At 55.6% G+C, this 57671-nt stretch carries 55 protein-coding genes and 7 tRNA genes (2 of these 62 cut by a window edge); 27 read left to right on the top strand and 35 right to left on the bottom strand.

The window, feature by feature from the left end:
* The 18 genes from cpoB to sdhC all read right to left on the bottom strand — a co-directional run.
* Positions 1-319 carry the 5' portion of a cell division protein CpoB gene (cpoB, locus tag DBY66_RS06015; protein WP_071668993.1) on the bottom strand. The gene continues 470 nt to the left of window position 1, outside the view, so 319 of the gene's 789 nt are visible here — the first part of the coding sequence; its start codon is at positions 317-319; the stop codon falls past the left edge of the window.
* 9 nt (positions 320-328) lie between these two features.
* Entirely contained in the window at positions 329-856 is a 528-nt protein-coding gene (pal, locus tag DBY66_RS06020; RefSeq protein ID WP_039383250.1) for a peptidoglycan-associated lipoprotein Pal, read from the bottom strand.
* Between the two features lie 67 nt (positions 857-923).
* Entirely contained in the window at positions 924-2219 is a 1296-nt protein-coding gene (gene tolB, locus DBY66_RS06025) for a Tol-Pal system beta propeller repeat protein TolB (protein WP_039383247.1), read from the bottom strand.
* Positions 2220-2336: 117 nt separating this feature from the next.
* Positions 2337-3692, bottom strand: a complete 1356-nt coding sequence (tolA, locus tag DBY66_RS06030; protein ID WP_065649836.1) for a cell envelope integrity protein TolA — start codon at positions 3690-3692, stop codon at positions 2337-2339.
* Between the two features lie 25 nt (positions 3693-3717).
* Complete coding sequence (gene tolR / locus DBY66_RS06035; RefSeq protein WP_039383244.1) at positions 3718-4146, bottom strand: colicin uptake protein TolR; 429 nt, start codon at positions 4144-4146, stop codon at positions 3718-3720.
* Between the two features lie 13 nt (positions 4147-4159).
* Positions 4160-4846 carry a Tol-Pal system protein TolQ gene (gene tolQ, locus DBY66_RS06040; protein WP_039383242.1) on the bottom strand — a complete coding sequence of 229 codons (687 nt, stop codon included), beginning with the start codon at positions 4844-4846 and terminating at the stop codon, positions 4160-4162.
* The gene (gene ybgC / locus DBY66_RS06045) at positions 4843-5247 is read right to left on the bottom strand and encodes a tol-pal system-associated acyl-CoA thioesterase (RefSeq protein ID WP_039383240.1); all 405 of its coding nucleotides are present in this window, start codon (positions 5245-5247) and stop codon (positions 4843-4845) included. Before ybgC ends, tolQ begins: the two co-directional genes overlap by 4 nt.
* A 251-nt stretch (positions 5248-5498) precedes the next feature.
* On the bottom strand, positions 5499-5612 hold the full coding sequence (gene cydX / locus DBY66_RS06050) for a cytochrome bd-I oxidase subunit CydX (protein WP_071668990.1): 114 nt from the start codon (positions 5610-5612) through the stop codon (positions 5499-5501).
* A 15-nt stretch (positions 5613-5627) separates the two neighbouring features.
* Entirely contained in the window at positions 5628-6767 is a 1140-nt protein-coding gene (gene cydB, locus DBY66_RS06055) for a cytochrome d ubiquinol oxidase subunit II (RefSeq protein WP_108569696.1), read from the bottom strand.
* A gap of 12 nt (positions 6768-6779) precedes the next feature.
* Positions 6780-8351, bottom strand: a complete 1572-nt coding sequence (gene cydA / locus DBY66_RS06060; protein WP_108569695.1) for a cytochrome ubiquinol oxidase subunit I — start codon at positions 8349-8351, stop codon at positions 6780-6782.
* A gap of 550 nt (positions 8352-8901) precedes the next feature.
* Positions 8902-9777 carry a succinate--CoA ligase subunit alpha gene (sucD, locus tag DBY66_RS06065; protein WP_039383236.1) on the bottom strand — a complete coding sequence of 292 codons (876 nt, stop codon included), beginning with the start codon at positions 9775-9777 and terminating at the stop codon, positions 8902-8904.
* Positions 9777-10943: an ADP-forming succinate--CoA ligase subunit beta gene (gene sucC / locus DBY66_RS06070; protein ID WP_039383235.1), complete on the bottom strand. Its 1167-nt coding sequence runs from the start codon at positions 10941-10943 to the stop codon at positions 9777-9779. The genes sucD and sucC overlap by 1 nt, the downstream gene beginning before the upstream one ends.
* Before the next feature lie 67 nt (positions 10944-11010).
* Complete coding sequence (odhB, locus tag DBY66_RS06075) at positions 11011-12225, bottom strand: 2-oxoglutarate dehydrogenase complex dihydrolipoyllysine-residue succinyltransferase (RefSeq protein ID WP_039383234.1); 1215 nt, start codon at positions 12223-12225, stop codon at positions 11011-11013.
* A 15-nt stretch (positions 12226-12240) separates the two neighbouring features.
* Positions 12241-15048 (bottom strand): 2-oxoglutarate dehydrogenase E1 component, encoded by a 2808-nt coding sequence (gene sucA / locus DBY66_RS06080; protein WP_108569694.1) that lies wholly within the window; start codon positions 15046-15048, stop codon positions 12241-12243.
* Between the two features lie 206 nt (positions 15049-15254).
* Positions 15255-15971, bottom strand: coding sequence for a succinate dehydrogenase iron-sulfur subunit (locus DBY66_RS06085; RefSeq protein ID WP_039383229.1), 717 nt, complete (start codon positions 15969-15971; stop codon positions 15255-15257).
* Positions 15972-15985: 14 nt separating this feature from the next.
* Positions 15986-17752 carry a succinate dehydrogenase flavoprotein subunit gene (sdhA, locus tag DBY66_RS06090; protein WP_039383226.1) on the bottom strand — a complete coding sequence of 589 codons (1767 nt, stop codon included), beginning with the start codon at positions 17750-17752 and terminating at the stop codon, positions 15986-15988.
* Positions 17753-18100 (bottom strand): succinate dehydrogenase membrane anchor subunit, encoded by a 348-nt coding sequence (gene sdhD / locus DBY66_RS06095; protein ID WP_108569693.1) that lies wholly within the window; start codon positions 18098-18100, stop codon positions 17753-17755.
* Positions 18094-18483 (bottom strand): succinate dehydrogenase cytochrome b556 subunit, encoded by a 390-nt coding sequence (sdhC, locus tag DBY66_RS06100; protein ID WP_039383221.1) that lies wholly within the window; start codon positions 18481-18483, stop codon positions 18094-18096. The genes sdhD and sdhC overlap by 7 nt, the downstream gene beginning before the upstream one ends.
* Positions 18484-19115: 632 nt before the next feature.
* On the opposite strand from sdhC, the gene DBY66_RS06105 reads away from it, so the two are divergent.
* The gene (locus DBY66_RS06105) at positions 19116-20399 is read left to right on the top strand and encodes a citrate synthase (protein ID WP_039383219.1); all 1284 of its coding nucleotides are present in this window, start codon (positions 19116-19118) and stop codon (positions 20397-20399) included.
* Positions 20400-20470: 71 nt separating this feature from the next.
* Here DBY66_RS06105 and nei read toward each other — a convergent pair whose 3' ends face one another.
* The 11 genes from nei to DBY66_RS06160 all read right to left on the bottom strand — a co-directional run bounded on the left by nei (position 20471) and on the right by DBY66_RS06160 (position 29705).
* A complete protein-coding gene (gene nei, locus DBY66_RS06110) occupies positions 20471-21259 on the bottom strand; it encodes an endonuclease VIII (RefSeq protein ID WP_094111658.1) in 789 nt (262 codons plus the stop codon).
* A 12-nt stretch (positions 21260-21271) separates the two neighbouring features.
* Positions 21272-21919 carry a pyroglutamyl-peptidase I gene (gene pcp, locus DBY66_RS06115; protein WP_039383214.1) on the bottom strand — a complete coding sequence of 216 codons (648 nt, stop codon included), beginning with the start codon at positions 21917-21919 and terminating at the stop codon, positions 21272-21274.
* A gap of 7 nt (positions 21920-21926) precedes the next feature.
* Complete coding sequence (locus DBY66_RS06120) at positions 21927-22943, bottom strand: DUF979 domain-containing protein (protein WP_108569692.1); 1017 nt, start codon at positions 22941-22943, stop codon at positions 21927-21929.
* Positions 22943-23671, bottom strand: coding sequence for a DUF969 domain-containing protein (locus tag DBY66_RS06125; RefSeq protein WP_039383210.1), 729 nt, complete (start codon positions 23669-23671; stop codon positions 22943-22945). The genes DBY66_RS06120 and DBY66_RS06125 overlap by 1 nt, the downstream gene beginning before the upstream one ends.
* 59 nt (positions 23672-23730) lie before the next feature.
* A complete protein-coding gene (gene pxpA, locus DBY66_RS06130; RefSeq protein ID WP_039383208.1) occupies positions 23731-24468 on the bottom strand; it encodes a 5-oxoprolinase subunit PxpA in 738 nt (245 codons plus the stop codon).
* On the bottom strand, positions 24458-25390 hold the full coding sequence (gene pxpC, locus DBY66_RS06135; protein WP_039383205.1) for a 5-oxoprolinase subunit PxpC: 933 nt from the start codon (positions 25388-25390) through the stop codon (positions 24458-24460). Before pxpC ends, pxpA begins: the two co-directional genes overlap by 11 nt.
* Entirely contained in the window at positions 25384-26043 is a 660-nt protein-coding gene (gene pxpB, locus DBY66_RS06140) for a 5-oxoprolinase subunit PxpB (RefSeq protein ID WP_039383204.1), read from the bottom strand. The genes pxpC and pxpB overlap by 7 nt, the downstream gene beginning before the upstream one ends.
* Before the next feature lie 154 nt (positions 26044-26197).
* Positions 26198-26941 carry a type 2 GTP cyclohydrolase I gene (locus tag DBY66_RS06145; protein WP_039383201.1) on the bottom strand — a complete coding sequence of 248 codons (744 nt, stop codon included), beginning with the start codon at positions 26939-26941 and terminating at the stop codon, positions 26198-26200.
* A gap of 18 nt (positions 26942-26959) precedes the next feature.
* Positions 26960-28387 carry a deoxyribodipyrimidine photo-lyase gene (gene phrB, locus DBY66_RS06150; protein WP_108569691.1) on the bottom strand — a complete coding sequence of 476 codons (1428 nt, stop codon included), beginning with the start codon at positions 28385-28387 and terminating at the stop codon, positions 26960-26962.
* A 12-nt stretch (positions 28388-28399) separates the two neighbouring features.
* Complete coding sequence (locus DBY66_RS06155) at positions 28400-29356, bottom strand: 2-thiouracil desulfurase family protein (protein WP_039383196.1); 957 nt, start codon at positions 29354-29356, stop codon at positions 28400-28402.
* 148 nt (positions 29357-29504) lie between these two features.
* Complete coding sequence (locus tag DBY66_RS06160) at positions 29505-29705, bottom strand: YbfA family protein (RefSeq protein WP_071668988.1); 201 nt, start codon at positions 29703-29705, stop codon at positions 29505-29507.
* Between the two features lie 236 nt (positions 29706-29941).
* On the opposite strand from DBY66_RS06160, the gene kdpE reads away from it, so the two are divergent.
* The gene (kdpE, locus tag DBY66_RS06165) at positions 29942-30616 is read left to right on the top strand and encodes a two-component system response regulator KdpE (protein ID WP_039383191.1); all 675 of its coding nucleotides are present in this window, start codon (positions 29942-29944) and stop codon (positions 30614-30616) included.
* Between the two features lie 39 nt (positions 30617-30655).
* Here kdpE and pgm read toward each other — a convergent pair whose 3' ends face one another.
* A complete protein-coding gene (gene pgm / locus DBY66_RS06170) occupies positions 30656-32296 on the bottom strand; it encodes a phosphoglucomutase (alpha-D-glucose-1,6-bisphosphate-dependent) (protein ID WP_039383189.1) in 1641 nt (546 codons plus the stop codon).
* 25 nt (positions 32297-32321) lie between these two features.
* Positions 32322-32864 carry a replication initiation negative regulator SeqA gene (gene seqA / locus DBY66_RS06175; RefSeq protein WP_039383187.1) on the bottom strand — a complete coding sequence of 181 codons (543 nt, stop codon included), beginning with the start codon at positions 32862-32864 and terminating at the stop codon, positions 32322-32324.
* A gap of 243 nt (positions 32865-33107) precedes the next feature.
* Here seqA and ybfF point away from each other — a divergent pair, with 243 nt between their 5' ends.
* The 4 genes from ybfF (at position 33108) to fur (ending at position 35777) form a co-directional block, all read left to right on the top strand.
* Entirely contained in the window at positions 33108-33872 is a 765-nt protein-coding gene (gene ybfF / locus DBY66_RS06180) for an esterase (RefSeq protein ID WP_039383185.1), read from the top strand.
* 158 nt (positions 33873-34030) lie between these two features.
* Positions 34031-34306, top strand: a complete 276-nt coding sequence (gene ybfE, locus DBY66_RS06185; protein WP_039383184.1) for a LexA regulated protein — start codon at positions 34031-34033, stop codon at positions 34304-34306.
* Between the two features lie 137 nt (positions 34307-34443).
* Positions 34444-34974 (top strand): flavodoxin FldA, encoded by a 531-nt coding sequence (gene fldA, locus DBY66_RS06190; RefSeq protein ID WP_039383182.1) that lies wholly within the window; start codon positions 34444-34446, stop codon positions 34972-34974.
* Between the two features lie 356 nt (positions 34975-35330).
* Positions 35331-35777 carry a ferric iron uptake transcriptional regulator gene (fur, locus tag DBY66_RS06195; RefSeq protein ID WP_039383181.1) on the top strand — a complete coding sequence of 149 codons (447 nt, stop codon included), beginning with the start codon at positions 35331-35333 and terminating at the stop codon, positions 35775-35777.
* A 61-nt stretch (positions 35778-35838) separates the two neighbouring features.
* Here fur and DBY66_RS06200 read toward each other — a convergent pair whose 3' ends face one another.
* The 3 genes from DBY66_RS06200 to nagE all read right to left on the bottom strand — a co-directional run bounded on the left by DBY66_RS06200 (position 35839) and on the right by nagE (position 40314).
* Positions 35839-36234 carry a hypothetical protein gene (locus DBY66_RS06200; RefSeq protein ID WP_039383180.1) on the bottom strand — a complete coding sequence of 132 codons (396 nt, stop codon included), beginning with the start codon at positions 36232-36234 and terminating at the stop codon, positions 35839-35841.
* A 235-nt stretch (positions 36235-36469) separates the two neighbouring features.
* Positions 36470-38140, bottom strand: coding sequence for a glutamine--tRNA ligase (gene glnS / locus DBY66_RS06205; protein WP_039383178.1), 1671 nt, complete (start codon positions 38138-38140; stop codon positions 36470-36472).
* Positions 38141-38289: 149 nt separating this feature from the next.
* The gene (nagE, locus tag DBY66_RS06210; RefSeq protein ID WP_039385758.1) at positions 38290-40314 is read right to left on the bottom strand and encodes an N-acetylglucosamine-specific PTS transporter subunit IIBC; all 2025 of its coding nucleotides are present in this window, start codon (positions 40312-40314) and stop codon (positions 38290-38292) included.
* Positions 40315-40654: 340 nt separating this feature from the next.
* Here nagE and nagB point away from each other — a divergent pair, with 340 nt between their 5' ends.
* The 12 genes from nagB (at position 40655) to DBY66_RS06270 (ending at position 47526) form a co-directional block, all read left to right on the top strand.
* Complete coding sequence (gene nagB, locus DBY66_RS06215) at positions 40655-41455, top strand: glucosamine-6-phosphate deaminase (RefSeq protein ID WP_071668986.1); 801 nt, start codon at positions 40655-40657, stop codon at positions 41453-41455.
* Positions 41456-41511: 56 nt separating this feature from the next.
* On the top strand, positions 41512-42660 hold the full coding sequence (gene nagA, locus DBY66_RS06220) for an N-acetylglucosamine-6-phosphate deacetylase (protein ID WP_039383172.1): 1149 nt from the start codon (positions 41512-41514) through the stop codon (positions 42658-42660).
* A gap of 7 nt (positions 42661-42667) precedes the next feature.
* Entirely contained in the window at positions 42668-43888 is a 1221-nt protein-coding gene (locus DBY66_RS06225) for an N-acetylglucosamine repressor (protein ID WP_039383170.1), read from the top strand.
* A gap of 36 nt (positions 43889-43924) precedes the next feature.
* The gene (locus DBY66_RS06230) at positions 43925-44677 is read left to right on the top strand and encodes an HAD-IIA family hydrolase (RefSeq protein WP_039383168.1); all 753 of its coding nucleotides are present in this window, start codon (positions 43925-43927) and stop codon (positions 44675-44677) included.
* Positions 44678-44975: 298 nt separating this feature from the next.
* A complete protein-coding gene (gene asnB, locus DBY66_RS06235; protein ID WP_108569690.1) occupies positions 44976-46643 on the top strand; it encodes an asparagine synthase B in 1668 nt (555 codons plus the stop codon).
* Positions 46644-46860: 217 nt separating this feature from the next.
* A tRNA-Met gene (locus DBY66_RS06240) sits at positions 46861-46937 on the top strand.
* 8 nt (positions 46938-46945) lie between these two features.
* Positions 46946-47030: transfer RNA gene (locus tag DBY66_RS06245), tRNA-Leu, on the top strand.
* Positions 47031-47051: 21 nt separating this feature from the next.
* Positions 47052-47126: transfer RNA gene (locus tag DBY66_RS06250), tRNA-Gln, on the top strand.
* Between the two features lie 34 nt (positions 47127-47160).
* Positions 47161-47235 (top strand) — tRNA-Gln (locus DBY66_RS06255).
* 30 nt (positions 47236-47265) lie between these two features.
* Positions 47266-47342, top strand: a tRNA-Met gene (locus DBY66_RS06260).
* Between the two features lie 6 nt (positions 47343-47348).
* A tRNA-Gln gene (locus DBY66_RS06265) sits at positions 47349-47423 on the top strand.
* A gap of 28 nt (positions 47424-47451) precedes the next feature.
* Positions 47452-47526: transfer RNA gene (locus DBY66_RS06270), tRNA-Gln, on the top strand.
* Between the two features lie 103 nt (positions 47527-47629).
* Here DBY66_RS06270 and ubiF read toward each other — a convergent pair.
* Positions 47630-48802: a 3-demethoxyubiquinol 3-hydroxylase gene (ubiF, locus tag DBY66_RS06275; RefSeq protein ID WP_039383164.1), complete on the bottom strand. Its 1173-nt coding sequence runs from the start codon at positions 48800-48802 to the stop codon at positions 47630-47632.
* A 238-nt stretch (positions 48803-49040) separates the two neighbouring features.
* Between ubiF and miaB the strand changes: the two genes are divergently transcribed.
* From miaB to DBY66_RS06320, 9 genes are all read left to right on the top strand, one after another.
* Complete coding sequence (miaB, locus tag DBY66_RS06280; RefSeq protein WP_071668984.1) at positions 49041-50465, top strand: tRNA (N6-isopentenyl adenosine(37)-C2)-methylthiotransferase MiaB; 1425 nt, start codon at positions 49041-49043, stop codon at positions 50463-50465.
* Positions 50466-50670: 205 nt separating this feature from the next.
* Positions 50671-51744 carry a PhoH family protein gene (locus DBY66_RS06285; protein ID WP_094111648.1) on the top strand — a complete coding sequence of 358 codons (1074 nt, stop codon included), beginning with the start codon at positions 50671-50673 and terminating at the stop codon, positions 51742-51744.
* A complete protein-coding gene (gene ybeY / locus DBY66_RS06290) occupies positions 51741-52214 on the top strand; it encodes an rRNA maturation RNase YbeY (RefSeq protein WP_071668982.1) in 474 nt (157 codons plus the stop codon). The genes DBY66_RS06285 and ybeY overlap by 4 nt, the downstream gene beginning before the upstream one ends.
* 81 nt (positions 52215-52295) lie before the next feature.
* Positions 52296-53177, top strand: coding sequence for a CNNM family magnesium/cobalt transport protein CorC (corC, locus tag DBY66_RS06295; protein ID WP_039383156.1), 882 nt, complete (start codon positions 52296-52298; stop codon positions 53175-53177).
* A 4-nt stretch (positions 53178-53181) separates the two neighbouring features.
* Positions 53182-54708, top strand: a complete 1527-nt coding sequence (lnt, locus tag DBY66_RS06300; protein ID WP_108569689.1) for an apolipoprotein N-acyltransferase — start codon at positions 53182-53184, stop codon at positions 54706-54708.
* A 403-nt stretch (positions 54709-55111) separates the two neighbouring features.
* The gene (locus tag DBY66_RS06305) at positions 55112-56005 is read left to right on the top strand and encodes a glutamate/aspartate ABC transporter substrate-binding protein (protein WP_104084662.1); all 894 of its coding nucleotides are present in this window, start codon (positions 55112-55114) and stop codon (positions 56003-56005) included.
* A 160-nt stretch (positions 56006-56165) separates the two neighbouring features.
* Positions 56166-56906 carry an amino acid ABC transporter permease gene (locus DBY66_RS06310; protein WP_039383152.1) on the top strand — a complete coding sequence of 247 codons (741 nt, stop codon included), beginning with the start codon at positions 56166-56168 and terminating at the stop codon, positions 56904-56906.
* The gene (gene gltK, locus DBY66_RS06315; RefSeq protein ID WP_039383151.1) at positions 56906-57583 is read left to right on the top strand and encodes a glutamate/aspartate ABC transporter permease GltK; all 678 of its coding nucleotides are present in this window, start codon (positions 56906-56908) and stop codon (positions 57581-57583) included. The genes DBY66_RS06310 and gltK overlap by 1 nt, the downstream gene beginning before the upstream one ends.
* A protein-coding gene (locus tag DBY66_RS06320) for an amino acid ABC transporter ATP-binding protein (protein WP_039383149.1) crosses the window boundary here: on the top strand, positions 57584-57671 show its 5' portion. 638 nt of this gene lie beyond the right edge of the window; 88 of the gene's 726 nt are visible here — the first part of the coding sequence; the start codon lies at positions 57584-57586; its stop codon lies off the right edge, out of view.

A 57671-nucleotide genomic window follows, 5' to 3' on the forward strand; every position in this document is an offset into this window, starting at 1 on the left:
CGGACTGGCTGCTGCTTAACGTGTCGAGCTGCTGGTAAAGCTGCTTCTGACGCTCAACCGCCTGGTTAAGCTGATAGCTGTTCTGCTGGATCTGCCCGCGCAGGGAATCGATGTCGCTCTGATTATCGCTCATCTGCTGCTGTAACTGCTGCAGCAGCTGCGCCTGAGCATTGGAGATACGTTCAAGAGTGGTGACACGGTCTTCGACCGAGCCTGAGCCAACGCTACTGATTGACGCCTGGGCATTAGCGGCCCAGGGGGCCGCTACGCCAACCAGTAACGACAGACCCGCAAGGGATAGTCTGAAGTTACTAATCATATGATTCTCTTAGTAAACCAGTACGGCACGACGGTTTTTAGCATACGCTGATTCGTCATGGCCCAGTACGGCTGGTTTCTCTTTACCGTAAGATACGATAGACATCTGATCGGCAGAGACGCCTTTGCCCTGCAGATACATTTTCACTGCGTTAGCACGACGCTCGCCCAGCGCGATGTTGTACTCTGGCGTGCCACGCTCATCCGCATGACCTTCGATAGTCACTTTGTAAGACGGGTTGCCGCGCAGGAAAGCTGCGTGCTGATCCAGCATCTGAGCATAGTCAGACTGCACGTCATACTTGTCCAGACCGAAGTAAACGATGTTGTTCTGCTGCAGCTGCTGCATCTGCAGACGCGCCTGCTCGTCAGAAGACATGTTGCCGCCGTTCATGCCAGCGCCAGAGCCCGCACCGTACGCACCATCAGCACCCATACCGGACTGATCGTTGTTGTTGTTTTTGTGTGAGCTACAAGCAGCGACTGCAATCACTGGCAGAGCCAGCATTAAACCCTTCAGCATTTTGTTCAGTTGCATTTCTTTATCCTATTATTTTGTTTGCCATACATTGACTCCCCCGCCGACGAGGCAAGGGAGCGATGCATCACAGATACGGCGACCAGGCAGGTGATTTTACCTGTCCATCAGTTGCCGGAAGACGCGCTTTGAAACGCCCGTCAGTTGAAACCAGCTGCAGCACGGATCCCATCCCCTGAGTAGAGCTGTAGATAACCATGGTGCCGTTTGGTGCCAGACTTGGCGTTTCATCCAGGAACGTGTCCGTTAACGTCTGAACGGCTCCCGTTTCCAGATCCTGTTTGGCGACGTGCTGCGCGCCACCGGCGCTGCTGATCATCACCATGGTTTTACCGTCGGTCGACACATCCGCATCCTGGTTCTGTTTGCCTTCCCAGGTAATACGCTGTGGCGCGCCGCCGTTAACACCGACTTTATAAATCTGCGGTGCACCCGCCTGATCCGAGGTATACGCCAGGGTCTGGCTATCCGGGAACCAGGTTGGCTCAGTGCTGTTATAGCGGCCGTCTGTTACCTGACGGATCTGACCTGAGCCCAGGTCCATTACATAGAGATTCAGGCTGCCCGTTTTAGAGAGGGCGAAAGCCAGCTTAGAACCATCCGGTGAGAACGATGGTGCACCGTTGTGACGCGGGAAGGAGGCAACCTGACGAATAGCGCCATTTGCCAGCGTCTGGATCACCAGCGCTGATTTGCCACTCTCAAACGTAACGTAGGCCAGTTTGCTGCCGTCAGGTGACCAGGCCGGTGACATCAGCGGCTGCGGTGAACGGTGTACCACAAACTGGTTGTAACCATCGTAGTCAGACACGCGCAGCTCATACGGGAACTGGCCGCCGTTGGTCTGCACAACATAAGCGATACGGGTGCGGAATGCGCCTTTAATGCCGGTCAGCTTCTCAAAGACTTCGTCACTGGCGGTATGCGCCGCATACCGCAGCCACTGTTTTGTTACTTTGAAGGAGTTTTGTGCCAGTACGCTGCCCGGTGCACCACCGGTGTCGACCAGCTGATAGGCGACCTGATAGCTGCCATCGGCGTTAGGTGAGACCTGACCGACCACCACGGCATCAATACCCAGCGCGCTCCATGCGGCAGGCTGAACTTCCTGCGCACTGCCGGGCTGCTGCGGCAGACGTGAGCGATCCAGCGGATTAAATTTACCACTGTTGCGCACGTCAGCTGCCACAATACCGCCGACATCTTCTGGCGCCGCGCCAGGTCCGGCCCATTTAAACGGTACTACACCAATCGGACGGGCAGTGTTAACGCCCTGCGTAATTTCAATGCGTACTTCTGCGTGCAGCACAGCGGCCCACAGCAGTACAAAAAAACCTAAGGTTACACGAAGTGCCTGCTTCATCTTATCTCCCTTACCTGAACCTGAGTTCACGATAATTCGCACAGTTCCTGAAAAAACACGAGTATTTTATAGAATACGGCAAGCTAACCTTAGTTCAACCTGCCGTACGTTACTGCATTATTGCGGCCTGAAACGCATTGGTGCGTTTTTAAACACTTCATACACCGCCTGCGAAGGTGGCTTAGGAATACGCGCCTGCTTCGCAGCGGCAATGGCAGCCTGGCAAAGTGCCGGATCGCCCCCTTCCGATTTCACATCAATCAGCAGCCCATCGGGTGCCAGCTTAATACGTAAATCGCAGCTCTTACCGCGATAGAGATCGGCATCATAGAAGCGGCTTTGAATGGCGCTGGTGATCTGGCCCAGATAGGCGTTGACCTCAGCACCCGATGCACCCGCTTTCTTCTGATTGCCCTGCCCTGCTGCACCACCGCCGCCGGCTGCAGCGCCACTCTTCGGCGCGTTTTTACCGGAGGAGAGGCCGCCCAGCAGATCGTCAACATCGCTTTCGCCCTGCGCGGCTTCAGCAGCCGCCTTTTTCTTCGCGTCCGCGGCTGCTTTGGCTTTCGCCGCTGCATCTGCTTTTGCTTTAGCGGCTGCATCCGCTTTCGCTTTGGCAGCGGCGTCTGCTTTCGCTTTCGCCTCAGCGGCCGCCTTCTCTTTAGCCGCTTCAGCTGCTTTCTCTTTAGCGGCTTCCGCAGCTTTTTCCTTCGCCGCCTCTGCTGCTTTCTCTTTGGCTTCCTGCGCAGCTTTGGCTTTCGCCTCTGCCGCTGCCTTAGCTTTGGCATCGGCTGCGGCCTGCGCTTTCGCTTCTGCCTGCGCTTTGGCTTTCGCTTCAGCTGCCGCTTTCGCCTGCTCGGCCGCTTTCTCTTTTGCAGCATCCGCTGCCGCTGCTTTCGCCTGCTCTTCCGCCTGTTTCTTCGCCTCGGCAGCAGCCTGCTTCGCTTCAGCCGCTGCGGTTGCTTTCGCTTCTGCTGCTGCTTTAGCGCGCGCGTCTGCTTCTGCTTTCGCATCCGCTTTCGCCTGTGCGGCAGCCGCTTCAGCCGCTTTTTGCTGCTCCTGAGCCTGCTTTGCAGCTGCTTCGGCCGCTTTCTGCTGCTCAGCCTGCTGTTTAGCCTGTTCTTTCGCTTCCTGCTGCGCCTGCAGCCGCTCTTTTTCCAGCGCTTTCAGACGCTGCTGCTCGGCGGCCTGTTTCTGCTGTAGCTCTTCCGCCTGCTGCTGCGCCTGCTTTTTCCGCTGCTGTTCCGCACGCTGGCTGTCGCTCTGCTGATTTTGCTGACGATTATATTGTTCAACCACAGCCCCGGGATCGACCATGACGGCATCAATATCGCTACCGCCGCCGCCGCCGCTCGCTTCAATATGTTCGTTGAACGAGCTCCAGATCAGCAGCGCAATCAGCACGATGTGCAGCGCCACCGAAACGATAATTGCGCGTTTCAACTTCTGGTTCTGTTCGGTTGCCTTCGACACTCTCGGTTCCCAAAAACAAGTCGCGTTAAATCGGCTGCGTCATCAGACCGACTGATTTGACGCCAGCCTGATGAAGCAGGTTCAGCGCTTTAATGATTTCGTCGTAAGGCACATCTTTGGCCCCGCCAATCAGAAACACGGTTTTAGGATTGGCCTCAATACGACGCTGCGCTTCACTCACAACCTGCTCAGGCGGCAGCTGGGTCATACGATCGTGATCCACCACCAGGCTGTATTGTCCTACACCGGCCACTTCAACAATTACCGGCGGATTATCATCGCTGGCAACCGTTTTAGAGTCAGTGGCGTCCGGCAGATCAACTTCCACGCTCTGCGTAATGATTGGCGCGGTTGCCATAAAGATCAGCAGCAGCACCAGCAGTACATCGAGCAGCGGAACAATGTTGATTTCCGACTTAAGATCGCGGCGTCCGCGACCACGGGTTCTGGCCATCGTAAACCTCGACTTACTTCGTATTGTCGCTAGAGAAAGCCTGACGATGCAGGATAGCCGTGAACTCTTCCATAAAATTATCGTAACCCTGCTCCAGCTTGTTGACGCGCTGGTTCAGACGGTTATAGGCCATGACCGCCGGGATCGCGGCAAACAGGCCGATTGCAGTGGCGATCAGCGCTTCTGCGATACCCGGTGCCACCATCTGCAGCGTGGCCTGCTTGACTGCGCCCAGCGCGATGAAAGCGTGCATGATCCCCCATACGGTACCAAACAGACCGATATAAGGGCTGATTGAACCCACGGTGCCGAGGAAAGGAATATGGGTCTCCAGCGCTTCCAGCTCGCGATTCATAGAGATACGCATGGCGCGGCTGGCGCCCTCTACCACCGCTTCCGGCGCATGGCTGTTTACGCGATGCAGGCGGGCAAACTCTTTAAAGCCAGCGTAGAAAATTTGTTCCGAACCGCCCAGCTCATCACGACGCCCCTGGCTCTCCTGATAGAGACGCGAGAGTTCGATACCGGACCAGAACTTATCTTCAAAGGCGTCCGCTTCGCGTCCTGCCGCATTCAGAATGCGCGTACGCTGGATGATGATTGCCCAGGAGGCAATAGAAAAGCCGATCAAAATCAACATGATAAGTTTGACCAGAAGGCTCGCCTTCAGGAACAAATCAAGAACATTCATGTCAGTCACTGCTTGAACTCCGCGACAATAGACTTGGGAAGCGCAATCGGCTTCATCAGGTGTGGGTTAATGCAGGCGATCAGGACATCCGCCTCGTTGAGCACCCTGCCTTCAGCATTGACGATACGCTGGGTGAAGGTCATGGTTGCGCGGGTCATTGAGGTCACTTCGGTCTGTATCTCCAGAAGGTCATCAAGGCGAGCCGCGGCAATGAACTCCACCGTCATGCGCCGTACCACAAATGCGACCTGCTCTTCTAACAGGACGTGTTGATTGAAATGGCGCTGACGCAGCATTTCGGTACGTGCTCGTTCATAAAAAGCAAGATAGCTGGCGTGGTAAACCACACCTCCGGCATCGGTATCTTCATAGTAGACCCGCACCGGCCAGCGAAACAGCGTTGTACTCACTCTACATCCCGGTCTCATTTTTAAACGTTGCTACTATACGCAAGAGCGATCCGCTTGGGAATGGTCCGCCAGAGCCAGAAGAAAATAATTATCTGACGGTAACAACCAGAAGGAATTACTCAACATTTCCTGACCTGATACTGACAAAAGTCCTGGTCTGCAGTCAGGCGAGTGTGCCGTTAACAGGCACAAAAAAAGGGCCCGTCCGGACCCCTTTATTACCCCATGCTACCGGCCAGCATGCTGACCGATCAGGCGTTGTCATCCTGTGCACGGTTTGCATCTCTCTGCTCCAGCGCCAGGGCGGTGATCACACCTAATGCGCAGGCCAGCAGCGTGCCGAGGATCCAGGCAAAATACCACATGCAAAAGCTCCTTAATCAGTAGAGAGAGTGCGTGTTGCGTTCAATATCATCCTGGGTAATGCGACCGAACATTTTGTAGTAGCACCAGCTGGTGTAGGCCAGAATGATCGGCACAAAGATGAGTGCGGCGATGGTCATAATCTTCAGCGTCAGCAGGCTGGAGGTGGCATCCCAGAGGGTCAGGCTGCTACCCGGCACGGTGCTGGAGGGCATGATAAACGGGAACAGCGCAATACCGGCGGTCATGATGACGCAGGCGAGCGTCAGGGAAGAGAAGATGAATGCCCAGGCGCCCCGCTCGCCGCGCGAGCAAAGTAGTGTAAGCAGCGGCAGAAGAGCGCCCAGCAGCGGAAACGCCCACAGCAGCGGCATCTGCTCAAAATTACGCAGCCAGGCACCCGCCTCGCGCACCACCTCTTTGCCCAGCGGATTAGAGGCTGCGTGGTGATCGATAACGCTTTTCACTACATAGCCGTCAAGGCCATATTTTACCCACAAGCCCGCCAGCACAAAGGCGAGGAGCATCACCAGCGCCCCCGCCTGCGCCGCGCTGCGCGCACGTAAATGCAGCTCACCGCAGGTGCGCATCTGCAGATAGGTGGCGCCCTGGGTCAGAATCATCGCCACGCTGATGACTCCCGCCAGCAGGCCAAATGGATTGAGCAGCTGGAAGAAATTGCCGGTATAGAACAGACGCAGATAGCTATCTGCATGAAACGGCACCCCCTGCAGCAGATTGCCAAAGGCGACGCCTATCACCAGCGGCGGGACAAAACTGCCGGCAAAGATGCCCCAGTCCCACACGGCACGCCAGCGCCTGTCTTCAATTTTGGATCGATAATCAAAACCCACCGGGCGAAAAAAGAGCGAGGCGAGCACCAGAATCATGGCGACATAGAAACCAGAGAAGGCGGCGGCATAGACCATGGGCCAGGCGGCAAACAGCGCACCGCCAGCTGTGATCAGCCAGACCTGATTGCCGTCCCAGTGCGGTGCAATCGTGTTGATCATAATACGACGCTCGGTGTCGCTGCGTCCGAGCACGGGCGTCAGCATACCGACCCCCATATCAAAGCCGTCCGCCACGGCAAAGCCGATCAGCAGTATGCCAATCAGCAGCCACCAGACAAAACGTAACACTTCGTAGTCAAACATGGTTGCTCTCCTTTAGCCGCGCTCTGGCTGCGTAGCGATCTGCACTGATTCATTGTGATAGCGGCCGGTTTTCAGGCTGCCCGGCCCCAGGCGGGCAAACCGGAACATCAGATACATCTCTGCCACCAGAAACAGCGTGTAGAGTCCGCAAATCAGCGTCATCGAAAACAGCACGTCTCCCACGGTCAGCGAAGAGTTCGCTACGGCGGTGGGTAACACTTCACCGATTGCCCACGGCTGACGCCCGTACTCCGCAACAAACCAGCCCGCCTCGATAGCGATCCACGGCAGCGGAATGCCATACAGTGCGGCTTTCAGCAGCCAGCGCTGCTGACCGATTCGGTCGCGGACTACGCTCCAGAATGAGAGGGCAATAATCGCCAGCAACAGCGCGCCGCACAGCACCATGATACGGAAGGCAAAATAGAGCGGCGCCACGCGCGGAATGGCGTCTTTCACCGCCTGTTGTATCTGCGCTTCGCTGGCATCGGTGACCGTCGGGGTGTAGCGCTTAAGCAGCAGGCCGTAGCCAAGATCCTGCTTGCTGGCTTCAAACGCGCGGCGGACTTCCGGGTCCTGACTGCCGCTGCGCAGCGCATTGAGCAGGCCATACGCTTTGATGCCGTTACGGATCCGCACCTCATGCTGCGCCTGCAGTTCTTTCAGGCCGGTAACGGGTTTATCCACTGAGCGCGTGGCGATAAGGCCAAGCAGATACGGAATCTGAATCGCATATTTGTTCTCCTGCGTCTCCTGATTCGGTATACCAAATAGCGTAAAGGCGGCGGGTGCCGGCTGGGTCTCCCACTCCGCCTCGATTGCAGCCAGTTTGGTTTTCTGGACATCCCCCATCTCGTAGCCCGACTCATCGCCGAGTACAATCACCGAGAGCACCGCCGCCATGCCAAAACTGGCCGCAATGGCAAAGGAGCGGCGGGCAAACGCCACATCACGCCCTTTAAGCAGATACCAGCCGCTGATCCCCAGAACAAACATGGCGCCAGCGGTATAGCCCGCCGCCACGGTATGCACAAATTTCACCTGTGCGACCGGGTTAAGCACCAGCTCTGAAAAGCTCAGCATTTCCATACGCATGGTTTCAGCGTTGAATGCTGCGGCAATGGGATTTTGCATCCAGCCATTGGCCACCAGGATCCAGAGCGCAGAGAGGTTGGATCCCAGCGCCACCAGCCAGGTGACCACCAGATGCTGAACTTTGCCCAGCCGGTCCCAGCCAAAGAAAAACAGGCCAACAAAGGTGGATTCAAGAAAGAACGCCATTAATCCTTCAATGGCCAGCGGCGCCCCGAAAATATCGCCGACGTAGTGGGAGTAATAGGACCAGTTAGTGCCGAACTGAAACTCCATGGTGAGTCCGGTGGCCACGCCCAGCGCAAAGTTGATGCCAAACAACTTGCCCCAGAATTTGGTCATATCTTTATAAATCTGTTTGCCCGACAGCACGTAGACGGTTTCCATGATCGCCAGCAGAAACGCCATACCCAGCGTTAATGGTACGAACAGAAAGTGGTACATCGCCGTCAGGGCAAACTGTAAGCGCGACAGCTCGACAATATCTAACATGAGAACTCCTTGCTCTTCGCATGCCGCTGTGTTGCCGGACGGTAAACGGCGCAACAGCGTGCAGGAACGGCTGATTATTAATTCCGGTTTTATTACCCGCAGATAGCGCAATCTGCGGCCCGAAATGAGCGAGTAATAGTGGTGATAATTCCCTGAAAATATCGCCTCACATTTCTGTCATGCAGGCGTCAGCGTCAGATGCCACAATATTGATCCGGGGGCATACGACTCAGACGGCTGTTATCCGTGGCAAAACTGTGATTTGATGCAGCGCAATTTATACCGGCCGGGTTGTTTTTAGCCAGCAGTAAAGTTTGCTATAACACGCTATTATTTGATCCGGATTAAGATATAAAGTTTACGAATATGTAGCCTGAAAGAGTTGTTAAAGCGATGTCAAAAGCTGCCGCGTTTAATTAAAATTACGATTACCTTTTCTGTGAGTTATTAACTTTAAAATCCGCCGCGCAGGATAATAAATAAAAACCGCTACGCTGCAGGCATAAAAAAAGCCACCCGCAGGTGGCTTATGCTTATTCAGTCAGCGCAATCAGTTAGCAGGCAGAACTGCTTTTACCGCATCACCGATATCGGCCAGGCTGCGGACAGTTTTCACACCTGCCGCTTCCAGCGCAGCAAACTTCTCGTCAGCCGTGCCTTTACCGCCGGCAATGATGGCGCCAGCATGGCCCATACGTTTGCCTTTCGGCGCCGTTACGCCTGCGATATAGCCGACAACCGGCTTGGTGACGTGCTCTTTGATAAAGGCTGCCGCTTCTTCTTCCGCGCTGCCGCCGATTTCACCGATCATCACAATCGCTTCGGTCTGCGGATCGTCCTGGAACATCTGCAGAATATCGATGAAGTTAGAGCCCGGGATCGGGTCGCCACCGATACCGACACAGGTAGACTGGCCATAGCCAATATCTGTGGTCTGCTTAACCGCTTCATAGGTCAGGGTGCCGGAACGTGACACGATGCCCACGCGGCCTGGCTGGTGAATGTGGCCTGGCATAATGCCGATTTTGCATTCGCCTGGGGTGATCACGCCAGGGCAGTTAGGGCCAATCATGCGCACGCCTGCTTCATCCAGCTTCATTTTCACAGTCAGCATATCCAGCGTCGGGATACCTTCAGTGATGGTGATGATCAGCTTGATGCCCGCGTCGATCGCTTCCAGGATACCGTCTTTGCAGAACGGAGCCGGAACGTAGATAACCGTGGCCGTTGCGCCGGTCGCTTCTACCGCTTCACGCACGGTATTGAACACCGGCAGGCCCAGATGGGTAGTGCCGCCTTTACCTGGCGTTACGCCGCCAACCAGCTGCGTGCCATAGGCCAGCGCCTGCTCAGAGTGAAAAGTCCCCTGGCCACCGGTGAAACCCTGGCAGATGACTTTGGTGTTCTTGTCGATCAGAATGGACATTATTTACCCTCCGCTGCAGCAACAACACGCTGTGCCGCGTCTGTCAGGCTGGTTGCTGCAATGATGTTCAGACCGCTGTCCGCCAGTTTCTTAGCGCCCAGCTCAGCGTTGTTACCTTCCAGACGTACCACTACCGGCACGTTGACACCCACTTCTGCCACTGCGCCGATGATGCCATCAGCGATCAGATCGCAACGGACAATACCGCCGAAGATGTTAACGAATACCGCTTTTACCGCGTCGTCAGAGAGGATGATTTTGAAGGCTTCGGTTACGCGCTCTTTAGTTGCGCCGCCGCCGACATCAAGGAAGTTTGCAGGCTGGCCACCGTGATGCTTCACGATATCCATTGTGCCCATCGCCAGACCCGCACCGTTGACCATACAGCCAATGTTGCCTTCCAGCGCGACATAGTTCAGCTCCCACTGCGTTGCGTGCGCTTCGCGTGGATCTTCCTGGCTTGGATCGCGCATTTCGCGCAGTTCAGGCTGGCGGAACAGCGCGTTGCCGTCTGCGCCCAGCTTGCCATCCAGGCAGATCAGGTCGCCCTGTTTGGTGATCACCAGCGGGTTGATCTCAACCATCGCCAGATCGCGCTCCAGGAACATGGTAGCCAGACCCATAAAGATTTTGGTGAACTGGCTGACCTGCTTACCGGTCAGACCCAGTTTGAACGCCAGTTCGCGGCCCTGGTATGGCTGCGGTCCCGCTAACGGGTCGAGCGCCATTTTGTGGATCAGGTGCGGAGTCTCTTCCGCCACCTTTTCAATTTCCACACCGCCTTCGGTTGATGCCATGAAGATCACGCGGCGCGTAGCGCGATCGACGACCGCACCCAGATAGAGTTCCTGATCGATATCGGTTGCCGCTTCAACCAGAATCTGGTTAACCGGCTGGCCCAGCGCATCTGTCTGATAGGTCACCAGACGTTTACCCAGCCAGTGCTCAGCAAATGCACGGATCTCTTCTTTACTTTTCACTACCTTCACGCCGCCCGCTTTACCACGGCCACCGGCATGAACCTGACATTTCACTACCCACGGGCCTGCGCCAATTTTTGAGGCGGCTTCTTCGGCTTCACGTGGCGTGGTGCAGGCATAACCAGTCGGTGCTGGCATACCATACCGTGCAAACAGCTGCTTCGCCTGGTATTCGTGTAAGTTCATGATGTTCTATCCATTCAGATCTGAAACATTTAAATGTGGGCACGCATCGCTGCGCGCCCGGCGAAAATCAGACATCCAGCAGCAGACGAGCCGGATCTTCCAGCATCTCTTTCACTGCGACCAGATAGCCTACCGATTCACGGCCATCGATCAGACGGTGATCGTAAGAGAGCGCCAGATACATCATCGGCAGGATCACCACCTGACCATTGACCGCCATTGGACGATCTTTAATGGCGTGCATGCCCAGAATGGCGCTCTGCGGCGGGTTAATGATTGGCGTTGACATCAGCGAACCAAACACGCCGCCGTTGGTGATGGTGAAGTTACCGCCGGTCAGCTCTTCAACTGTCAGCTTGCCATCACGGCCTTTCACCGCCAGCTCTTTAATTTTCTTCTCGATATCCGCCATGCTCAGCGCATCCACATCTTTCAGCACTGGCGTCACCAGACCGCGCGGCGTAGAAACGGCGATGCTGACATCGAAGTAGTTGTGGTACACCACATCTTCGCCATCGATAGAGGCGTTCACTTCCGGGAAGCGCTTCAGGGCTTCGACGACCGCTTTGATGTAGAAGGACATAAAGCCCAGGCGTACACCGTGACGTTTTTCAAACGCCTCACCATACTGCTTGCGCAGATCCATGATGGGCTTCATGTTGATTTCGTTGAACGTGGTCAGCATGGCGGTGCTGTTTTTCGCTTCCAGCAGACGCTCAGCCACGCGTTTGCGCAGGCGGGTCATCGGCACGCGCTTCTCGCTGCGGTTAGCAACCGGAGCCGGAGCCGCCGCTTCAGCAGCCGGAGCCGCTTTCGCTTCCGGCTTTTTCGCCAGGTGCTTTTCAATATCTTCGCGCGTCAGTCGGCCACCCACGCCGGTGCCTTTGATCTGGCTGGCGTCGAGATTGTTTTCCGCGATCAGACGGCGTACAGCAGGGCTCAGCGCGTCGCTGCTCTCTTCTTCCAGCGACGCGGACTGGCGCTGTGCCGGTGCAGATTCATTGCTCTCAACTTTCGCTGAGGTCTCTTTCCCGCCGCTGTTGCCCTCTTTCAGGCGACCAAGCAGCTGGCGCGAGGTGACGGTAGCACCCTCTTCTTCCAGCACGGCTTCCAGAATACCATCAGCAGCAGCAGGAACTTCCAGCACCACTTTATCGGTTTCAATTTCGACCAGCACTTCATCACGGCTGACTGCATCGCCAGGTTTTTTGTGCCAGGTTGCAACCGTTGCGTCCGCTACGGATTCAGGTAAATCGGGAACGAGAATTTCTACGCTACTCATTTTCTTTCCTTTTTATTAACCAAGGTTCAGCGCGTCGTTGACCAGGTCTTGCTGCTGTTGTTGATGTACGGACATATAGCCCACGGCCGGTGAAGCAGATGCCGGACGGCCTGCGTAACGCAGCGACGCACCAAAGGGAACCACTTCGCGGAAATGATGCTGACTGCAATACCATGCGCCCTGATTGAGCGGCTCTTCCTGACACCAGACGAAATCCTGGACATGGGCGTAATCTTTTAACGCTTCCTGTACCGCTTTGTGCGGGAAAGGATAGAGCTGCTCGATGCGCACAATGGCAACATCGCTCTGCTCGTTTTTGCGGCGCTGTTCCAGCAGATCGTAGTAGACCTTACCGGAGCAGAGCACCACGCGTTTAACCTGCTGCGGATCGAGCGCATCGATCTCGCCAATCGCCGGCTGGAAGCTGCCGTTTGCCAGATCGTCCAGGCTGGAGATCGCCAGCGGATGACGCAGCAGCGATTTCGGCGACATCACAATCAGCGGACGGCGCATACCGCGCAGCGCCTGACGACGCAGCATGTGGTAAACCTGAGCCGGGGTAGATGGCACGCAAACCTGCATATTCTGCTCAGCGCAGAGCTGCAGATAACGCTCCAGGCGCGCTGAGGAGTGCTCCGGACCCTGACCTTCATAGCCGTGCGGCAGCAGCATCACCAGGCCACACATGCGGCCCCACTTCTGCTCGCCCGAGCTGATGAACTGATCGATAACCACCTGTGCGCCGTTGGCAAAGTCACCAAACTGCGCTTCCCAGATGGTCAGCACGCGCGGCTCTGCGGTGGCGTAGCCATATTCAAACGCCAGTACCGCCTCTTCCGACAGCACGGAGTCCCAGACTTTGAACTCTCCCTGACCATTATGAATATGGTGCAGCGGCGTATAGGTAGAGCCATTCAGCTGGTTGTGGATCACCGCATGGCGGTGGAAGAAGGTGCCGCGTCCGGAATCTTCGCCAGAGAGACGCACCGGAATGCCTTCATCCACCAGCGTGGCGTAGGCCAGATTCTCTGCCCCGCCCCAGTCAAACGGTTTGTTGCCTTCCGCCATCTCTTTGCGGTCGTTGTAAATTTTGGCCACGCGCGACTGCACTTCAACCGCTTCCGGAACCGTGCTGATACGGCGCGCCAGCTCCTGCAGGCGTTTCAGCTCAACCGTTTCCGGGTAGCTCTCATCCCACTCGTGGTTGAGATAAGGGGACCAGGTAAACGAGTGCAGGCTCATCGGGCGCCATTCCGGCACCACGCACTCACCGGCATCCAGCGCATCGCGATAGAGGTTAACCAGTTCAGTGGCATCTTCCTGCGAGGCTACGCCCTGGCTCTGCAGCCGGTCGGCGTAAAGTTTACGCGGCGTCGGATGCTTTTTAATCTTCTGATACATCAGCGGCTGCGTTGCACTTGGCTCATCCGCTTCGTTATGGCCATGACGGCGATAGCAGACCAGATCGATAAAGACATCACGCTTAAAGGTGTTGCGGTAGTCGAGCGCCAGACGGGTAACAAAAGCAACGGCTTCCGGATCGTCCGCGTTCACGTGGAAAATAGGTGCCAGCACCATCTTACCGATATCAGTACAATAAGGCGTGGAGCGCGCATCTCTTGGATTTGACGTGGTAAAGCCAACCTGGTTATTGATCACGATACGCACCGTACCGCCAACTTCATAACCACGCGCCTGCGACATGTTCAGGGTTTCCTGCACCACACCCTGACCAATTACCGCTGCGTCACCGTGAATAGTGATAGGCAGAACTTTGTTACTGCCCGGCTCGGAGAGACGATCGAGGCGGGCGCGTACGGAGCCCATGACAACCGGGCTGACAATCTCCAGATGCGACGGGTTAAACGCCAGTGCCAGATGCACCAGGCCCCCTTCGGTTTCAACATCGGAAGAGAAGCCCATGTGGTATTTCACATCACCGGTACCCAGATGCTCTTTGTGCTTGCCGGCGAACTCATCAAACAGATCCTGCGGCTTTTTGCCCAGTACGTTGATCAGCACGTTCAGACGTCCGCGGTGCGCCATACCCAGCACCACTTCGCGCGTGCCGCTTTTCCCTGCGTGGCGAATCATTTCGCGCAGCATAGGCACCAGCGCATCGCCACCTTCCAGTGAGAAGCGTTTGGCGCCGGGGAATTTCGCCCCAAGATATTTTTCCAGACCTTCGGCTGCGGTCAGCTCTTTCAGGAAGCCTTTTTTCTCTTCCGCGCTGAATGAAGCCTGTCCAGCCACTGATTCAAGACGCTGCTGGATCCAGCGCTTCTCTTCAGTATTGTTGATGTGCATATACTCTGCGCCAATCGACCCGCAGTAGGTCTGCTGCAGGGCGGCGTAGAGATCGGCCAGCTTCATCGTCTCTTTGCCAATCGCAAATGAGCCTACGTTGAAGCTTTCCTGAAAATCGGCGTCGGTCAGATCGTGAAAGGCCGGGTCGAGATCGGCCACGATATCCTGTTTCCACAGGCCAAGCGGATCAAGATTGGCATGCTGATGGCCGCGGAAACGGAACGCGTTAATCAGCTGCAGGACTTTAACCTGTTTGGAGTTAGCGGCCGGATCGGTAACGGTAGAGGTGTAGCGGGTGGCATCCTTCGCCAGGCGGCGGAAATAGTCACGCGTCGTGGAGTGAAACTGCTCTGGTTTTACGCCGGTACCTGGCAACTGCTGGAACAGGTCGCGCCACACTTCATCAACAGAGTCAGGATCGGTCAGGAAATCCTCATAGAGTTGCTCTATGTAAGACTGGTTCGCGCCGGCCAGCCAGGAGGAGTCCAGCCAGGGTTTCATCGCGCTGTTCTGCATTGTGATCCCTTAAGCATTAAGCTGCTTTTTATGAGGTTTCATTTGTTGCCGCTTTCACGGCTTGCCGTAGTGAGTTCAGCGATACGAACCTGTGCGCTACCGGCGCCGGGCCCGTAAGGGAACCTTTATAAGCGTGGTCAGCACCGCGCTTATAGAGGCTTCCATACGCTGCCGGGAACCTGAGTTCCCGGCAGGACTTCTTAGCTTTACGCCCCGCGCTGCAGCAGCATCGACTTGATATGGCCGATGGCGCGCGTCGGGTTCAGCCCTTTCGGACATACGCTCACACAGTTCATGATGCTGTGACAGCGGAATACGCTGAAAGCATCACTCAGATTGTCGAGACGCGCATCCGTTTCCGTGTCGCGGCTGTCAATCAGGAAGCGATAGGCAGCCAGCAGACCGGCCGGACCGATAAACTTATCCGGGTTCCACCAGAACGACGGGCAGGAGGTTGAGCAGCAGGCGCAGAGAATACACTCATACAGGCCATCAAGGTGCTCACGCTCCGACGGGCTCTGCAGATGCTCACGCGCCGGCGGATTCTCACCGTTGTTCAGCAGGAACGGTTTGATTTTCTCATACTGCGTATAGAACTGGCTCATGTCGACCACCAGATCGCGCACAACCGGCAGACCTGGCAGCGGGCGAATCACGATCTTTTTACTGCCGTTACCCAGTGCTGAGACCGGAGTAATGCAGGCCAGACCATTTTTGCCGTTCATGTTCAGACCATCTGAGCCGCAGACACCCTCGCGGCACGAGCGACGAAACGCCAGCGTTGGATCCTGCTCTTTCAGCCGAATCAGCGCATCCAGCAGCATCATGTCGCGCCCGTCTTCCGACTCCAGGGTGTAATCCTGCATGCGCGGCTTGTCATCGACGTCCGGGTTATAACGGTAGATTGAAAATTCGAGTTTCATCATGACCTCCGCAATTAATAGGTACGCGCTTTCGGCGGGAAGGCCGCGCGCAGTTTCGGTTGCATGTTCACCTCACGGCGCGTCATGCTTTCCGTTTGCGGAACATAGAGACTGTGACACAGCCAGTTTGCATCATCACGCTCCGGATAGTCGAAGCGGCTATGTGCGCCACGGCTTTCAGTGCGGAAGTTTGCAGCAACCGCGGTTGCATAAGCGGTTTCCATCAGGTTATCCAGCTCCAGACATTCGATACGCTGCGTATTGAAATCGGGTGAGCGGTCATCCAGACGCGCACTCTTCAGACGCTCGCGAATCGCTTTCAGCTCGGCCAGGCCTTCACGCATGGCGTCACCTTCGCGGAACACCGAGAAGTTGTTCTGCATGCAGCGCTGCAGCGCTTTGCGGATTTCCACCGGATCTTCACCCGTGGTGTTATTTTCCCAGCGATTGAAGCGCGCCATCGCCGCATCGATCTCTTCCGCGGTAGCATCGCGCAGCTCGCCCTGCTCAGCGATACACTCCATCAGGTGCACCCCTGCCGCGCGACCAAATACCACCAGATCCAGCAGTGAGTTACCGCCCAGACGGTTAGCACCGTGCACCGATACGCAGGCGATCTCGCCAACCGCAAACAGGCCCGGGATCACTTCATCTTCGCCCTGTTCATTCACGCGCAGCGCCTGTCCGGTGACGCGGGTCGGAATACCGCCCATCATGTAGTGACAGGTTGGAATAACCGGAATCGGCTCTTTAACCGGATCGACATGCGCAAAGGTGCGCGACAACTCAAGAATGCCAGGCAGGCGCGACTCAAGCACCTCAGCCCCAAGATGATCGAGCTTCAGTTTGATATGCGGACCCCACGGGCCATCGCAGCCGCGACCTTCACGGATCTCAACCATCATTGAACGCGCAACAACATCACGGCCCGCCAGATCTTTGGCGTTTGGCGCATAGCGCTCCATGAAGCGTTCGCCATGTTTGTTCAGCAGATAGCCGCCTTCACCACGGCAGCCCTCGGTGACCAGCACGCCCGCACCCGCAATACCGGTCGGGTGGAACTGCCACATCTCCATATCCTGCATCGGTACGCCGGCACGGATTGCCATGCCAACGCCGTCGCCGGTATTGATGTGTGCGTTAGTGGTGGACTGGTAGATACGTCCCGCGCCGCCGGTTGCCAGAATAGTCGCTTTGGCTTTGAAGTAGACGGTTTCACCGGTTTCAATGCAGATAGCGGTACAACCCACAATCGCACCATCTGCGTTTTTCACCAGATCCAGCGCATACCATTCGGAGAAGATGGTGGTTTTGTTTTTCAGGTTCTGCTGATACAGCGTATGCAGCAGCGCGTGACCGGTACGGTCAGCCGCAGCAGCGGTACGTGCGGCCTGCTCGCCGCCAAAGTTTTTGGACTGGCCACCAAATGGACGCTGATAAACGCGGCCATCTTCTAAACGGGAGAACGGCAGTCCCATATGCTCCAGCTCCAGAATCGCTTCCGGACCGGTTTTACACATATATTCGATCGCGTCCTGGTCCCCAATGTAGTCGGAACCTTTTACGGTATCGTACATATGCCATTCCCAGTTATCGTCATGGGTGTTACCCAGCGCAACGGTAATGCCGCCCTGCGCCGATACGGTATGGGAACGGGTTGGAAAAACTTTCGATAACAGGGCACAGCTCTGGCCCGACTGGGAGATTTGCAGTGCCGCGCGCATACCCGCGCCACCTGCGCCGATCACCACGGCATCAAATTCTCTGACTGGCAAATTCATTTACACACCCCACACAACAACAGTGCCATAAACGGCATACGACAACAGCGCGACCACAATAACCAGCTGCAGCAACAAACGCGGCGCCAGCGCTTTCACGTAGTCAGTCAGTACCTGCCACATACCGATCCAGCCGTGAATCAGAATGGAGAACAGGGTCAGCAGCGTAAACACTTTGGTGAAGGAGGAGGCGAAAAAGCCGCGCCAGACATCATAGGTCAGCGTATCGGTCATGACGACGAAACCGAGCAGATAGATGATGTAGAGCGTAATCAGGATTGCGGAAGCACGGACCAGAAGCCAGTCGTGGATACCGTTGCGTCCTAAAGCAGAAGCATTGCTTACCATACGAGGACTCCAGCCAGAATTGAGAGCACGACAGTGATAACAAAAACCGCCTGCGCGGTACGGGTTCCCACCTGCAGGGTCTCTGCGGTAAAGCCAAAATCTGCCAGCATATGACGGATACCGCTTGCCGCATGATAGGCCAGCGCGGTCAGAATGCCCCACATAATGAATTTGGCAAAGAAGCTATCCATGATGGATGCCGCCTGCTGAAAACCTTCGGGAGAGGAGAGAGAGAGACCCAGTAACCAGAGCAGAATTCCGAGAGCGACAAACGTAATCACGCCGGAGACGCGGTGGAGAATGGACGATATTGCAGTAACGGGAAACCGGATCGTCGTGAGATCCAAGTTAACAGGTCTTTGTTTTTTCACGGTTTTGCCCACACAGCTCTTTTTTATTTTGCTTCCTCCGGTCCTGAGTTGCAGCAGAGCACTGAGCGTGTTCAGACAACAACCGCCACCAAAATAGCAACATCCAGTGTTAAATGAAGCGGGTAAAACGCTGGGTGGCTCCTGGTGTCAGGGTATTCCGGAGACCTGGCGGCAGTATAGGACGATCACATTCTGATTACAATTCCCCTACAATCTGTTTGGTCACATTTAAGCTGAACAGTGATCAGGGTCACGATTTTCACAAAATATACATTTTTAATTATCTGATTTGACAATAGATCAACATTTCAGTTACAAACAATCGCACTAAAGCCCTATGATGCACAAAAGTTATGGGGATACACTTTCCCCTAAGCTCAAGTTATGTAACATTGCCCTAACGAGCAACATAAACCGTCAGGTTATTGGTTACCAAGAAGTTATGTCGTGACAGGATCTTTAACATCTGCGATGAGCGCCATGTCATGTCCGAATATCCTTGCCCCGGATGCCTTAGTACTGCGTAACCTCATTACGTGCAGGTTATTGCCAGGTGATAATCTGAAGCGAGTGGTGTTACGCAACATGCGAACTATTCTGGTGTCTAAAGATCCTTACTTACCCAGGCGCTATGGAGACGAAAAATGACAGATAAAAAAGTGACGCTGACCCTACAAGACAACAACACGCTTGAACTGGATGTGATGCAAGGCACGCTGGGACAGGATGTTGTTGACGTCCGCGCCCTTGGCTCACAAGGCCTGTTTACATTTGACCCCGGCTTTACCTCTACCGCGTCGTGTGAATCCAAAATAACGTTTATTGATGGTGATGAAGGCATTCTGCTGCATCGCGGTTTCCCGATTGACCAGCTGGCGACCCACTCAAATTATCTGGAAGTCTGTTATATCCTGCTGTACGGCGAAGCGCCTACTCAGGAGCAGTTCAAAGAGTTCTGCACGACCGTTACCCGTCACACCATGATTCACGAGCAGATCACCCGTCTGTTCCACGGTTTCCGTCGTGACTCACACCCGATGGCCGTTATGTGCGGCGTAACCGGTGCGCTGGCCGCGTTCTATCACGACTCGCTGGATGTAAACATTGAGCGCCATCGCGAAATCGCTGCGTTCCGCCTGCTGTCGAAAATGCCTACCATGGCAGCCATGTGTTACAAATATTCTATCGGTCAGCCTTTTGTTTATCCGCGTAACGACCTCTCCTATGCCGGCAACTTCCTGCATATGATGTTTGCCACACCGTGTGAAGAGTACAAAGTGAATCCGGTGCTTGAGCGCGCGATGGATCGTATTCTGATCCTGCACGCCGATCACGAACAGAACGCCTCCACCTCTACCGTACGTACCGCAGGGTCATCCGGGGCTAACCCGTTTGCCTGTATCGCGGCCGGTATCGCTTCACTTTGGGGGCCGGCACATGGCGGCGCCAACGAAGCTACCCTGCGTATGCTGGAAGAGATCAGCACCGTAGAGCACATTCCGGAGTTTGTGCGCCGTGCTAAAGATAAGAATGACTCGTTCCGCCTGATGGGCTTTGGTCACCGCGTTTACAAGAACTACGATCCGCGCGCCACCGTGATGCGTGAGACCTGCCATGAAGTGCTCAATGAGCTGGGTATGAAAGATGACCTGCTGGAAGTGGCGATGGAGCTGGAACACATTGCGCTGAACGACCCCTACTTTATCGAGCGTAAACTCTATCCAAACGTCGATTTCTACTCCGGCATCATTCTGAAAGCGATGGGCATCCCTTCTTCAATGTTTACCGTAATCTTTGCGATGGCGCGTACCGTTGGCTGGATTGCACACTGGAAAGAGATGCACGATGAAGGCATGAAAATTGCCCGTCCGCGTCAGCTCTATACCGGTTATACCGAGCGTCCGTTTGAGTCAGCGCTGAAAAAATAAGCGCCGTCACGCCATAAAAAAGGGCAGATTCTTCTGCCCTTTTCTTTTGCCCGCAATCTGCCCACGTCTGGCTACAGCTGGCACCCCGGACACCAGTAAAAAGGACGTGATGAGAGCACGCCTTTCTCAATCAGCGTACCGCAGCGCCGGCACTTTTTGCCCTGCCGGTGAAAGACTTCAAAGCGAAACGCCGCCTCTTCATGATACTTCTTCATGCTGCCACGCATTTTGTAAGAGAGACGCGGGATCGCCAGCAGCGCGTCACTGAGCCTGTCGAGCTGAGCGTCATCCAGATCCTGCGCCCGGTGCTGCGCGCGCAGTCCGGCGTGCCACAGGATCTCCACCCGCAGATAGTTACCCAGCCCGGCCAGAAAAGCCTGATCCAGCAGCAGGCCGCTGAACTGCCGGCGCCGGAACCGCGGCGAAAGCAGGCGTTCGCGCACCTCCGCGACGGTCAGCGTGGCATCCAGCACATCCGGCCCGACGCGCTGCAGAAACGGGTGTGCACCGAGCGTGTCCGCATTCAGCAGTTCAATATCAGACGCGCTGTAAAGCAGAATGGCTTTATCGGCGCTCTCCAGCCGCACCCGCAGCTGCCGGGTGGTCGCGGGCTGCGTGCCTGCGGCAACGACCCGCCAGACGCCGTAGAGCTGATTGTGACTGTAAAGCGTCAGGCCATTAGAGAAGTGGGTCAGCAGCGCTTTACCGCGCGTTTCAATAGCGTTAACCGTTTCGCCCAGCAAGGCGGGCTCATAGGTTTTCAGCGATGGAAAAGCAAACCACACATCGGTAAGGGGCTTGCCCACGATAGCGGCTTCCAGCTGATCCGCCGCCCGGCGGATCTCCGGTCCCTCTGGCATACAGACTCCTGATTAGTGTGTTGCGCCACCCGCAACACGGATGTCGTCATGGGTGTTCATCATGACCTGAATGGCGATCTCCAGCGCCTGCGTCACGCTGCTAACGGACATGCTCGGCGCGCCAGGATGATTCACCGCCTGCTGCGGCATCCAGGGAATGTGCATAAATCCGCCGCGTGCCGGACTGCCGTGGGTGTGCAGCCAGTGCAGCAGAGAGTACATCACGCTGTTGCAGGTAAAGGTGCCGGCCGTTTGCGAAACCGAGGCGGGAATGCCTGCCTCCCGCAGCGAGGCGACTATCGCTTTAATGGGCAGCGTGGCAAAGTAGGCCGCCGGGCCTCCCGCTACGACCGGCTCATCCACCGGCTGCTGCTGCTGGTTATCGGGGATACGCGCATCGTGAATATTGATTGCTACCCGCTCCAGCGTAATATCGCAGCGACCGCCCGCCTGCCCCACGCAGAGAATGCCATCGGGCTGCAGCGTAGTCAGCGCGTCAGTCAGCACCGCACCGCAGGTTGCAAACACCACCGGCAGCTGGCGTACCACTACCCGCACGCCAGCCAGCATTTTACCGTCAAAGTCGCGCACCGCCTCCCAGGAAGGATTGAGACGCTCACCGCCAAACGGCTCAAAAGCCGTTAACAACACCGTTTTCATTACTGCCTCACAAAAACATCAGGAAGTAGAGCAGGAAAATATTCACTAACAAGAGTAGTACACCGGTAGGAACCTGAGCCTTGATCACCGCATTCCGATCCGGCAGCTCCAGCAGGCGCGCGGGCACGATGTTGAAGTTTGCTGCCATCGGTGTCATCAGCGTCCCGCAGTAGCCGGAAAACATGCCGATCGCCGCCATGACGGCCGGGTTTCCGCCATGCTGCAGCACCAGAATCGGGATGCCGATGCCGGCCGTCACAATCGGGAACGCGGCAAAGGCGTTGCCCATTACCATCGTCAGCAGCGCCATTCCTCCGGCATAGACCGCCACCGCAATCAGCCGGTTATCCACCGCCAGATAGTGTTCAGTGAGATGCGAAATCGCGCTGCCGACGCCGGCGCTGGTAAACAGCAACCCCAGCGTGGCGAGGATCTGCGGCAGAATAAACGCCCAGCCTACCGCATCCAGCAGGCGCCGTGTCTCCTGCATCGACTGCAGCGGCTTTTCCCGCGTAAACGCCAGTGCAATCAGCCAGCCCAGAATACAGCCCACCATCATTGAAAACAGCGTCACCAGCGTAGCGTGGTTGCCCGCGCCAAACACCTGCTCCTGCAGTCCGGGAATATGATTAAACGCCAGTACGCCAATCACCGTAACCAGCGGTATCGCCAGGGCGGGTAAGAACAGCTTATTGCCCAGCCGTCTGGCGCTGGCCTGTTTCTCCTCATCCGTACGCTGATGATAGCGCCCGAGGCGTACCCCACCACAGCCGGCGATCAGCGCCATCACAACCACGACCACCCCGGTGGCAATATGCAGCCAGCGGCGGCCCAGCTCAGCGTCGCCGGCCCACTGCCCTGCCAGCTGATAAGCGCCATCACCAATCAGAAAAATCAGGCCATAGAGCGCCCAGAAGAGACCGGTGGTCAGACGGCGCGGATTGGCGCGGTCTCCCCAGGAGAGCAGCGCCACCACCAGCAGAATCGCCCCTGCCAGCCACATCAGATATTGTTGCTGAAACATTACTTCTCCTCCCTGGCGTGCAGCGCCTGCTGATTCAGCGCACCCAGCTCACGCGACAGCTGGCGATCCAGCCGCACCAGCCGGGCCGAGTGGATAAGAAAGGCGCACAGCGCGGTCGGGATGCCCCACAGCGCAATATGCAGCGGCTCGGTGGTAATGCCGGCTGATTCCTGCATAAAGTTATGCATAAAGATAATCGCGCCGAACGCGACAAAGATATCCTCACCAAAGAAAAGGCCGACGTTATCCGTTGCGGCAGACATGGCGCGCAGCCGGTGACGTATCTCCGGCGAAACCTCACCATAGCGGTTCTCCGTCGCCCCCTCCGCCATCGGTGCCAACAGCGGACGCACCATCTGCGGATGGCCGCCCAGGCTGGTCAGCCCCAGCGCGGCGGTTGCTTCGCGCACAAACAGGTAAACGATAAGCAGACGGCCGGCGGTGGCAGTTTTGATCTGCGCAATCCAGCTCTGGGCACGCTCTTTCAGCCCGTGGCGTTCCAGCAATCCGATTACCGCCAGCGGCAGCAGCAGGATCAGCGGCAGATTGCGCGTATTGAGAAAGCCGGAACCGAGTTTTTCCAGAATGTCGCCGAGCGGCATCTGCGCCGCGAGGCCAGTAACAAAGCCCGCGACGATCACCACCAGCACCGGATTAAAGCGTAATAAAAAGCCAATAATGATGGCCAGGATCCCCAGCAGGGGCCAGAGGTTGACAACGTTTTCCATGATTTTCCTCACTGAAAACAAAAAAGCCCGGCCGTAGCAGGCCGGGCGAAAAAGGGACGTTATGCGCTGCTGACGGCAATCTGCTCAGCAGCAAACGCGGCACGCAGCGTACGGGCAAACTGCAGCGCGTGTGCGCCATCACCGTGCAGGCAGACCGTCTCCGCGTTGACGGCGACCCACTCACCGCTCACGCTTTGCACCTGCTGCTGCTTTACCATAGCCAGCGTCTGCGCCAGCGCCTGGCCGGCATCCTCAATCAGCGCGCCTGGCTGGCTGCGCGGCACCAGCGCCCCGCTCGCCAGATAGCCGCGATCGGCAAACACCTCTTCGCGGGTGCGCAGGCCATACCGGGCACCTGCCGCAATCAGCTCGCTGCCCGCCAGGCCAACCAGAATAAGCTGAGCATCCACCGCCCGTACTGCCCGGGCAATCGCGTCAGCGAGCTGCGGATCGGCGGCGGCCTGGTTATAAAGCATGCCGTGCGGCTTAACGTGAAACAGCCGCGCGCCTTCACTTTCCGTCATGCTTTTCAGCGCGCCAATCTGATAGATCATCTGGGCATAGACTGTCTCCGGCGGCAGCTGCATCGCCGTGCGACCGAAGTTCTCGCGGTCGGGAAAGCCCGGATGAGCGCCAATCGCCACCCCTGACGCATTGGCCCAGCGCACCGACTGCAGCATGGTCTGCGCATCACCGGCGTGAAAACCGCAGGCGATATTGGCAGAGCTTACCAGCATCAGCAGTTCCCGATCGCTGCTGCTGCCTTCGCCGAGATCGGCATTCAGATCAATTTTCATGCGTAAGCCCCCAGGCTATCTGATCCAGCGCGCGCTGCTGCTGCTGTTTCGCCAGCAGCGCCTCCTCCAGCGTGCACGGAATAAAGTGAATCGGTTCGCCGAGCCGGATTTGCGCCAGCTGATAAATATCCGCCTCGATAATGCAGGCGATCCGCGGATAGCCGCCGGTGGTCTGTGCATCCGCCATCAGCACAATAGGCTGACCGTTTGGCGGCACCTGCACCACGCCAGGCACCAGACCATGTGAGAGCAGATCGCGCGTGGCGGTCCGCTGCAGGCTGTCGCCCTGCAGGCGATATCCCATACGGTTACTCTGCGGGCTCAGTTTCCACGGGTTACGCCAGAATGCCTCCTGCGCCTCCTGGGTAAATTCGCTATATTCCGGACCCGGCAGCGCACGAATGCGGTTCCCCCACAGCAGCTGGCGCACGCCCGCCGGCTGGCTGAAGCGGCGGGTTGGCTCGCCCAGCGGCAGACGATCGCCATCCTGCAGCCTGCGGCCCTGCCAGCCGCCAAACGCAGCTTTCAGATCGGTGCTGTGCGAGCCCAGCATTTCTGCTACCGCAAACCCGCCGTTTACCGCCAGATAACTGCGCATGCCGCTGGTTGGCATGGATAGCGTAAGAACCTGACCACGCCGCACCGGCAGGCGCCATCCGGTCCAGACCGGCTTGCCATCCAGCTCAGCGTTACAGGCGGCTCCCGTCAGCGCAAACCAGCCGTCGCGCTGAAACTCCGCCCTGAACTGACCCAGCACAATCTCCAGTACCGCGCTGTTCTCGCTGTTACCCACCAGCATATTTGCGGTACGCATGGAGGGCTCATCCAGCGCACCGCTCAGGCTGACGCCCAGCTGACGCCAGCCGTGCCGCCCGCGATCCTGTACCGAGGTCATTAACCCGGCGCGTAAAATATTCAGCATATGCCCTCCTTCTGCGGCACAAACCGAACGCGATCGCCGGGGCGCATCAGCGTGGGCGGCTGCTTAAGCGGATCAAACAGGCTGAGTGGCGTATGGCCAATCAGCTGCCAGCCGCCGGGGGCAGCCAGCGGATAGATACCGGTCTGACTGCCGCCAATCCCCACTGAACCAGCCGGGACGGCCACGCGCGGCTCGGCGCGACGCGGCGTATGCAGTCGCGTATCCAGGCCGCCCAGATAGGGGAAACCAGGCTGGAAGCCAAGAAAATAGACAATGTAGTCTGCGCTGCTGTGCAGCTCTACCACCTGCGGCGGCGTCAGCCCGGCGCGATCTGCCACTTCTGACAGATCGGGTCCGGCACTGCCACCATACACCACCGGGATCTCAATCAGCCGGGGATTATTCTGCAGCTGCTCTTCACCCTCTTCCCACCAGCGCTGCAGACGCTCAATGGCGTCCTGCGCATCAATTTGTGACTCGCGCAGTATCAGCGTGAGGTTGTTCATACCGGGGATCACCTCCTGCACCTGCTCATCCTGCTGCAGTCGTTCACATAATCCCCAGATGCGCTGCTGACTGGCGAGCGAAACCGGCGGCGCCAGTTCCAGTACAACCGCCCGCTCTCCCAGTAAATAACAACGTGCCTGTTGCAAAACCCACCTCCCGATCGTGAATAACGCGCGCCGGCAGACGTGCTGCGGCACGATAAACCTTTCACATAGCTGCTCAGGTTCAATAGGTTATGCAAAAGTGGCGGAGATGTGTCAACCAGTTTGCGCCCGGCGAGCGGACGCAGAGAGAGAAAAATCAGGCAGGATTGTCGATATCGATAAAGGTAACATCGAGGTGGTAATGCTGCGCCAGCCACTCACCCAGCGCTTTGATACCGTCGCGCTCGGTCGCGTGATGGCCCGCGGCGAAAAAGTGCAGCCCCTGTTCGCGCGCGCTGTGAATGGTCTGCTCAGAGACTTCGCCCGTAATAAAGGCGTCAACGCCGGCCGCGGCCGCGTTGTCGATAAAGCCCTGACCACCGCCGCTGCACCAGGCCACGCGTTTGATCAGCGCGGGTGCGTTATCACCGCAGTGCAGCGGCGTGCGTCCCAGGCGCTGCGCGATTTTTTCTGCCAGGTCGCTGCCGCTGAGCGGCGTGCGCAGCTCACCCCAGGGCAGCAGCGGCTCGATTTCACCCCTGACGTCGATATCAAACAGGCGCGCCAGCTGCGCGTTATTCCCCAGCTGCGGATGCGCATCCAGCGGCAGATGCCAGCCATAGAGATTAATATCGTTAGCCAGCAGCGTGCGCAGACGCTGTCGTTTCATGCCTTTTATTGCCGGGGCTTCGTTTTTCCAGAAATAGCCGTGGTGTACCAGAACGGCATCGGCATTCCGCTTTACCGCTTCATCCAGCAGCGCCTGGCAGGCCGTAACGCCGGTAACCACTCTTCTGACTTCACTGCGTCCCTCAACCTGCAGTCCGTTAGGTGCATAGTCGCTAAACGCGCTGCTGTTTAGCTGCTGGTTAACGATTTTTTCCAGCTCAATGTTATTCATAAAGGCTCCGTCATCGCCTCAGGCCGCGCCGCGTGCGCGTTCAAAGGCGTCTAATGTCTTTTTGCGTGCCGCCTTATGTTCCACGATTGGCAGGGGATAATCGAGTTTCTTGTTATTTTTCTTCGCCCAGACGTGCGGCTGATGAATATCGCTGTCGGGCACATCTTTCAGCTCCGGCAGCCACTGCCGGATAAATGCGCCCTGCTTATCGAACCGTTCACCCTGGGTTGTCGGGTTGAAGATACGGAAATAGGGAACGGGATCGGTGCCGGTAGAGGCTGCCCACTGCCAGCCGCCGTTGTTAGCAGCGAAATCACCGTCAATCAGCTGTTCCATAAAGTAGCGCTCGCCCTGCCGCCAGTCGATAAGCAGATCTTTTACCAGAAAGCTGGCGGTGATCATGCGCAGCCGGTTGTGCATCCAGCCAATGCTGTTCATCTGGCGCATACCTGCATCAACGATGGGATAGCCGGTTTTGCCCGCTTTCCAGGCGTCAAAATGGGCGCTCTCTTTCTGCCAGCTGACGTGATGAGTCCAGTCGATAAACGGCTGATGTTTACAGAGCGCCGGATAGGCCACGATCAGATGGCGATAGAATTCCCGCCAGATCAGCTCACTGATCCAGGTAAAGGCTTTTCCTCCTTTCAGCGCATCAGCATGCTCTTTCACAATCCGATGCAGACACTGCCGGGGTGAGAGTACGCCGGTTGAGAGATAGGCTGACAGCTGGCTGGTCCCGTCGCTGGCAGGTGTATCGCGCTCTGACGGATAATCCAGCACCGGCTGTCTGGCAAACGCGCGCAGGCGTTTTAACGCCGCCTGTTCGCCGGCCGGAAACAGCTTTTCATCGGGTTTTTCAGTCGGATAATCAAATGCGGGGATCTTTTTCAGGCTGTTCAGCGGCGCATCACCGCGCGCGGCAGGAGCGCTATGGCACTCTGGCATCCCCTGCTGCAGCCGTTTTACAAACGCTTTGCTGAACGGCGTGAAGACTTTGAACGTCGTATTATTGCCGGTCTGCACGCTGCCCGGCGGCAGCAGCAGGCTGTCATCAAATCCCTGACAGGTAATACCCTGCTCATCCAGCTTTTTTTCGACGGCAGCGTCGCGCTCGCGCTCGTTAATTTCATACTGATAGTTGTAAAACAGCGCATCCACCCGATGCGTTTTGCAGAAGTCGCTCAGGTAATTAACCGAAGCAGCAAAATCATCGCACTGATGAAAATGCAGCGGAATGCCGCGTTCCGCCAGCGCCTGCTGCAGCTCACACAGGTTCTGATGAATAAAGGTCGCCTGTTTTGCTGACATGCTGTGCTGCCGCCACTGTTTCGGCGTGGCGACAAACAGCGCCATGACGTCAGCCTTTTTATCATGACACGCTGCCGCCAGCGCGCTGTTATCGTTAATACGCAAATCGTTGCGCAGCCAGAGCAGGTGTGTGGTCATGGGGCCTTGTCCTTATTGTCCGTAACGCAGGCGCAGTGCTTCCGGGTAGGGATCGAAATAGCGCTGCTGCGCCAGCCAGGGATGCGGATACTCAGCCATGTAGTGTTTCAGCATAGTAATAGGGGCCAGCAGCGGCTGAACGCCACAGCGATAGCGATCAATCAGCTGCGCCAGTTCCTGACGCTGAGGAGAGCTGAGTTTTGGCCGGAAATAGCCCTGTACATGCATCAGCACATTAGTATGATTGCGGCGCGATGCGCGATGCGACATTAGCTGCATCAGCCGGTTACGGTACTCAAACGCATACTCTTCCAGCGACGCCCATTTATCCATAGCGGCCACAAAGCGTCCCAGTTCGCGATAGGCATCCTGCGCATGCGACAACAGCAGCAGTTTGTACCGGCTGTGAAAGGCGATCAGTTTGTGCCGCGTCAGTCCGCTGCGCCACATTTCGTTGAACTCATGCAGCGCAAATACGCGCCCGGTGAAGTTTTCGCGCAGAACCGGATCGTGCAGGCGGCCATCCTCTTCCAGCGGCAGCCAGGGCATCTCCTGCTGTAAAAAAGAGGTAAAGATGCCGATGCCCGATTTGCGATTATTGTTTGTGGCAGGATCGTAAACGCGCACCCGCTCCAGACCGCAGCTGGGTGATTTGGCGCAGAGAATATAGCCGCAAAGATGGTGCAGCGATTTGACGCGCTCCGCTGACCAGCTGCGCATTTCGCTGGTGACTTCCTGATTGTCATCTTTGCTGAAACAGATATGGATCTGATCGTCGCCCTGCTTCACCAGCCTCAATGCCGGACGCGGTGTGGGCAGGCCGATAGCCATCTCAGGACAGACGGGCTCGTAGCGCACAAATTGCGCGAGTTCGTCCGTTGCAAAGGCAAAACGCTTGTGGCCGCCATCAAATCGGACGCTATCCCCGAGCAGGCAGGCACTGATGCCGACAGGAATTTTCTCGCTCATACTTGTACAACCTCCAGAATCTTGTAGAGGTTTAAGTGTAGCGCAAATGACGATGAATGGCAGGATGTAGCAGGCGCTATAAGGAAAATTTTGTCAAAAAAAGCGGCCGCTTCGGGTAAAAGCGTCCGCCTCAGTCAGAAAAACTCTGTTACCAGTAAATACCGCCAGCGATTTCGGACTGCGCCAGCCATACCGGCTTGGTACTGGTTTTGCACCAGATGCGGTGCAGGTAGCTATAAAAACGCGCACGATCGCGGCGGAATAGCATAAAAGGAAGCGCCGCAACGCCTGCAATCAGCACCAGCGTGCGCCGTATAACGATTTTTGGCAGTGAATAGCGTTTATCCATTGCGTTCCTCCTGAGCAATCTGTTGTAAAGTGTGATCTGCCGCAAATATTACTCCTGGCTGCTCACTTTTGCTACTCATCAGACCACTTATTCTGAACTTTTTTTGACCATTTTCCGCTTCACAGAATGGCGTTACAACAGTGTGAATAACGGGTTATTTTATTGGGGTAAATCGCTGCGCGGACGCCGCTGCGGTTTATTGCTAAAGTAGAGAAAACCGTGTCGCAGGAGCCCACGTGACAACCATTTTGATTGTGGAAGATGAAAAAGAGATCCGCCGTTTTGTACGCCTGGCGTTAGAGAGCGAAGGCGTAAAAATTGTCGAAGCTGAACAGCTGCAGCGTGGTCTGATTGAAGCGGCAACGCGCAAGCCCGATCTGGCGATCCTCGATCTCGGCCTGCCTGACGGTGATGGCATCGCGTTTATTCGTGAAGTACGCCAGTGGAGCACTATGCCGGTTATTGTGCTTTCAGCCCGCAGTGACGAGCAGGATAAGATCGCAGCGCTGGACGCGGGTGCGGATGATTATCTGACAAAACCGTTTGGCATTGGCGAACTGCTGGCCAGGGTGCGGGTGGCTTTACGTCGTCATCAGGGCAGTCAGCCCGATGCGCGCGTGCTGTTTGGTGAAGTCTGCGTTGACCTTGCTGCACGCCGTATCACCCGCAGCGGTCAGGAAGTGCATCTGACGCCAACCGAGTTTCGCCTGCTCAGTCTGCTGCTGAATAACGCCGGCAAGGTGCTGACGCAGCGCCAGCTGCTGAATCAGGTCTGGGGCCCCAATGCGGTGGAACACAGCCACTATCTGCGCATCTATATGGGCCACCTGCGTCAGAAGCTCGAAGAAAACCCGACGCAGCCTGCTCACCTGCTGACGGAAACCGGTATCGGCTACCGTTTTATGCCATAAAAAAAGGCCGCAGCAGCGGCCCTTTTCACGGTATCACCCTCAGGCGTTCTTCAGAACTTCGCTGACAATTTCCACCGCTTCTTTCTCAATCAGCTCGCGATGCTCAGCGCCAAGGAAGCTTTCGCAGTAAATCTTGTAAGCATCTTCAGTGCCGGACGGGCGCGCGGCAAACCAGCCGTTCTCCGTCATGACTTTCAGTCCGCCAATAGATGCGCCGTTACCCGGAGCCGCCGTCAGGCGTGCGGTAATCGGATCGCCCGCCAGCGTATCAGCGCTGACCATCTCTGGTGACAGCTTTGACAGCGCGGCTTTCTGTGCCGAGGTCGCAGACGCCTGCAGACGATTGTAGCTTGGCGCACCAAAGCGCTCCGCCAGCTCATCATAGTGCTGCTGCGGATTTTTACCGGTCACCGCCGTGATTTCAGCGGCCAGCAGGCAGAGAATAATGCCATCTTTATCCGTTGACCAGGCTGAACCATCAAAACGCAGGAAGGAAGCCCCCGCGCTCTCTTCGCCGCCAAAGCCAAAGCTGCCGTCGAACAGGCCATCAACGAACCACTTAAAGCCCACCGGTACTTCTACCAGCTTGCGCCCGATATCATTAACCACGCGGTCGATCATCGCACTGGAGACCAGCGTTTTGCCCACGGCAACATCACTACCCCACTGCGGACGATGCTGGAAAAGATAGTTGATAGCGACGGCCAGGTAGTGGTTTGGATTCATCAGGCCAGCTGGCGTGACAATACCGTGACGGTCATAATCGGGATCGTTGCCGAAGGCCAGATCAAACTTGTCTTTATACGCCAGCAGACCCGCCATCGCGCACTCTGATGAACAGTCCATGCGCACCACGCCATCTTTATCCAGATGCATGAAGCGGAAGGTCTGGTCGATAGCGTCATTAACGATGGTCAGATCGAGGTTGTAATGCTCAGCGATACGCTGCCAGTAAGCCATACCTGAGCCGCCAAGCGGATCGACGCCAATTTTCAGTCCCGCTTTCTGAATCGCCGGGAAGTCGATAACCTGCGCCAGTCCTTCAACATAAGGCTGAATCAGATCCTGCTCAACAATGTGGCCGCTCTGCCACGCCTGATCCAGCGGCAGACGTTTCACATCCTGCAGACCGCCTTTGATCAGCTGGTTAGCGCGATCTTCCACCACTTTTGTGACGTTGGTATCAGCCGGCCCACCGTTTGGCGGATTGTATTTAATGCCGCCATCTTCCGGTGGATTGTGTGAAGGGGTGATCACAATGCCGTCAGCCTGCGCGCCGCCGCGTTTGTTATGCTCCAGAATAGCATTGGAGATAGCGGGCGTTGGCGTGTAGCCGTTATCCTGCTGCACGATGACATCTACACCGTTCGCCGCCAGCACTTCCAGTACTGACAGAATAGCGGGCTCAGAGAGCGCGTGCGTATCTTTGCCCACGTAGCATGGACCCGTGATACCGTTCTTTTTGCGCTCTTCGGCGATCGCCTGTGCGATAGCCAGAATGTGCTCTTCATTGAAGCTGTGACGTCCCGCGCTGCCGCGGTGGCCAGATGTGCCAAATTTCACCGCATGGTCCGGGTTAGCCGCATCCGGCTTCAGGACGTAATACTGCGAGGTTAATTGTGCAACGTTAATCAAATCGCTCTGCTGGGCAGGCTGCCCGGCACGGGGGTGATTGGCCATTGGCGCTTCTCCCTGACGCTTCAGTTTAAATGGTGCCGCAAACTTTCTCTGTCAGCTCCGGAGGGAACTGCATAGCCAGCATGATGTGCTCCACCATGCTGCATTTACGGCCTGTATTGGTGTTTGTGATGACCCAGTAAGGTGTACCTGGCACATGCTTAGGTTTGGTATGCGTGCCATTTTGCAGCAGCGTATGCTCATCACCGGCAAAATAGACGCGCGTACGTCCCTGCAGCGATGCGGTAGCATCGGCAAATGCATCAGGATCGAGACGATAGAGCGTTGACAAAATCAGCATAAAGCGGTTAACCGCTTTTTTCTGCTCGGCATACTCATCTGACAGCATCAGCTCGCGCATGGCACGCACGCGGTCCTGCGGACGCGCTTCAGGCTCTGCTGCTGCTGTCGCCTCTTTTACCGGGGCCGTTACTGCTGGCGCTGCTGCAGCGCGCGAGCTGGCGGTAAATTTCAGCATGCGACGCAGTATGTCTGAGGCGCTTTCACCGATGTGCTGCGTGTGGCTGGCAATATAACGGTAGAGTTCTTCGTCAACTTCAATCGTTTTCATCTTATTCCGTACGAGTCTGGCAACTAGCAGAATCCCGCATTCTGCAACGCCCTTACCGGTAGCGGGCACGCAGAGAGCCTGGGATCTGACATATTGATTATAAAGTTAAATCCGCAATAGCTGATAGCGCTGGCAACGTTTACGGGCAAAAGTCAGAATATGCCCTAATACCTGGCGACCGCCACCCGGACAGGTAGAATCATGATACCCTAACCCACGCTCTCAACTGTAAGAACTTTAGCCATGATTTTGAATGCCCGTCTGCAAACTGCACAATCTGATTCTCACAGCGCACCGGTTTTGCTTATCCATGGCCTGTTCGGCAGCCTGGATAACCTTGGCGGGCTGGCGCGTGGCGTAGCCGATGCGCGTACTACGCTGCAGGTGGATGTGCGCAACCACGGTTTATCGGCGCGCAGCAACAGCATGAGCTATGCTGCAATGGCGCAGGATATGGTTGATACACTGGATGCGCAGCAGATCACGCAGGTTGATGTGATTGGCCACTCGATGGGGGGCAAAATCGCTATGGCACTGAGTGCGCTGGCGCCTGAACGCGTTGGCAAGCTGGTGCTGATTGATATCGCTCCCGTTGACTATCAGACGCGCCGGCACGATGAGATCTTTGCGGCGATTCGCGCGGTATCCGCAGCCGGCGTGACGCGCCGCAGTGAAGCCGCAGCGGTGATGCGACAGTTTATCCCTGAAGAGGGGATCATTCAGTTTATCCTGAAGTCCTTTGCTGAAGGAGAATGGCGGTTCAACGTGCCGGTATTATGGGATAACTACGCGACGATATCGGGCTGGGAACCTATTCCCGCCTCGGCTCATCCGGCGCTGTTTATTCGCGGCGGCGACTCTCCTTATCTGGATAATCACTATCGGGCCGCGCTGCTGGCCCAGTTTCCTGAGGCGCGGGCGCAGGTCATTGCCGGTGCCGGGCACTGGGTGCATGCAGAGAAGCCTGATGCCGTGTTACGTGCCGTGCGGCGCTTTTTTACGCTCTGAAAGCAAAAGCTTACTGCGCTATGTTTAAGATTGGCGTCACGTCTGACGCTGGAGTATGATGTCGCGCTAAAATTTTGCCACGGTGGTCAGACACTGTGGCTGGCCGATAATGTGTTTAATCGCGCGGCGCCGTTCGCGCCCACTCAGTTTCGCAAATCATGGCAAAAGAACAGACAGACCGTACCACGCTTGATCTCTTTGCAGACGAGCGACGACCGGGCCGCCCGAAAACCAGCCCGCTGTCGCGTGATGAGCAGCTGCGCATTAATAAGCGCAATCAGCTTAAACGCGATAAGGTTCGTGGGCTACGGCGCGTGGAGCTCAAAATGTCCGGCGAAGCGGTTGACGCGCTCAATACGCTGGCTGAGCAGCAAAATATCAGCCGCAGCGAGCTGATTGAGCAGATGCTGCTGACGCAGCTCAAACTCATATAATTTATGCAGACCGCACACTGGAACACAAACTCTGCGCTTTGCGCGTTCCGCGCTTTTTCAGGGTCTGCTATCATTCGCTTATCTGTATAGTCTGTTGACTTACTCTCACATTCAGGATTTAAGAGGCTACCTAACCCATGGCAATCGTAGGCATTTTCTTCGGCAGCGATACCGGCAACACTGAAAACATTGCAAAGATGATCCAGAAACAACTGGGTAAAGATGTCGCCGAAGTGCATGACATTGCTAAGAGCACGAAAGAAGATCTGGAAGCGTTTGATATTCTGCTGCTGGGTATTCCTACCTGGTATTATGGTGAGGCGCAGTGCGACTGGGATGACTTTTTCCCGACGCTGGAAGAGATTGACTTTAATGGCAAGCTGGTTGCGCTGTTTGGCTGTGGCGACCAGGAAGATTATGCCGAGTACTTCTGCGATGCGCTGGGTACGATTCGCGACATTATTGAGCCAAATGGCGCAATCATCGTGGGCCACTGGCCTGTTGAAGGTTACCACTTTGAAGCCTCTAAAGGTCTGGCCGATGAGAAGCATTTCCTCGGGCTCGCCATCGATGAAGATCGTCAGCCAGAGCTGACGAATGCGCGCGTCGAAGGCTGGGTGAAGCAGATTTTTGATGAGCTGCAGCTTAAAGAAATTATTGAGGCATAATGTGTTGCCGTTACCCGATGCAGGCACGGTTAACATCGGGTAACGGAATTGCCTATAAAAATAATAGCTACGCTTTTTTAACTTTTCCCTGCAATTCTGTAGAATACCCGCAACGGTTAACGGCTTATTCCTCTGTCAGCAGGCTGAGGCTGAGTGAACTGAGAACCCAGCACTGTATAATCCCGCCGGCGACAGCAAGAGCGTTACTTCCGCCTCTGGTGATTTCTTTAGCATTTGCCTGGTTTCTATTCGCCTGCCCCGGTTCTATAATGAGACGCAAATGAGAATGCGCGTTAACCACACATTCAAGGCTGTTAAGCCGCAAATGACTAGCAAAGTAACAGGACAATATCCGCATGACTGACAACAATTCCGCATTGAAAAAGGCTGGCCTGAAAGTCACGCTGCCCAGATTAAAGATTCTGGAAGTGCTTCAGGAACCCCAGTGCCATCACGTCAGTGCGGAAGATTTGTACAAACGCCTGATCGATATGGGCGAAGAGATTGGTCTGGCCACGGTATATCGCGTTCTGAACCAGTTTGACGACGCGGGCATTGTAACCCGTCATAACTTCGAAGGCGGCAAGTCCGTTTTTGAATTAACGCAGCAGCAGCATCACGATCATCTTATCTGCCTGGACTGCGGTAAAGTGATTGAGTTCAGCGATGAGTCGATCGAAACGCGCCAGCGCGAAATCGCGACCCGCCACGGCATTAAGCTTACTAACCATAGCCTCTATCTGTATGGTCACTGCGAAGTGGGTGACTGCCGGGAAGATGAAACGCTGCATAACGATAAATAACGTCAGCTACGCTGCAAAATAAAAAAACCGGTGCAGGCACCGGTTTTTTTGTTGCTGCAGTTCAGGCGACCAGTGTCTCCTGCAGATAGCGCCAGCGCGGATTTTCCGTTGTGCAGTCCAGCACCGCCAGCGAAATACGGCTGTGGCTCTCGCCGTTCAGTATCTGCAGTTCGCGATACTGAATGGTGACCTCTTTTTGCTGCTCAGAAATGATTGCATGTTCGCTGGTCGCGATGCGCATTCCTTCACGCTGTCCGCACAGGCGGCGAAAAAGATCTTCAACGTCATTCAGATTCAGCTGTCTGCCCTGTGGCGTAACCATCCGGAAATCAGGATGGAAATGCGACAGCAGCAGCCCCATGGTATCGTTGCTGACATCCGCATGATTAAAAATACGTTCAATGAGCTGATGTAAAACCACAACGCTATGTTTGGCTTCCTGAGCGAGGCTTGTCATTATTTTTCCCTTTTTGCTAGCCACAGACCAAGTCCGGAGTGCGCATAGCCTACCTGAAAAAAAGGATTTAACACGGTCAAATGCGTTAATTTTTTTAAAGTCAGACAAGTCGTAAACCCGCATACCAGCTCGGTTTTATTTAACGCAGAATAAATGGTTGCCGGGGAGCAAAAGAGGATAATAAAAAAGGGCGAATGCTCGCCCTTATATAATTTTATGATGCCGGAAGCGGTTATTATTCGCTGCCAATCTTCGCCCAGGTATCACGCAGGCCTACCGTGCGGTTAAATACCAGCGCTGATGGCTGCGAGTAGACGCTGTCCGCGCAGAAGTAGCCCTCACGCTCGAACTGGTATGGCGAGGTTGCTGCCGCTTCGCGCAGTCCTGGCTCCACAAAGCCCTGCTTGATCTGCAGCGAGTCCGGATTCAGGGTCGCGAGGAAATCCTCTGCCGCGCCCGGGTTAGGCACGCTGAACAGACGATCATAGAGGCGGAACTCAGCGGGCAGCGCATGAATTGCGGAGACCCAGTGGATCACCCCTTTTACTTTGCGGCCATCAGCCGGGTCTTTGCTCAGCGTATCCACATCGCAGGTTGCATAGATGCAGGTGATGTTGCCCGCCTCATCTTTTGCCACGCGCTCAGCGCGAATCACATAAGCGTTACGCAGGCGCACTTCTTTACCCAGTACCAGACGCTTATACTGCTTGTTAGCTTCTTCACGGAAATCTGCGCGATCGATCCACACTTCGCGGCTGAAAGGCACGTCGCGCGTTCCCATCTCCGGCCGGTTAGGATGGTTTGGCATGGTGATGATCTCATCATGCCCGGCAGGCAGGTTTTCAATCACGACTTTAAGCGGGTCGAGCACGGCCATAGCACGCGGCGCATTTTCGTTGAGGTCGTCACGAATGCATGACTCCAGCGAAGCCATCTCAACGATATTGTCCTGTTTGGTGATACCGATGCGGCGGCAGAACTCACGAATTGATGCTGCGCTGTAACCACGACGGCGCAGGCCTGAAACGGTCAGCATGCGCGGATCGTCCCAGCCTTCAACCCGCTTCTCGCTCACCAGCTGCGTCAGCTTGCGCTTCGACATCACCGCATATTCCAGATTCAGGCGCGAAAATTCATACTGCCGCGGATGCACCGGAATCGTGATGTTATCCAGCACCCAGTCATACAGGCGACGGTTATCCTGAAACTCCAGCGTACAGAGCGAATGCGTGATCCCTTCCAGCGCATCGGAGATGCAGTGCGTGAAATCGTACATCGGATAGATGCACCACTTGTTACCGGTCTGATGGTGCTCGGCAAACTTAATGCGGTAGAGCACCGGATCGCGCATCACAATAAAGCTGGAAGCCATATCGATTTTGGCACGCAGGCACGCCTTACCCTCTTCAAAGCCACCATCGCGCATTTTCCGGAACAGCGCCAGGTTCTCTTCGACGCTGCGATCGCGATACGGGCTGTTTTTGCCCGGCGCCGTCAGCGTGCCGCGATACTCGCGGATCTGCTCGGGTGACAGTTCGTCAACGTACGCCAGTCCTTTGTTGATCAGCTCGACAGCATAATTAAACAGCTGATCAAAATAGTCGGATGAGTAACGAATGTTGCCGCTCCACTCAAAGCCCAGCCATTGCACATCATTTTTGATCGACTCGACGAACTCCATATCCTCTTTAACCGGATTGGTATCATCGAAACGCAGATTGCATTCCCCCTGATAATCCTGTGCGATTCCAAAGTTCAGGCAGATCGATTTTGCATGGCCAATATGCAGATAACCATTGGGCTCTGGCGGGAAACGGGTATGCACACTACTGTGCTTACCGCTCGCCAAATCTTCGTCGATGATCTGACGAATAAAGTTCGTTGGGCGGGCTTCAGCCTCACTCATCTCAAAATCCTCAAACAATAACGGGTGATTTTACCTCGAAGTAACGGAGTATGATCCACAAAGCGCTGAAGGGAAACAACCGTTTGTTGGCGCTTTTAAAACAAAAAAGGCAGGAATCGCTTCCTGCCTTATCGGTTAGACGCCCGGGGTTAGTTTTTCACCTCATAGAGCGGCGTTTCGCCGGCAACGACCGTGCCGGTTGCCAGCAGCGTAAGACCTGCGAAGTCGTCGCTGTTGCTGACCACCACCGGACTGATCATCGAGCGCGCGTGAGCGTTCAGATAGTCCAGATCCATCTCCAGGATCGGCTCGCCAGCGGTAACGGTCGCGCCCTCTTCCACCAGCCGGGTAAAACCGCGCCCTGCCAGCGCAACGGTGTCCAGCCCCATATGCACCACTATCTCAACGCCGCTCTCTGTTTCCAGACAGAAGGCGTGATTGGTATTGAAGATTTTCACTATGGTACCGGCAATCGGTGCCACCACGCGGCTATCCGACGGCTGAATGGCCAGGCCATCACCTACCGCTTTGCTGGCGAACGCTTCATCCGGCACCTTATCCAGCGCCACTACATGACCTGATACCGGTGCCAGCAGCGTGGCAATCGCCTTATGTGTAGCCGCGGGCGCAGGCGCTGCTGCTGCCACAACCGGTTTAGCCACAGGCGCAGCGCTGGCGGCCGCCACCGGGCCTTTGGTCAATACGGACTTCATCGCAGTAGCGATACTCTCCGCCTGCGTACCCACAATAATCTGCACGCTCTGCTTATTAAGACGAATAACGCCTGAAGCGCCGATACGTTTTGCCACACCTTCGCTGACCTGTGCGGAATCTTTCACGTTCAGGCGCAGGCGCGTGATACAGGCATCAATATGCGTCAGGTTTTCAGAGCCGCCGACGGCAGCAATATAGCGACGCGCCAGCGATTCAGTCGCCGTTTCACCGCTACTTTCAGGCGTGACATTCACATCATAACCATCGGTTTCATCATCCGCTGCCAGCTCGCGGCCCGGCGTCAGCAGATTAAATTTGCGGATAGTGAAACGGAAGACGACGTAATAGATCACGAAGAAGACCAGGCCCTGCGGGATCAGCATCCACCAGTGCACCGCCAGCGGGTTACGCGACGAGAGCACCATATCTACCAGGCCGGCGCTGAAGCCAAAGCCGGCAATCCACTGCATGCTGGCCGCAATAAACACGGAAATACCGGTGAGTACCGCGTGGATCACATAGAGCACCGGGGCCACGAACATAAAGGAGAATTCCAGCGGCTCAGTGATACCGGTAAAGAATGCGGCAAAAGCGGCTGCCAGCATAATGCCGCCCACTTTTGCCCGATTCTCAGGACGCGAGCAGTGATAGATAGCCAGTGCCGCACCCGGCAGGCCAAACATCATGATCGGGAAGAAGCCTGCCTGGTAGCGACCCGTAATACCCGGAATGCCGCTGCCGTTAGCAATAGACTGCGCGCCGCCGAGGAATTTTGGAATGTCGTTAATACCCGCAACATCAAACCAGAACACGGAATTGAGCGCGTGGTGCAGGCCAACCGGGATCAGCAGTCGGTTAAAGAAGGCGTATACCCCCGCCCCGACAGAACCCAGTTTCTGGATATGTTCCCCAAAGCTTACCAGACCACCGAAGATCACCGGCCAGACGTACATCAGGATAAACGCCACGACAATCATCAGGAAGGAGACCAGAATCGGTACCAGGCGACGCCCGCTGAAGAAAGAGAGCGCTTTAGGCAGTTCGACATGGCTGAAGCGGTTATACATCTCCGCCGAAAGGATACCCACCATGATACCGACAAATTGGTTTTCAATTTTGCCAAACGCCGCAGGCACCTGCTCAAGCGGCATTTTCTGGATCATAGCGACTGCAGCAGGCGAACAGAGCGTGGTCACCACAAGAAAGCCAACAAAGCCGGTCAGGGCCGCTGCGCCATCTTTATCCTTAGACATACCGTACGCGACACCAATCGCAAACAGTACCGACATATGGTCGATAATCGCGGAGCCTGACTTTATCAGCAGTGCCGCCAGTGCGTTACCTGCCCCCCAGCTGTCGGGATCGATCCAGTAGCCTACCCCCATCAGGATAGCGGCCGCCGGCAGCGTGGCCACCGGCACCATCAGCGCACGGCCGACTTTTTGTAAATAGCCTAATATACTCACCTTGTTCTCCCCCTATGAGACTGGCGTATCCCCTGGTACGGGTTGGTTTTATTATCCCGGCACCTGGCGTGTTGATAAGACGATTCTCTGCGAGATGCAGTGTAAAGATAAATTAATTCGCCTCGCAAATTAAAACCGCTCCAGTTGTGACTTTTATCACCTTAATAGCCAATATAAGTCGCTTAATACTGGTCACTGCCACAAACTTATTTTATGATAAAAAATATCAACCGCTCTTTTTCGCTGTAGCCTGCTGATAAACGCGTTAACCTCATTCACACTTGATCACGGCTGCTACAGCATATTCTTTTTATCTGTTTAACCGAGGTGCACTATGAGACTGATTCCGCTGGCTACACCTGCTCAGGTTGGCAAATGGGCAGCCCGCCATATCGTCAACCGGATTAACGCCTTTAACCCAGGCCCTGAGCGTCCCTTTGTTCTGGGATTGCCTACGGGCGGCACGCCGCTGGAAGCTTACAAGCATCTGATTGAGATGCATAAAGCGGGCCAGGTCAGCTTTAAGCATGTTGTCACATTCAATATGGATGAGTATGTCGGTCTGCCGAAAGCGCACCCGGAAAGCTATCACAGCTTTATGTATCGCAACTTTTTCGATCACGTTGATATTCCGTCAGAAAACATCAATCTTCTGAATGGCAATGCGGAAGATATTGACGCAGAATGTCGCCAGTATGAAGAGAAGATTCGTGCGTTTGGTAAAATCCACCTGTTTATGGGTGGTGTAGGCAATGATGGCCATATTGCGTTTAATGAACCCGCCTCCTCGCTCTCATCGCGTACACGTATAAAAACGCTGACGCATGATACGCGTGTCGCTAATTCACGCTTTTTCGATGGCGATGTCAGCCAGGTCCCTAAATATGCGCTGACCGTTGGCGTGGGTACGCTGCTTGATGCCGAAGAGGTAATGATCCTGGTGACAGGCCACGTCAAAGCGCTGGCGCTTCAGGCCGCGGTAGAAGGCAACGTAAACCATATGTGGACCATCAGCTGTCTGCAGCTGCATCCAAAAGCGGTTGTGGTATGTGATGAGCCAGCGACAATGGAACTGAAAATTAAAACGGTAAAATATTTCCGCGAGCTTGAAGCGGAAAATATGCAGGGCGTTTGAGAGCACGATGTAGAAGCCTGCTGTCGTTGACAGCTGGCGCAGCCGGGAGAGAGATAATGTACGCATTAGTAAACGGTCGGATTTTTACCGGCTATGACATTCTGGACGATCACGCGGTAGTTATCGCGGACGGTATTATTGATCGGGTTTGCCCGCGCGCCATGCTGGATGCAGCGCTACCGCAACAGGATATGGCCGGCGCGTTTATCGCTCCCGGCTTTATCGACCTGCAGCTCAACGGCTGCGGCGGTGTGCAATTCAACGATTCGCCTGAAGCGCTGAGCGTGGAAACGCTGGAGATAATGCAGCGTGCTAATGAAAAGTCAGGCTGTACCAGCTTTCTTCCAACGCTGATTACCAGCAGTGATGAACTGATGAAGCAGGCGGTGGAAACCATGCGCGCCTGGCTGACAACGCGCCAGAATCAGGCGCTGGGTTTGCACCTTGAAGGTCCGTGGCTCAACCGGGAGAAAAAAGGAACGCACAATCCGGCTCTGATACGCCAGCCCGATCCCGCACTGGTCGACTACCTTTGTGCCAACGCGGATGTCATTACTAAAGTCACGCTGGCGCCTGAACAGGCAGGCAGCGAGGTTATTCGTCAGCTCAGCGCAGCCGGTATCATCGTTTCTGCCGGTCACTCTAATGCGACCTATGCCGAGGCAAAAGCCGGCTTCAGCGCCGGCATTACCTTTGCGACCCATCTTTATAATGCGATGAGTCCTTTTAGCGGCCGTGAACCTGGACTGGTCGGTGCGCTGTTTGATTCGCCTGATGTATACTGCGGCATCATTGCAGATGGCTTACATGTCAATTACGCTAACGTGCGCATGGCAAAACGTCTCAAAGGCGAACGGCTGATTCTGGTTACTGACGCGACTGCGCCGGCAGGTGCTGCGATTGATAAATTCATTTTTGCAGGTAAAACAATATACTATCGCAATGGTCTGTGCGTGGATGAGCATGGAACCCTGAGCGGTTCAGCACTGACAATGATTGAAGCAGTGCAGAACAGCGTAGAGTATTGCGGCATTGCCCTGGATGAGGCGTTACGTATGGCAACGCTTTATCCGGCAAGAGCCATGGGCGTGGAGAAACAGCTGGGCACGGTAGCAGCAGGAAAAGCCGCCAACCTCACTGTTTTTACCCGCGATTATCAAATCATCAAGACGTTCGTCAATGGAGAGAGCGTCCTCAGCGAGTAAGCATTGAATGACCACTGGCGGCCAGACTCAAATAGGAAATGTCGATCTTGTCAAACAACTCAATAGCGCAGCCGTTTATCGGTTGATCGATCAACAGGGGCCGATTTCGCGCATTCAGATTGCCGATCTCAGCCAGCTTGCGCCCGCCAGTGTCACTAAAATTACCCGTCAGCTGATTGAACGCGGTTTGATCAAAGAGGTCGAGCAGCAGGCCTCTACCGGCGGTCGCCGCGCCATCTCCATTATCACGGAAACCCGTCATTTCCATACCATCGGCGTCCGTCTCGGACGCAACGACGCCACGCTTACCCTGTTTGATCTAAGCGGCAAATCGCTGGCGCAGGAAGATTATCCGCTACCGGAGCGCACGCAGGAGACGCTGGAGAACGCGCTGTTTAACGCTATCAGCGCGTTTATCAACGTGCATCAGCGGAAAATTCATGAGCTGATCGCTATTGCCGTGATCCTGCCCGGGCTGGTCGATCCGGTTAAAGGGATTATCCGCTATATGCCGCACATTGCCGTCAGCCACTGGCCGCTGGTTGCCAGCCTGCAGCAGCGGTTCAGCGTGACCAGCTTTGTAGGGCATGATATCCGCAGTCTGGCGCTGGCTGAGCACTACTTCGGTGCAAGCCGCGACTGCGCTGACTCGATTCTGGTGCGGCTGCATCGAGGAACCGGTGCCGGCATTATTGCTAACGGACAGATTTTTCTCGGCAGTAACGGTAACGTGGGTGAAATTGGCCATATCCAGGTCGATCCGTTAGGCGAACGCTGCCACTGCGGCAACTTCGGCTGTCTGGAAACCATCGCCGCAAATGGCGCGATTGAAAACCGCGTACGCCATCTGCTGAATCAGGGATATCCAAGTACGCTGTCGCTGGATAACTGCCTGATGCCGCAAATCTGTCACGCTGCTAATCAGGGCGACGCGCTGGCGTGTGAAGTGATTGAGTATGTGGGGCGTTATCTCGGCAAAGCGATTGCCATTGCAATCAACCTTTTTAACCCGCAAAAGGTGGTGCTGGCGGGCGAAATCACCGACGCCGACAAAGTGTTGTTTCCCGCCATCGAGAGCTGTATCAATACGCAGGTGCTGCGTGAGTTTCGTAAAAACCTGCCGGTGGTGCGCTCACAGCTGGATCATCGCTCCGCGATTGGGGCGTTTGCGCTGGCAAAACGCGCTATGCTGAATGGCATTCTGCTGCAGCATCTGCTGGAAGATTAATTGTAACCTGCCTGAGCAGGCCTGACGGGATCTTGTATGACCATTAAAAGCGTAATCTGTGATATCGATGGCGTGTTGATGCATGACAACACGGCCGTGAAAGGGGCTAATGAATTTCTGCAGCGTATCCTGGAAAAAGGCATGCCGCTGGTCGTGCTGACTAACTATCCGTCGCAGACTGCTCAGGATCTGGCCAACCGTTTCTCCAACGCCGGCGTCGACATTCCTGACTCGGTGTTTTATACCTCAGCCATGGCCACCGCTGATTTCCTGCGGCGTCAGGAGGGGAAAAAAGCGTATGTGATCGGAGAAGGTGCGCTGGTTCATGAACTCTACAACGCCGGCTTTACCATTACTGACGTCAATCCTGATTTTGTTATCGTCGGTGAAACCCGCTCGTTTAACTGGGATATGATGCATAAAGCCGCGTTTTTTGTGGCTAACGGCGCGCGCTTTATTGCGACCAATCCGGATACCCACGCGCGTGGATTTATTCCCGCCTGCGGCGCCCTCTGTGCCGGTATCGAAACCATTTCGGGCCGTAAGCCTTTTTATGTTGGCAAGCCCAGCCCCTACATTATGCGGGCGGCGCTGAACAAAATGCATGCGCACTCTGAAGAGACAGTGATCGTGGGTGATAACCTGCGCACCGATATTCTGGCGGGCTTCCAGGCGGGACTGGAAACTATTCTGGTGCTCTCTGGTGTTTCCACCCTGAGCGATATCGACGCAATGCCATTCCGCCCCGACTGGATTTTCCCTTCCGTCGCCGATATCGATCTGTTCTGACCGGCGCCGTGCACCTGCTGACGCCCTGCCCACCTGCCGGTGTGCGGGGCGTTACTGTTTTTGGCGCCTGATGATAAAAAGAGCTAAATCGGCAAATTATTAGATATCATCTAAAAAAATAGCCTTTATTTTGGTGTATGTTCAATTTATTCACCTGTGCAACACTCTATTTATCATAAAAACGTTATTTTGCTTGCGCAACCACCATCAATTAGCGCATTTTCTTATACATCACGCAGCGCAGGCTGCCGGACAAATGCAAAATAACATCGCCACAGGGTGAGATCAGGAGTCAGTTATGTGTTCGATTTTTGGTGTGCTGGATCTGAAAAGCGATCCTGTTGAACTGCGCAAGAAAGCGCTGGAGTCTTCCCGTCTGATGCGTCACCGCGGCCCGGACTGGTCCGGGGTGTTTGCAGATGATAAGGCTATCCTGGTGCATGAGCGCCTCTCAATCGTTGACGTTAACAACGGCGCGCAGCCGCTGTATAACGCTGACCACACCCACGTACTGGCCGTGAACGGCGAAATTTATAACCATCAGGCGCTGCGCGCTGAGCTGAGCGATCGTTATGCGTTTCAGACCGGCTCCGACTGCGAAGTGATTCTGGCGCTCTATCAGGAAAAAGGCGTCGATTTCCTTGATGACCTGCAGGGTATGTTCGCTTTCATCCTGTGGGACAGCGTTAAACAGCAGTACCTGATTGGTCGCGATCATATCGGTATCATTCCGCTCTATATGGGCAATGATGAGCACGGTAACCTTTACGTGGCGTCTGAAATGAAAGCGCTGGTTCCGGTCTGCCGCTCTATTAAAGAATTCCCGCCGGGAAGCTTCCTCTCCAGCACTGATGGTGAGATCCGTCGTTACTGGCAGCGCGACTGGATGGATTTTGCAGCGGTTGCGCAGAACACCACCGATGCTGCAGGCCTGAAACATGCGCTGGAAGAGTCAGTAAAAAGCCATCTGATGTCTGATGTCCCTTACGGCGTGCTGCTCTCAGGCGGACTGGACTCTTCAATCATTTCGGCCGTTACCAAGCGTTTTGCGGCTAAACGGGTGGAAGATGCTGATAAGAGCGACGCCTGGTGGCCACAGCTGCACTCGTTTGCTGTGGGCCTGGAGGGTTCACCCGATCTGAAAGCTGCGCAGGCGGTCGCCGATCATCTCGGTACCGTACACCACGAAATTCATTTCACGGTACAGGAAGGCCTGGACGCGATCCGTGACGTGATTTACCACATTGAAACGTATGATGTCACCACGATTCGCGCCTCAACGCCGATGTATCTGATGTCACGCAAAATCAAGGCGATGGGTATCAAGATGGTGCTTTCTGGTGAGGGCGCAGATGAAGTATTTGGCGGCTATCTCTACTTCCATAAAGCACCAAACGCCCGTGAGTTCCATGAGGAGAACGTGCGTAAGCTGCTGGCGCTACATATGTTTGACTGCGCGCGTGCGAACAAAGCGATGTCAGCCTGGGGCGTAGAGGCACGCGTGCCGTTCCTGGATAAAAAATTCCTGGATGTGGCAATGCGCATCAACCCGGAAGATAAACTGTGCGGCAGCAACGGGAAGATGGAAAAGCACATTCTGCGTGAATGCTTCTCATCGTATCTGCCGGAGAGCGTGGCGTGGCGTCAAAAAGAGCAATTTTCTGATGGGGTCGGTTACAGCTGGATCGATACGCTGAAAGAAGTGGCGGCGAAGCAGGTCAGCAATCAGCAGCTGGCAACCGCACATTTCCGCTTCCCGCACAACACGCCTGGCTCAAAAGAAGCGTATCTCTATCGCGAAATCTTTGAGGAGCTGTTCCCGCTGCCGAGCGCAGCAGAGTGCGTGCCTGGCGGACCTTCTGTGGCCTGCTCTTCTGCTAAAGCGATTGAGTGGGATGAGGCGTTCAAATCCATGGACGATCCTTCCGGCCGTGCCGTTGGCGTACATCAGTCCGCGTACAAATAAGCGCATCGCCGGATAGTGTAAGGGACCCGCTGCGGTCCCTTTTTAGTTGCAACTGACGCGGATGTGATCGAAAATTGCTGAATAAAGCGCCAGCCTGGTTACAAGCCAGACAAACAGGCGCCGCAAGGTAAAAAACGGCAAAAAAACTGTTGACGCTACAAAGCTCAATACGCATAATGCGCCCCGCAACGCCGTTGAAGGTAACGCGAAAAAAGATGGCTACGTAGCTCAGTCGGTTAGAGCACATCACTCATAATGATGGGGTCACAGGTTCGATTCCCGTCGTAGCCACCATCTTTTTTGCGGGAGTGGCGAAATTGGTAGACGCACCAGATTTAGGTTCTGGCGCCGCAAGGTGTGCGAGTTCAAGTCTCGCCTCCCGCACCATTTCAGTCTTCGGCAGCCGGATGGGGTATCGCCAAGCGGTAAGGCACCGGTTTTTGATACCGGCATTCCCTGGTTCGAATCCAGGTACCCCAGCCAATCCGATATGTTTTCGTGGATACGCGTTAACAGATGGGATATCGCCAAGCGGTAAGGCACCGGTTTTTGATACCGGCATTCCCTGGTTCGAATCCAGGTATCCCAGCCAGCATCGGGAAAAGCAGTAAAGCAGTATTATGGCTACGTAGCTCAGTCGGTTAGAGCACATCACTCATAATGATGGGGTCACAGGTTCGATTCCCGTCGTAGCCACCAGATAATTGGGGTGTCGCCAAGCGGTAAGGCACTGGTTTCTGATACCAGCATTCCGGGGTTCGAATCCCTGCACCCCAGCCATACAAAGACAATTTGATCAAACACCTATTGGGGTGTCGCCAAGCGGTAAGGCACTGGTTTCTGATACCAGCATTCCGGGGTTCGAATCCCTGCACCCCAGCCAAATTGCACAACAGGCCCGCTTTTGCGGGCTTTGTTGTTTCTGACGTTCTGAAACGGCAGGGCTTTCTGCCAGCGCGCCGCGCCAGCAGTAAGCGTGGGTGAGGTCAGAGTCCCAGCGCGTAGCGCAGCGCACGACGCTTCAGGCCGCCGGCACGCTCTGCCGCCATCAACCCCAGATTACGCGCCAGGCGCAGCGGCGGCAGTGAGTTGCTGAACGCAAAATAGAACAGATCCATGCCACCCTGCATCAGCAGATTATCGCGATAGCGTTCACGCTGATAGCGCTGCAGCACCGCCATTCCTGACCACGTCTGCGCCTGACTGCGCGCCTCAGTCAGCACGGTAATCAGCGCATCCACGTCGCGATAGCCCAGGTTAACGCCCTGCCCCGCCAGCGGATTAATCGTATGCGCAGCATCGCCCACCAGCGCCAGCCCCGGCATGACGTAGCGCGTGGCATGACGCCGGACCAGCGGAAACGACGCCGCGCTCTTTATCTGAAAACGGCCGAGACGGGCCGGGAAATTCAGCTTTACCTCTTTCTCCAGCTGGCTCAGCGGCAGCGCCTGCAGCTGACGGATACGCGCGGGTGCGTCATACCACACCAGCGATGCATGCTGGTCAAAAAGCGGCAGAAAAGCTCGCGGCCCCTGCGGCGTAAACTGCTGCCAGGTAGCATCACCCGCCGGATGCTCACACTCGGTACTGATAAGCATGCAGGATTGCGCATAGTTCCAGCCGTGCACGCCAATGCCTGCCAGCTGCCGCACCCGCGAGTTAGCGCCATCCGCGCCAACCACCAGCCGGGCATCAAGCGGTGCGCCCTGGTCCAGGGTGATGTGCCAGCCGCCGCTATGCGGCTGCAGATCCTGCAGCGTTGCCGGGCACAGCAGCGCGACGCCATCCTGCTGCATCTGCTCCCACAGCGCCCGCTGCAACACGCGGTTTTCTACCATATAGCCAAGCACCGGCAGCCCCAGCGATGCTGCATCAAACGTGACGTGCGCGCTCTGCCACTCCCAGGTTTCCAGTTTGCGATAGGGCGCACTGCGCATCGTCTCTACGCGCGCCCAGGCGCCCAGCTGCTGCAGTAACGCAACTGAAGAAGCACCAATCGCGGAGATGCGGATATCAGGCTCGCAGCTGCTATCAAACGGCTCAGGTTCTGCACGCTCAATGACAGCGACGCGGAACTGCTGCTGCGCCAGCCCGCACGCCAGCGCCGCCCCCACCATGCCACCTCCGACGATGACCACGTCATACTGTCTCTCCTGCATCAATCCTCACCTTTCCTGTTGCCCTGACGCCCCACGGCGTTTGCTGATAAACAAAGTGTACCGGAAATCATCCGGAAGGGGGCTGAGCCGCTGCCACATCTTTTTGTGTCCGCGCTGCCTGCAGCAGCCTGGCTGTCACGCTGGTGCGCGAAGTATGACAGGTACGCTGGTCACATCCCCCCCAAAGCATTACACTATGCCCCCTGCACTTCCCTGCTCAGATTCAATGGCTGGTTCAATGACCAAAAAACTGCATATCAAAACCTGGGGCTGTCAGATGAATGAGTACGATTCATCCAAGATGGCTGACCTGCTGAACAGCACGCACGGCTACACTCTGACGGAGGAAGCCGAAGACGCAGATGTTCTGCTGCTTAATACCTGCTCTATCCGTGAGAAAGCGCAGGAGAAAGTCTTTCACCTGTTAGGGCGCTGGAAAAAGCTCAAAGCGGCCAATCCCGATCTTATCATCGGCGTGGGCGGCTGCGTGGCGTCGCAGGAAGGCGATAAACTGCGCCAGCGTGCACAGTGTGTTGATATCGTCTTTGGACCACAGACGCTGCATCGCCTGCCGGAAATGATCAATCAGGTACGCGGGAATAAAAGCCCGGTAGTTGACGTCAGCTTCCCGGAAATTGAAAAATTTGACCGTCTGCCGGAACCGCGCGCTGAAGGCCCGACGGCTTTTGTCTCCATCATGGAAGGCTGCAATAAATATTGCACTTTCTGCGTGGTGCCGTATACCCGCGGCGAAGAAGTCAGCCGTCCCTGCGACGATATCCTGCTGGAAATCGCCCAGCTGGCCGCTCAGGGTGTGCGCGAGGTTAACCTGCTGGGTCAGAACGTCAACGCCTATCGCGGCGCAACCTTTGATGACCAGATCTGCACGTTTGCTGAGCTGCTGCGCCTCGTCGCCGCCATTGATGGGATCGACCGCATCCGCTTTACCACCAGCCATCCTATTGAGTTCACCGATGACATCATTGATGTCTATCGTGATACGCCAGAGCTGGTGAGCTTCCTGCATCTGCCGGTCCAGAGCGGCGCTGACCGTATTCTGACGCTGATGAAGCGGGCGCACACTGCGCTGGAGTACAAAGCGATTATTCGCAAGCTGCGCGCAGCACGTCCTGATATCGAAATCAGCTCTGATTTTATCATCGGTTTCCCGGGTGAAACTCAGCACGACTTCGAACAGACCATGAAGCTGATCCACGACGTTAACTTTGACACCAGCTACAGCTTTATCTACTCCGCCCGTCCGGGTACGCCTGCGGCTGACCTGCCAGACGACGTGCCGGAAGAGGAGAAAAAGCAGCGCCTTTATATTCTGCAGGATCGTATCCAGCAGCAGGCGATGGCGATCAGCCGCCGTATGGTGGGTACCGTTCAGCGTATTCTGGTTGAGGGTACATCACGTAAAAATGTGATGGAACTGACCGGCCGTACTGAAAATAACCGCGTGGTAAACTTTGAAGGCTCGGTGAACATGATTGGCAAATTTGTCGATGTTGAAATCGTTGATGTCTATGCCAACTCACTGCGCGGCGTGGTCGTACGCACTGAAGATCGCATGGGACTGCGCGTGGCGCAGAGTCCGGCGGCCGTCATTGCCCGTACCCGCAAAGAGGATGAAACCGGCGTCGGCCTGTATCAACCCTGACAGTTAATCACTGTGCGGCAGCACGCAGCGTGCTGCCGCCTGTTTCATCCGCCACCCCTTGCATTCTGCAGCGGTCGCCCAAATATCTTTCCCTGCGCTTGCGTCCTGGTGCTGTCCCATAAATAATTTTGTCATACGCTTATGACGCGCACGCGCGGCATCCATACACCTTTTCAACTGGCCCTGTGTGACCCAAAGGATTCAATTGAATATCGAAACTCGTGAAATCGCCCTGGAACCCGCCGATAACCAGCGTCTGATGAGCCTGTGCGGTCCGTTTGATGACAATGTGAAGCAGCTGGAACGCCGTCTGGGCATCGAAATCAACCGCCGCGACAACCATTTCAAACTGGTGGGCCGCGCGCTCAGCGTGGAGGCCGCCGCGCATATTCTGCGTACGCTGTACGTGGATACTGCCCCGGTACGCGGCCATATTCCGGATATCGAACCGGATCACATCCATCTGGCCATTAAAGAGAGCCGGGTGCTGGAGCAGACCGCTGAAAGTGTGCCGGAGTATGGCAAAGCGGTAAACATTAAAACCAAACGCGGTGTGATTAAGCCGCGCACGCCGAATCAGGCGCAGTACATCGCCAACATCCTCGACCACGATATCACCTTTGGTATCGGCCCGGCGGGTACCGGTAAAACCTATCTTGCGGTTGCCGCCGCGGTTGATGCGCTGGAGCGCCAGGAGATTCGTCGTATCCTGCTGACCCGCCCGGCGGTAGAAGCGGGTGAAAAACTGGGCTTTCTGCCTGGCGATCTGAGCCAGAAGGTTGATCCCTATCTGCGCCCGCTTTATGACGCGCTATTTGAGATGCTCGGCTTTGAACGGGTTGAGAAGCTGATGGAGCGCAACGTGATTGAGGTCGCACCGCTCGCCTATATGCGCGGTCGTACGCTGAATGATGCGTTTGTGATCCTTGATGAAAGCCAGAACACCACCATTGAACAGATGAAGATGTTCCTGACGCGCATCGGCTTTAACTCCAAAGCGGTGATCACCGGTGACGTGACGCAGATTGACCTGCCGCGCAGCACCAAGTCGGGTCTGCGCCACGCGATTGAAGTGCTGGCTGACGTCGAAGAGATCAGCTTTAACTTCTTCCACAGCGAAGATGTGGTACGCCATCCGGTAGTGGCACGTATTGTGAACGCTTATGAAGCCTGGGAAGAGGCGGATCAGAAGCGTCGTGATAAACTGGCGGAAGAGCGTAAACGGGAGTCGCTGGCCGCACAGGCTGTGCACTCCACACCACCACAGGAGCCGTCATGAGTACGGTAGTACTGGATTTACAGCAGGCCTGCGCCGACGCGCACGGCCTGCCGGAAGAAACCGCTTTTCAGCGCTGGCTGGAAGCGGCCGTTACCCCCTTTCAGCCAGAAAGTGAGGTCACGATTCGCCTGGTTGATGAAGCGGAGAGTCACGAGCTAAACCTGACTTATCGCGGCAAAGACAAGCCGACCAACGTGCTCTCTTTTCCTTTTGAAGCGCCGCCAGGAATTGAGCTGCCGCTGCTGGGTGATTTAATTATCTGTCGCCAGGTGGTTGAGCAGGAAGCGGCTGAACAGGGTAAAAGCACTGAAGCACACTGGGCACACATGGTCGTACACGGCACGCTGCATCTGCTGGGTTATGACCATATTGAAGACAGTGAAGCCGAAGAGATGGAGGCGCTGGAGACTGAGATAATGCTTGCTCTTGGTTATCCTGACCCGTACATTTCGGAGAAAGAAGACGCCTGAGCCGTGGGTTCAGGCTACTGTGCTGCCGGCGGGACGCGGGCAGCTATCCTTATCTAACAGCGAGATCGTAATTAAAACGCCATGAGCGACGACCATTCTCAAAACAACGACGCCCCCAGTAGTAAAAAGGGCTTCTTTTCCCTGCTGCTTAGCCAGCTGTTTCACGGTGAACCTAAAAATCGTGATGAACTGCTGGGTCTGATCCGTGATTCTGAACAAAAAGAGCTGATTGACCAGGATACCCGCGACATGCTGGAAGGGGTGCTCGACATCGCCGAACAGCGCGTACGCGATATCATGATCCCACGCTCACAGATGATCACCCTGAAGCGCAATCAGAGTCTGGAAGAGTGCCTGGCCGTGATTATTGAATCTGCGCACTCCCGTTTTCCGGTCATCAGCGAAGATAAAGATCACGTTGAAGGCATTCTGATGGCGAAAGATCTGCTGCCGTTTATGAGCAGCAGCGCTGAGCCCTTCAGTATGGAAAAGGTGCTGCGTCCTGCGGTAGTGGTGCCGGAAAGCAAGCGCGTTGACCGCATGCTGAAAGAGTTCCGCTCGCAGCGCTATCATATGGCGATTGTTATTGATGAATTTGGTGGCGTATCTGGCCTGGTGACCATCGAAGATATTCTGGAGCTGATTGTCGGCGAAATCGAAGATGAGTATGACGACGAAGAAGATCGCGACATCCGTCAGCTGAATCGCCATACCTACACGTTACGCGCGCTGACGCCGATTGAAGATTTCAACGAGGCGTTCGGCACCGATTTCAGCGATGACGAAGTGGATACGATTGGCGGTCTGGTTATGCAGGGCTTTGGCCACCTTCCGGCTCGCGGCGAGAGTATCACTATTGATGGCTACCACTTCAAAGTCGCTATGGCGGACAGCCGTCGTATTATTCAGGTGCATGTGAAAATTCCGGAAGATTCTCCACAACCGCAACTCGAAGACGAATAACTTTATGGCATCTGCCTCTCTTTTTTCCCGCCAGCGGGTGCGTCTGCTGCTGGCGCTGATAGCGGGTGCCACCGGCACCCTCGCCTTTTCTCCTTACGATTTCTGGCCTGCGGCGCTTATCTCCCTGGCGGGTTTGCAGGTATTACTGCTAAACCGTCGTCCTGCCCAGGCTGCAGCGCTTGGCTTTACATGGGGCTTTGGCCTGTTTGGCAGCGGCATTAACTGGGTCTATGTCAGCATCGCTACCTTTGGCGGTATGCCCGGGCCGGCAAACGTCTTTCTGGTGCTGCTGCTGGCAGCATATCTGGCGCTCTATCCGCTGCTGTTTGCCGTGGTGCTCAACCGCTTCTGGCCGCGCGCTACTCTATGGCGGCTGGCGCTGGCGGCGCCGGCGTTATGGCAAATCAGTGAGTTTCTGCGCGGCTGGGTCCTGACGGGTTTCCCCTGGCTGCAGTTTGGCTACAGCCAGATTGACGGTCCGCTGAAAGGTATTGCGCCGCTTGCGGGCGTAGAGACCATTACCTTTCTGCTGATGATGATTGCCGGCCTGCTGGTCTTTGCCCTGCATCAGCGCAGTCTGAAAAGCCTGATTGTTGCCGCAGCCCTGCTGCTGCTGCCGTGGCCGCTGCGTATGCTGCACTGGTATCAGCCGCTGCCGGCACGCAGTGTGGACGTGGCGATGGTACAGGGTAATATCCCGCAATCGATGAAGTGGGATCCGCAGCAGCTGCGCGACACGCTGCGCGTCTATACCAGCTACAGTCAGCCCTATATCGGCAGTGCGCCGCTGATTATCTGGCCTGAATCAGCTATTACCGATCTTGAAAGTAACCAGCAGCCCTTTTTACAGGCGCTGGACGCGGAACTGCGCGCGCGCGGCAGCAGTTTGATCACCGGCATTGTTGACTCACGCATTGAGGGTGATAACCGCTATCACGACTATAACTCCGTCATCGTGCTCGGTGGCAAACAGCCTTATAACTACCAGAGCCGTAACCGCTATCAGAAAAATCACCTGGTGCCGTTCGGCGAGTTTGTGCCGCTGGAGAGCCTGCTTCGTCCGCTGGCGCCGTTCTTCGATCTGCCCATGTCCTCTTTCAGCCGCGGTGCTTACATCCAGCCACAGCTGAACGTGGCGGGTTATAACCTCACCAGCGCCATCTGCTATGAAATCGTTCTGGGCGAACAGGTACGTGCCAACTTCCGGCCAGATACCAACTTCCTGCTGACGGTTTCAAATGATGCCTGGTTCGGCCACTCGATCGGTCCGTGGCAGCATTTTCAGATGGCGCGCATGCGTGCGCTTGAACTGGGACGCCCGCTGCTGCGCTCGACAAACAATGGCGTTACGGCCGTGGTCAACGCCGACGGCGACGTTGAAAAGATGATCCCGCAGTTTACCCGCCGGGTACTGGAGGCGCGCGTAACGCCTGCTGCAGGCGAAACGCCCTATGCGCGCAGCGGTATCTGGCCGGTCTGGTTACTGACGCTGGCAGCGATCACCGCCGCCATTGCACGCCGGCGCGTCTGACGCTCGCGTCTCCCTGAAAGCGAAGCCACGGCTTCGCTTTTTTTTGTCTTTCCGCTGAAACATTCTCCTGCAATGCTGCGTAATGTGGCACGAAGCTTGCTGTTAACCATAACGACAGCGGCGAATCCCGGTAGCAGGCTTGCTGTCATGAATTTCACGCACTGTTAACGGGCATGATTGCGCACTGAAACAGCGCAAGGCAGCTACATTGCCTTGTAATGGTGCGGAGCGGCTCGCAAAAAACAAACTTTTTTGTTTCATTGCGTTAACATTTCGCTATGTTAGTCCCCTATCCTGCGCGCAGTTGCGCTAAAGGATTATTAAAAAAGCAGCAGGACACAGACATAACATCACGCTCTGCGCAGTTTTATTCTGCGCGACATTCACACGAAGGAGTTGGAACATGCAAATGCGCAAAGTGGCCTTATCACTTCTGCTGTTGGGAGCAGCAGCGGGCGCGGCTCAGGCAGAAGATTTCACCGGCACGCTGAAAAAGATTAACGACAGCGGCGTTATTGTCGTCGGCCATCGTGAGTCATCCGTTCCCTTTTCTTATTATGACAACCAGCAAAAAGTCGTCGGCTATTCGCAGGACTACTCCAGCGCCATTGTGGCAGCGATCAAAGCCAAACTGAATAAACCCGATCTGCAGATCAAGATGCTGCCAATTACCTCGCAGAACCGTATTCCTCTGCTGCAGAACGGCACTTACGATTTTGAATGTGGTTCCACGACAAACAACGTTGAGCGTCAGCAGCAGGCGGCCTTCTCTGACACCATCTTCATCATCGGCACCCGTTTACTGGTGAAAAAAGGCGGTGACATTAAAGATTTCACCGATCTGAAAGGCAAAACGGTTGTGGTCACCTCCGGTACCACCTCTGAAATTCTGCTGCGCAAGCTGAATGATGAGAAAAAGCTCGATATGCGCATTATCAGCGCTAAAGATCATGGCGATTCGTTCCGCACGCTGGAAACCGGACGTGCCGTCGCCTTTATGATGGATGATGCCCTGCTGGCCGGTGAGCGCGCCAAGGCGAAAAAGCCTGATAACTGGGAGATTACGGGTACCGCGCAATCCAAAGAGGCTTACGGCTGCATGCTGCGTAAAGACGATCCACAGTTCAAACAGCTGCTGGATGAAACCATTGCTAAGGCACAGACCTCCGGTGAAGCGACCAAATGGTTTGATAAATGGTTTAAACAGCCTATTCCGCCAAAAAACCTCAATCTGAATTTTGAACTCTCCTCCGATATGCAGGCCCTGTTTAAATCACCTAACGACAAGGCGCTGTAACGTAACAACGATAACAAGGGCGGCCAGGCTGCCCTCCTGATTGCTGAACATGCGGTACGGACAGACAGACTGCTGCGGGTCGTTCCCCTGCGGCAGGAAAAAAGAGACCGCTCAACAATCTTATGGGTAGCCTGGCTACCCTTTTTTACCGGAGCTCGTTATGGGTATCGACTGGAACTGGGGCATCTTTTTACAGCAGGCTCCGTTCGGCAATACGACCTACCTTGGCTGGCTGTGGTCCGGATTTCAGGTGACCGTCGCGGTCTCCTGCTGCGCCTGGATTATCGCCTTCCTGGTGGGATCGCTGTTTGGCATTCTGCGTACCGTACCGAATCGCCTGCTGGCTGCGATTGGCACCTGCTATGTAGAGCTGTTTCGTAATATCCCGCTGATTGTGCAGTTTTTCTTCTGGTATCTGGTGGCGCCGGAACTGGTTGGTGAGAAGCTCGGCATGTGGTTTAAGGCGGAGCTTGATCCAAACATTCAGTTCTTCCTCTCCTCCATGATCTGTCTCGGACTTTTTACCGCAGCGCGCGTCTGCGAGCAGGTGCGGGCGGCGATTCAGTCGCTGCCGCGCGGACAGAAAAATGCCGGACTGGCTATGGGGCTGACGCTGCCACAAACCTATCGTTATGTGCTGCTGCCTAACGCCTACCGGGTGATTGTGCCGCCGATGACCTCGGAAATGCTGAACCTGGTCAAGAACTCCGCCATCGCCTCCACGATTGGCCTGGTCGACCTGGCTGCCCAGGCGGGCAAGCTGCTCGACTACTCGGCGCATGCCTATGAGTCCTTTACTGCGATTACGCTCGCCTATGTCGGCATCAATCTGGTGATTATGCTGGTCATGGGTCTGGTAGAACGCAAAATTCGCCTGCCCGGCAACCTGGGAGGGAAATAATGTACGATTTTGACTGGAGCTCTATTCCGCCCAGCCTGCCCTACCTGCTTAATGGCATGGTGATTACGCTTAAAATTACCGCCGTCGCGGTGGTGTTCGGCATTATCTGGGGCACCATTCTGGCCGTTATGCGCCTCTCAACGTTTGCCCCGGTACGCTGGTTTGCAAAACTCTACGTCAACCTGTTCCGTTCAGTCCCTTTGGTGATGGTACTGCTGTGGTTCTATCTGGTTGTGCCGAGTTTTCTGCAGCAGGTGCTGGGCCTGTCGCCGCAGACGGATATTCGTCTTATCTCTGCCATGGTGGCCTTTGCGCTGTTTGAGGCTGCTTATTATTCGGAGATTATTCGCGCCGGTATCCAGAGCATCTCTCGCGGACAATCAAATGCCGCACTGGCGCTCGGCATGACGCAGTGGCAATCAATGAAGCTGATTATTCTGCCGCAGGCGTTTCGCGCCATGGTGCCGCTGCTGCTTACTCAGGGCATTGTGCTGTTCCAGGATACCTCACTGGTCTATGTACTGAGCCTGGCTGATTTTTTCCGCACCGCCTCTACCATTGGCGAGCGCGATGGTACCCAGGTAGAAATGGTTCTGTTTGCCGGTCTGGTCTATTTCGCGATCAGCCTGAGCGCGTCGTTGCTGGTTAGCTATCTGAAAAGAAAAAGGACAGTTTAAATGATTAGCCTGAAAAATGTTTCTAAGTGGTATGGGCACTTTCAGGTGCTGACCGACTGCTCAACCGAGGTAAAAAAAGGAGAAGTGG

Origin of the sequence: Pantoea sp. RIT413 (genome assembly GCF_003057675.2) — a bacterium.
GTDB classification, from domain to species: Bacteria; Pseudomonadota; Gammaproteobacteria; order Enterobacterales; family Enterobacteriaceae; genus Pantoea; species Pantoea eucrina.

Coding starts and splice junctions, on each gene's coding strand:
- DBY66_RS06225 (WP_039383170.1), top strand. CDS start 42,668: ATGACCACTGGCGGCCAGACTCAAATAGGAAATGTCGATCTTGTCAAA.
- odhB (WP_039383234.1), bottom strand. CDS start 12,225: ATGAGTAGCGTAGAAATTCTCGTTCCCGATTTACCTGAATCCGTAGCG.
- ubiF (WP_039383164.1), bottom strand. CDS start 48,802: ATGCAGGAGAGACAGTATGACGTGGTCATCGTCGGAGGTGGCATGGTG.
- gltK (WP_039383151.1), top strand. CDS start 56,906: ATGTACGATTTTGACTGGAGCTCTATTCCGCCCAGCCTGCCCTACCTG.
- DBY66_RS06155 (WP_039383196.1), bottom strand. CDS start 29,356: ATGAGCGAGAAAATTCCTGTCGGCATCAGTGCCTGCCTGCTCGGGGAT.
- corC (WP_039383156.1), top strand. CDS start 52,296: ATGAGCGACGACCATTCTCAAAACAACGACGCCCCCAGTAGTAAAAAG.
- sdhA (WP_039383226.1), bottom strand. CDS start 17,752: ATGAATTTGCCAGTCAGAGAATTTGATGCCGTGGTGATCGGCGCAGGT.
- tolR (WP_039383244.1), bottom strand. CDS start 4,146: ATGGCCAGAACCCGTGGTCGCGGACGCCGCGATCTTAAGTCGGAAATC.
- glnS (WP_039383178.1), bottom strand. CDS start 38,140: ATGAGTGAGGCTGAAGCCCGCCCAACGAACTTTATTCGTCAGATCATC.
- pxpC (WP_039383205.1), bottom strand. CDS start 25,390: ATGCTGAATATTTTACGCGCCGGGTTAATGACCTCGGTACAGGATCGC.
- cydA (WP_108569695.1), bottom strand. CDS start 8,351: ATGTTAGATATTGTCGAGCTGTCGCGCTTACAGTTTGCCCTGACGGCG.
- fur (WP_039383181.1), top strand. CDS start 35,331: ATGACTGACAACAATTCCGCATTGAAAAAGGCTGGCCTGAAAGTCACG.
- sdhD (WP_108569693.1), bottom strand. CDS start 18,100: ATGGTAAGCAATGCTTCTGCTTTAGGACGCAACGGTATCCACGACTGG.
- sucD (WP_039383236.1), bottom strand. CDS start 9,777: ATGTCCATTCTGATCGACAAGAACACCAAAGTCATCTGCCAGGGTTTC.
- DBY66_RS06105 (WP_039383219.1), top strand. CDS start 19,116: ATGACAGATAAAAAAGTGACGCTGACCCTACAAGACAACAACACGCTT.
- sucA (WP_108569694.1), bottom strand. CDS start 15,048: ATGCAGAACAGCGCGATGAAACCCTGGCTGGACTCCTCCTGGCTGGCC.
- DBY66_RS06145 (WP_039383201.1), bottom strand. CDS start 26,941: ATGAATAACATTGAGCTGGAAAAAATCGTTAACCAGCAGCTAAACAGC.
- nei (WP_094111658.1), bottom strand. CDS start 21,259: ATGCCAGAGGGACCGGAGATCCGCCGGGCGGCGGATCAGCTGGAAGCC.
- DBY66_RS06200 (WP_039383180.1), bottom strand. CDS start 36,234: ATGACAAGCCTCGCTCAGGAAGCCAAACATAGCGTTGTGGTTTTACAT.
- DBY66_RS06310 (WP_039383152.1), top strand. CDS start 56,166: ATGGGTATCGACTGGAACTGGGGCATCTTTTTACAGCAGGCTCCGTTC.
- nagA (WP_039383172.1), top strand. CDS start 41,512: ATGTACGCATTAGTAAACGGTCGGATTTTTACCGGCTATGACATTCTG.
- pal (WP_039383250.1), bottom strand. CDS start 856: ATGCAACTGAACAAAATGCTGAAGGGTTTAATGCTGGCTCTGCCAGTG.
- ybfE (WP_039383184.1), top strand. CDS start 34,031: ATGGCAAAAGAACAGACAGACCGTACCACGCTTGATCTCTTTGCAGAC.
- ybeY (WP_071668982.1), top strand. CDS start 51,741: ATGAGTACGGTAGTACTGGATTTACAGCAGGCCTGCGCCGACGCGCAC.
- pxpA (WP_039383208.1), bottom strand. CDS start 24,468: ATGAAAATTGATCTGAATGCCGATCTCGGCGAAGGCAGCAGCAGCGAT.
- DBY66_RS06230 (WP_039383168.1), top strand. CDS start 43,925: ATGACCATTAAAAGCGTAATCTGTGATATCGATGGCGTGTTGATGCAT.
- seqA (WP_039383187.1), bottom strand. CDS start 32,864: ATGAAAACGATTGAAGTTGACGAAGAACTCTACCGTTATATTGCCAGC.
- miaB (WP_071668984.1), top strand. CDS start 49,041: ATGACCAAAAAACTGCATATCAAAACCTGGGGCTGTCAGATGAATGAG.
- pgm (WP_039383189.1), bottom strand. CDS start 32,296: ATGGCCAATCACCCCCGTGCCGGGCAGCCTGCCCAGCAGAGCGATTTG.
- tolB (WP_039383247.1), bottom strand. CDS start 2,219: ATGAAGCAGGCACTTCGTGTAACCTTAGGTTTTTTTGTACTGCTGTGG.
- asnB (WP_108569690.1), top strand. CDS start 44,976: ATGTGTTCGATTTTTGGTGTGCTGGATCTGAAAAGCGATCCTGTTGAA.
- pcp (WP_039383214.1), bottom strand. CDS start 21,919: ATGAAAACGGTGTTGTTAACGGCTTTTGAGCCGTTTGGCGGTGAGCGT.
- fldA (WP_039383182.1), top strand. CDS start 34,444: ATGGCAATCGTAGGCATTTTCTTCGGCAGCGATACCGGCAACACTGAA.
- DBY66_RS06305 (WP_104084662.1), top strand. CDS start 55,112: ATGCAAATGCGCAAAGTGGCCTTATCACTTCTGCTGTTGGGAGCAGCA.
- cydX (WP_071668990.1), bottom strand. CDS start 5,612: ATGTGGTATTTTGCCTGGATCCTCGGCACGCTGCTGGCCTGCGCATTA.
- DBY66_RS06120 (WP_108569692.1), bottom strand. CDS start 22,943: ATGTTTCAGCAACAATATCTGATGTGGCTGGCAGGGGCGATTCTGCTG.
- lnt (WP_108569689.1), top strand. CDS start 53,182: ATGGCATCTGCCTCTCTTTTTTCCCGCCAGCGGGTGCGTCTGCTGCTG.
- phrB (WP_108569691.1), bottom strand. CDS start 28,387: ATGACCACACACCTGCTCTGGCTGCGCAACGATTTGCGTATTAACGAT.
- cydB (WP_108569696.1), bottom strand. CDS start 6,767: ATGTTTGACTACGAAGTGTTACGTTTTGTCTGGTGGCTGCTGATTGGC.
- DBY66_RS06160 (WP_071668988.1), bottom strand. CDS start 29,705: ATGGATAAACGCTATTCACTGCCAAAAATCGTTATACGGCGCACGCTG.
- DBY66_RS06085 (WP_039383229.1), bottom strand. CDS start 15,971: ATGAAACTCGAATTTTCAATCTACCGTTATAACCCGGACGTCGATGAC.
- DBY66_RS06125 (WP_039383210.1), bottom strand. CDS start 23,671: ATGGAAAACGTTGTCAACCTCTGGCCCCTGCTGGGGATCCTGGCCATC.
- ybfF (WP_039383185.1), top strand. CDS start 33,108: ATGATTTTGAATGCCCGTCTGCAAACTGCACAATCTGATTCTCACAGC.
- sucC (WP_039383235.1), bottom strand. CDS start 10,943: ATGAACTTACACGAATACCAGGCGAAGCAGCTGTTTGCACGGTATGGT.
- nagB (WP_071668986.1), top strand. CDS start 40,655: ATGAGACTGATTCCGCTGGCTACACCTGCTCAGGTTGGCAAATGGGCA.